Origin of the sequence: Streptomyces beigongshangae (assembly GCF_019710745.1) — a bacterium.
Classification (GTDB): domain Bacteria; phylum Actinomycetota; class Actinomycetes; order Streptomycetales; family Streptomycetaceae; genus Streptomyces; species Streptomyces beigongshangae.
The window spans coordinates 1-55,905 of sequence record NZ_JAHKJW010000003.1; the positions used below are offsets into that span (position 1 = coordinate 1).

Annotated in this window: 53 protein-coding genes; 24 read left to right on the forward strand and 29 right to left on the reverse strand. The window is 72.7% G+C overall.

The genetic code is table 11. The features are described from left to right. Both KM933_RS02645 and kbpA read right to left on the reverse strand, forming a co-directional pair. Positions 1–987: serine/threonine-protein kinase (locus KM933_RS02645; protein ID WP_221348130.1), on the reverse strand; the 987-nt coding region annotated here is incomplete at its 3' end. Positions 988–1,437: 450 nt separating this feature from the next. After that, positions 1,438–2,202, reverse strand: coding sequence for an AfsK-binding protein KbpA (gene kbpA / locus KM933_RS02650; RefSeq protein ID WP_221348131.1), 765 nt, complete (start codon positions 2,200–2,202; stop codon positions 1,438–1,440). Positions 2,203–2,338: 136 nt separating this feature from the next. Here kbpA and KM933_RS02655 point away from each other — a divergent pair, with 136 nt between their 5' ends. After that, positions 2,339–2,986: a TetR family transcriptional regulator gene (locus KM933_RS02655; RefSeq protein WP_221348132.1), complete on the forward strand. Its 648-nt coding sequence runs from the start codon at positions 2,339–2,341 to the stop codon at positions 2,984–2,986. A gap of 136 nt (positions 2,987–3,122) precedes the next feature. Here KM933_RS02655 and KM933_RS02660 read toward each other — a convergent pair whose 3' ends face one another. After that, the gene (locus KM933_RS02660) at positions 3,123–3,722 is read right to left on the reverse strand and encodes a nitroreductase family deazaflavin-dependent oxidoreductase (protein ID WP_221348133.1); all 600 of its coding nucleotides are present in this window, start codon (positions 3,720–3,722) and stop codon (positions 3,123–3,125) included. Then, positions 3,719–4,930, reverse strand: a complete 1,212-nt coding sequence (locus tag KM933_RS02665; RefSeq protein WP_221348134.1) for an acyl-CoA dehydrogenase family protein — start codon at positions 4,928–4,930, stop codon at positions 3,719–3,721. Before KM933_RS02665 ends, KM933_RS02660 begins: the two co-directional genes overlap by 4 nt. A gap of 192 nt (positions 4,931–5,122) precedes the next feature. Here KM933_RS02665 and KM933_RS02670 point away from each other — a divergent pair, with 192 nt between their 5' ends. After that, positions 5,123–6,271 carry a thiolase C-terminal domain-containing protein gene (locus KM933_RS02670; RefSeq protein WP_221348357.1) on the forward strand — a complete coding sequence of 383 codons (1,149 nt, stop codon included), beginning with the start codon at positions 5,123–5,125 and terminating at the stop codon, positions 6,269–6,271. A 90-nt stretch (positions 6,272–6,361) separates the two neighbouring features. Here KM933_RS02670 and KM933_RS02675 read toward each other — a convergent pair whose 3' ends face one another. Further along, on the reverse strand, positions 6,362–6,904 hold the full coding sequence (locus tag KM933_RS02675; protein WP_260332968.1) for a GtrA domain-containing protein: 543 nt from the start codon (positions 6,902–6,904) through the stop codon (positions 6,362–6,364). 321 nt (positions 6,905–7,225) lie between these two features. On the opposite strand from KM933_RS02675, the gene KM933_RS02680 reads away from it, so the two are divergent. Next, entirely contained in the window at positions 7,226–7,651 is a 426-nt protein-coding gene (locus KM933_RS02680; RefSeq protein WP_221348135.1) for a pyridoxamine 5'-phosphate oxidase family protein, read from the forward strand. Between the two features lie 27 nt (positions 7,652–7,678). Further along, positions 7,679–8,455 (forward strand): pyridoxine/pyridoxamine 5'-phosphate oxidase, encoded by a 777-nt coding sequence (locus KM933_RS02685; protein ID WP_221348136.1) that lies wholly within the window; start codon positions 7,679–7,681, stop codon positions 8,453–8,455. 196 nt (positions 8,456–8,651) lie between these two features. Here the strand turns inward: KM933_RS02685 and KM933_RS02690 are convergent, their stop codons facing one another. From KM933_RS02690 to KM933_RS02705, 4 genes are all read right to left on the reverse strand, one after another. Beyond that, positions 8,652–9,047: an Imm7 family immunity protein gene (locus tag KM933_RS02690; protein WP_221348137.1), complete on the reverse strand. Its 396-nt coding sequence runs from the start codon at positions 9,045–9,047 to the stop codon at positions 8,652–8,654. Positions 9,048–9,409: 362 nt separating this feature from the next. Beyond that, positions 9,410–10,012 (reverse strand): GNAT family N-acetyltransferase, encoded by a 603-nt coding sequence (locus KM933_RS02695; protein WP_221348138.1) that lies wholly within the window; start codon positions 10,010–10,012, stop codon positions 9,410–9,412. An 8-nt stretch (positions 10,013–10,020) separates the two neighbouring features. After that, entirely contained in the window at positions 10,021–10,449 is a 429-nt protein-coding gene (locus KM933_RS02700; protein ID WP_221348139.1) for a Zn-ribbon domain-containing OB-fold protein, read from the reverse strand. Continuing rightward, positions 10,449–10,898 carry a DoxX family protein gene (locus KM933_RS02705; protein ID WP_221348140.1) on the reverse strand — a complete coding sequence of 150 codons (450 nt, stop codon included), beginning with the start codon at positions 10,896–10,898 and terminating at the stop codon, positions 10,449–10,451. The genes KM933_RS02700 and KM933_RS02705 overlap by 1 nt, the downstream gene beginning before the upstream one ends. A gap of 249 nt (positions 10,899–11,147) precedes the next feature. Here KM933_RS02705 and KM933_RS02710 point away from each other — a divergent pair, with 249 nt between their 5' ends. The 5 genes from KM933_RS02710 to KM933_RS02730 all read left to right on the forward strand — a co-directional run bounded on the left by KM933_RS02710 (position 11,148) and on the right by KM933_RS02730 (position 16,697). Continuing rightward, on the forward strand, positions 11,148–12,401 hold the full coding sequence (locus KM933_RS02710) for a flavin-containing monooxygenase (RefSeq protein ID WP_221348141.1): 1,254 nt from the start codon (positions 11,148–11,150) through the stop codon (positions 12,399–12,401). A 235-nt stretch (positions 12,402–12,636) separates the two neighbouring features. Then, complete coding sequence (locus KM933_RS02715) at positions 12,637–14,862, forward strand: acetate--CoA ligase family protein (RefSeq protein ID WP_221348142.1); 2,226 nt, start codon at positions 12,637–12,639, stop codon at positions 14,860–14,862. A gap of 166 nt (positions 14,863–15,028) precedes the next feature. Then, entirely contained in the window at positions 15,029–15,808 is a 780-nt protein-coding gene (locus tag KM933_RS02720; RefSeq protein WP_308013230.1) for an enoyl-CoA hydratase/isomerase family protein, read from the forward strand. Positions 15,809–15,858: 50 nt separating this feature from the next. Then, positions 15,859–16,014 carry a hypothetical protein gene (locus KM933_RS02725; RefSeq protein ID WP_221348144.1) on the forward strand — a complete coding sequence of 52 codons (156 nt, stop codon included), beginning with the start codon at positions 15,859–15,861 and terminating at the stop codon, positions 16,012–16,014. Further along, the gene (locus KM933_RS02730) at positions 16,011–16,697 is read left to right on the forward strand and encodes a hypothetical protein (RefSeq protein ID WP_221348145.1); all 687 of its coding nucleotides are present in this window, start codon (positions 16,011–16,013) and stop codon (positions 16,695–16,697) included. Before KM933_RS02725 ends, KM933_RS02730 begins: the two co-directional genes overlap by 4 nt. Here KM933_RS02730 and KM933_RS02735 read toward each other — a convergent pair. After that, complete coding sequence (locus KM933_RS02735) at positions 16,667–19,171, reverse strand: CHAT domain-containing protein (protein ID WP_221348146.1); 2,505 nt, start codon at positions 19,169–19,171, stop codon at positions 16,667–16,669. The genes KM933_RS02730 and KM933_RS02735 overlap by 31 nt on opposite strands. Before the next feature lie 340 nt (positions 19,172–19,511). Between KM933_RS02735 and KM933_RS02740 the strand changes: the two genes are divergently transcribed. Together KM933_RS02740 and KM933_RS02745 are read left to right on the forward strand one after the other, a co-directional pair. Next, positions 19,512–19,901, forward strand: a complete 390-nt coding sequence (locus tag KM933_RS02740; RefSeq protein ID WP_221348147.1) for a VOC family protein — start codon at positions 19,512–19,514, stop codon at positions 19,899–19,901. Between the two features lie 136 nt (positions 19,902–20,037). Then, positions 20,038–20,652 carry a flavin reductase family protein gene (locus KM933_RS02745; RefSeq protein WP_260332969.1) on the forward strand — a complete coding sequence of 205 codons (615 nt, stop codon included), beginning with the start codon at positions 20,038–20,040 and terminating at the stop codon, positions 20,650–20,652. A 41-nt stretch (positions 20,653–20,693) separates the two neighbouring features. On the opposite strand, the gene KM933_RS02750 is transcribed toward KM933_RS02745, so the two are convergent. Continuing rightward, the gene (locus KM933_RS02750; RefSeq protein ID WP_221348148.1) at positions 20,694–20,921 is read right to left on the reverse strand and encodes a hypothetical protein; all 228 of its coding nucleotides are present in this window, start codon (positions 20,919–20,921) and stop codon (positions 20,694–20,696) included. After that, positions 20,903–21,262 (reverse strand): hypothetical protein, encoded by a 360-nt coding sequence (locus KM933_RS02755; RefSeq protein ID WP_221348149.1) that lies wholly within the window; start codon positions 21,260–21,262, stop codon positions 20,903–20,905. Before KM933_RS02755 ends, KM933_RS02750 begins: the two co-directional genes overlap by 19 nt. Before the next feature lie 204 nt (positions 21,263–21,466). Between KM933_RS02755 and KM933_RS02760 the strand changes: the two genes are divergently transcribed. Beyond that, a complete protein-coding gene (locus KM933_RS02760) occupies positions 21,467–22,246 on the forward strand; it encodes a GntR family transcriptional regulator (RefSeq protein ID WP_221348150.1) in 780 nt (259 codons plus the stop codon). A 25-nt stretch (positions 22,247–22,271) separates the two neighbouring features. Next, complete coding sequence (locus KM933_RS02765; RefSeq protein WP_221348151.1) at positions 22,272–22,790, forward strand: GNAT family N-acetyltransferase; 519 nt, start codon at positions 22,272–22,274, stop codon at positions 22,788–22,790. A gap of 59 nt (positions 22,791–22,849) precedes the next feature. On the opposite strand, the gene KM933_RS02770 is transcribed toward KM933_RS02765, so the two are convergent. Then, positions 22,850–23,758 carry a LysR family transcriptional regulator gene (locus tag KM933_RS02770; RefSeq protein ID WP_221348152.1) on the reverse strand — a complete coding sequence of 303 codons (909 nt, stop codon included), beginning with the start codon at positions 23,756–23,758 and terminating at the stop codon, positions 22,850–22,852. A gap of 252 nt (positions 23,759–24,010) precedes the next feature. Between KM933_RS02770 and KM933_RS02775 the strand changes: the two genes are divergently transcribed. After that, positions 24,011–24,760 (forward strand): SDR family NAD(P)-dependent oxidoreductase, encoded by a 750-nt coding sequence (locus tag KM933_RS02775; RefSeq protein ID WP_221348153.1) that lies wholly within the window; start codon positions 24,011–24,013, stop codon positions 24,758–24,760. Here the strand turns inward: KM933_RS02775 and KM933_RS02780 are convergent. Next, on the reverse strand, positions 24,751–26,112 hold the full coding sequence (locus KM933_RS02780; protein WP_221348154.1) for an MFS transporter: 1,362 nt from the start codon (positions 26,110–26,112) through the stop codon (positions 24,751–24,753). The two genes, KM933_RS02775 and KM933_RS02780, sit on opposite strands and share 10 nt — an antisense overlap. Positions 26,113–26,183: 71 nt before the next feature. Here KM933_RS02780 and KM933_RS02785 point away from each other — a divergent pair, with 71 nt between their 5' ends. After that, a complete protein-coding gene (locus KM933_RS02785; protein ID WP_221348155.1) occupies positions 26,184–27,212 on the forward strand; it encodes a GlxA family transcriptional regulator in 1,029 nt (342 codons plus the stop codon). Between the two features lie 7 nt (positions 27,213–27,219). Here KM933_RS02785 and KM933_RS02790 read toward each other — a convergent pair whose 3' ends face one another. The 3 genes from KM933_RS02790 to KM933_RS02800 form a co-directional block, all read right to left on the reverse strand. Then, positions 27,220–28,269: a Zn-dependent alcohol dehydrogenase gene (locus KM933_RS02790; RefSeq protein WP_221348156.1), complete on the reverse strand. Its 1,050-nt coding sequence runs from the start codon at positions 28,267–28,269 to the stop codon at positions 27,220–27,222. A gap of 4 nt (positions 28,270–28,273) precedes the next feature. Beyond that, positions 28,274–29,416, reverse strand: a complete 1,143-nt coding sequence (locus tag KM933_RS02795; protein ID WP_221348360.1) for an acyl-CoA dehydrogenase family protein — start codon at positions 29,414–29,416, stop codon at positions 28,274–28,276. Between the two features lie 87 nt (positions 29,417–29,503). Then, positions 29,504–30,412, reverse strand: coding sequence for an SDR family oxidoreductase (locus KM933_RS02800; RefSeq protein WP_221348157.1), 909 nt, complete (start codon positions 30,410–30,412; stop codon positions 29,504–29,506). 95 nt (positions 30,413–30,507) lie between these two features. Between KM933_RS02800 and KM933_RS02805 the strand changes: the two genes are divergently transcribed. Further along, the gene (locus KM933_RS02805) at positions 30,508–31,434 is read left to right on the forward strand and encodes a cyclase family protein (protein ID WP_221348158.1); all 927 of its coding nucleotides are present in this window, start codon (positions 30,508–30,510) and stop codon (positions 31,432–31,434) included. A 513-nt stretch (positions 31,435–31,947) separates the two neighbouring features. Here KM933_RS02805 and KM933_RS02810 read toward each other — a convergent pair. The 4 genes from KM933_RS02810 to KM933_RS02825 form a co-directional block, all read right to left on the reverse strand. After that, complete coding sequence (locus KM933_RS02810; RefSeq protein ID WP_430727268.1) at positions 31,948–32,448, reverse strand: ATP-binding protein; 501 nt, start codon at positions 32,446–32,448, stop codon at positions 31,948–31,950. A 513-nt stretch (positions 32,449–32,961) separates the two neighbouring features. Beyond that, positions 32,962–33,939 carry an acyl-CoA dehydrogenase family protein gene (locus KM933_RS02815; protein ID WP_221348159.1) on the reverse strand — a complete coding sequence of 326 codons (978 nt, stop codon included), beginning with the start codon at positions 33,937–33,939 and terminating at the stop codon, positions 32,962–32,964. A 4-nt stretch (positions 33,940–33,943) separates the two neighbouring features. Then, entirely contained in the window at positions 33,944–35,098 is a 1,155-nt protein-coding gene (locus tag KM933_RS02820; RefSeq protein WP_221348160.1) for an acyl-CoA dehydrogenase, read from the reverse strand. After that, positions 35,098–36,297: an amidohydrolase family protein gene (locus KM933_RS02825; protein WP_221348161.1), complete on the reverse strand. Its 1,200-nt coding sequence runs from the start codon at positions 36,295–36,297 to the stop codon at positions 35,098–35,100. The genes KM933_RS02820 and KM933_RS02825 overlap by 1 nt, the downstream gene beginning before the upstream one ends. 155 nt (positions 36,298–36,452) lie before the next feature. On the opposite strand from KM933_RS02825, the gene KM933_RS02830 reads away from it, so the two are divergent. Continuing rightward, positions 36,453–37,964: a class I adenylate-forming enzyme family protein gene (locus tag KM933_RS02830; RefSeq protein ID WP_221348162.1), complete on the forward strand. Its 1,512-nt coding sequence runs from the start codon at positions 36,453–36,455 to the stop codon at positions 37,962–37,964. Here the strand turns inward: KM933_RS02830 and KM933_RS02835 are convergent. Next, on the reverse strand, positions 37,943–38,455 hold the full coding sequence (locus KM933_RS02835) for an EF-hand domain-containing protein (protein ID WP_221348163.1): 513 nt from the start codon (positions 38,453–38,455) through the stop codon (positions 37,943–37,945). The genes KM933_RS02830 and KM933_RS02835 overlap by 22 nt on opposite strands. 162 nt (positions 38,456–38,617) lie before the next feature. Then, positions 38,618–38,992: an STAS domain-containing protein gene (locus KM933_RS02840; protein WP_308013231.1), complete on the reverse strand. Its 375-nt coding sequence runs from the start codon at positions 38,990–38,992 to the stop codon at positions 38,618–38,620. Positions 38,993–39,459: 467 nt separating this feature from the next. On the opposite strand from KM933_RS02840, the gene KM933_RS02845 reads away from it, so the two are divergent. Both KM933_RS02845 and KM933_RS02850 read left to right on the forward strand, forming a co-directional pair. After that, positions 39,460–40,053 carry a sigma-70 family RNA polymerase sigma factor gene (locus KM933_RS02845; RefSeq protein WP_221348165.1) on the forward strand — a complete coding sequence of 198 codons (594 nt, stop codon included), beginning with the start codon at positions 39,460–39,462 and terminating at the stop codon, positions 40,051–40,053. Next, positions 40,050–41,453, forward strand: a complete 1,404-nt coding sequence (locus KM933_RS02850; protein ID WP_221348166.1) for a zf-HC2 domain-containing protein — start codon at positions 40,050–40,052, stop codon at positions 41,451–41,453. The genes KM933_RS02845 and KM933_RS02850 overlap by 4 nt, the downstream gene beginning before the upstream one ends. A gap of 153 nt (positions 41,454–41,606) precedes the next feature. Here KM933_RS02850 and purU read toward each other — a convergent pair whose 3' ends face one another. Next, complete coding sequence (gene purU, locus KM933_RS02855) at positions 41,607–42,473, reverse strand: formyltetrahydrofolate deformylase (RefSeq protein WP_221348167.1); 867 nt, start codon at positions 42,471–42,473, stop codon at positions 41,607–41,609. Between the two features lie 156 nt (positions 42,474–42,629). Beyond that, entirely contained in the window at positions 42,630–43,130 is a 501-nt protein-coding gene (locus tag KM933_RS02860) for an SCO4402 family protein (RefSeq protein WP_173895191.1), read from the reverse strand. Positions 43,131–43,247: 117 nt separating this feature from the next. Between KM933_RS02860 and KM933_RS02865 the strand changes: the two genes are divergently transcribed. Continuing rightward, a complete protein-coding gene (locus KM933_RS02865) occupies positions 43,248–44,546 on the forward strand; it encodes an ABC transporter substrate-binding protein (RefSeq protein WP_221348168.1) in 1,299 nt (432 codons plus the stop codon). 5 nt (positions 44,547–44,551) lie between these two features. Here the strand turns inward: KM933_RS02865 and KM933_RS02870 are convergent, their stop codons facing one another. Further along, the gene (locus KM933_RS02870; protein WP_221348169.1) at positions 44,552–46,327 is read right to left on the reverse strand and encodes a hypothetical protein; all 1,776 of its coding nucleotides are present in this window, start codon (positions 46,325–46,327) and stop codon (positions 44,552–44,554) included. Between the two features lie 328 nt (positions 46,328–46,655). Further along, positions 46,656–48,041 (reverse strand): NsdA family TPR-like regulatory protein, encoded by a 1,386-nt coding sequence (locus tag KM933_RS02875; RefSeq protein WP_221348170.1) that lies wholly within the window; start codon positions 48,039–48,041, stop codon positions 46,656–46,658. 331 nt (positions 48,042–48,372) lie between these two features. Between KM933_RS02875 and KM933_RS02880 the strand changes: the two genes are divergently transcribed. Continuing rightward, positions 48,373–49,032, forward strand: a complete 660-nt coding sequence (locus KM933_RS02880; RefSeq protein WP_221348171.1) for a bifunctional DNA primase/polymerase — start codon at positions 48,373–48,375, stop codon at positions 49,030–49,032. A 63-nt stretch (positions 49,033–49,095) separates the two neighbouring features. Here KM933_RS02880 and pdxH read toward each other — a convergent pair whose 3' ends face one another. Continuing rightward, positions 49,096–49,779, reverse strand: coding sequence for a pyridoxamine 5'-phosphate oxidase (gene pdxH, locus KM933_RS02885; protein WP_308013232.1), 684 nt, complete (start codon positions 49,777–49,779; stop codon positions 49,096–49,098). A 329-nt stretch (positions 49,780–50,108) separates the two neighbouring features. Between pdxH and KM933_RS02890 the strand changes: the two genes are divergently transcribed. Beyond that, a complete protein-coding gene (locus tag KM933_RS02890; protein WP_221348172.1) occupies positions 50,109–51,209 on the forward strand; it encodes a citrate synthase 2 in 1,101 nt (366 codons plus the stop codon). A 561-nt stretch (positions 51,210–51,770) separates the two neighbouring features. Then, positions 51,771–53,153 carry a PAS domain-containing protein gene (locus KM933_RS02895; protein WP_221348173.1) on the forward strand — a complete coding sequence of 461 codons (1,383 nt, stop codon included), beginning with the start codon at positions 51,771–51,773 and terminating at the stop codon, positions 53,151–53,153. Between the two features lie 33 nt (positions 53,154–53,186). On the opposite strand, the gene KM933_RS02900 is transcribed toward KM933_RS02895, so the two are convergent. Then, on the reverse strand, positions 53,187–53,945 hold the full coding sequence (locus KM933_RS02900; protein ID WP_221348174.1) for an SIS domain-containing protein: 759 nt from the start codon (positions 53,943–53,945) through the stop codon (positions 53,187–53,189). Between the two features lie 281 nt (positions 53,946–54,226). Between KM933_RS02900 and KM933_RS02905 the strand changes: the two genes are divergently transcribed. Beyond that, complete coding sequence (locus tag KM933_RS02905; protein ID WP_149509265.1) at positions 54,227–54,916, forward strand: iron-dependent transcriptional repressor DtxR; 690 nt, start codon at positions 54,227–54,229, stop codon at positions 54,914–54,916. The last annotated feature ends 989 nt before the right edge of the window (positions 54,917–55,905 follow it).

Sequence of the window (55,905 nt, forward strand, 5' to 3'; positions counted from 1 at the left end):
GGCGTGCGGCGGTGGGGCGTGCGGCGGCGGGGGCGGCACCACGGGCGCCCCGCGTCCGCCGCTGCGGCCGGACGACGGCTTCGGGGCGGGCCGGCCGCCGCGGCGCGCCTCGATCAGGCTCACGGCCCGCTCGGGCAGCCAGGCGGACGCCGTGCCGCTGTCGTCGGAACCGGAACCGAAGAGGTGCGGCGCCAGCTGGGCCTGGAGGTCGGCCGGATTGGGGCGGGCCGTCGCGTCCATCTGCATGCAGGACTCGATCAGCGGGCGCAGCTCGTCGGGGAGACCTTCGAGGTTCGGCCCCTCCCTGAGGAGCATGAACACGGTCTCGACGGGGTTCGCGCCGTGGTAGGGCGCGTGTCCGGTGGCGGCGAAGACGAGCATCGAGGCGAGCGAGAAGACGTCGCTCGCGCCGGTCACGCTGCGGGAGTCCTTCGCCTGCTCGGGTGACATGTAGGCGGGGGTGCCGACGGCGACGTTCGTCATCGTCAGACGGGTGTTCGACACTCCGGAGGCGATACCGAAGTCGATGACGCGCGGCCCGTCCTCGACGACGAGGACGTTCGACGGCTTCAGGTCGCGGTGGACGAGACCGGCCCCGTGGATGGACTGCAGCGCCTCGGCGACCCCGGCCGCGAGCCAGCGCACCGCCTGGGCGGGCAGCGGCCCGCACTCGGTCACTATCTCCTCGAGGGAGGGCGCGGGCACGTACGCGGTGGCCAGCCAGGGCACGGCCGCGCGCGCGTCGGCGTCGACCACGGCGGCGGTGTAGAAGCCGGACACGGCACGGGCCGCCTCGACCTCGCGCGAGAAGCGGACGCGGAACAGCTGGTCCTCGGCGAGCTCGGTCCTGACCGTCTTGATCGCCACCCGCCGGCCCGAGGCCGAACGCGCGAGATAGACCAGCCCCATGCCGCCCGCGCCCAGCCGTCCCAACACCTCGAACGGCCCGATCCGCCGCGGATCGTGCTGTGTCAGCTGATCCACCACTTGCCTGCCACCTCCCCGTACGCGGCCGCGCTTCCAGCCACCGCTCCTGCCGCAGCTCCAGCCACTGCGCAGCGTCTCACCACCGGACCGCTCCGGTGGCACGCACCCCGATTCTTCCTGGCCGAGGCCGCGGTGGCGAACCCGGGACCGATTCGGGATGTCTCCCATTATTACCGGGCAAAGGGGCTGGGTCTGCCTTGCTTTTCATCGTGGGCAGGTGCCTTTTCAGTGCCTTTCAGGGCATGTCGTACGGGTTTCGACGCTGGAGCATCGCCCGATCCCGTGGCGGAGAAACCCGAAAATCCGCGCCGGGGGCGGTTCGAGCCGGGCCCGTGCCCGGCTCGTGCCAGGCACGGCCTCGGCCCGTGCCGGGGACCACCGGGCTCCGGCCGGGCTCGGGTCCGGCCCGGATCGGGCCCCGGGTCGGCCCGGATCGGGCCCGGGGTCGGCTCAGGGTGCTTCCCGGCGTTGGAGCAGCGCGAAGGACGCCCCCTGGTCGTCGCTGACGACTGCCACGCGTCCGTACGACGCGTCGAAGGGCGGGGCCTGGATCCGGCCGCCGAGCCGTGTCACCGCGCTCAGCACGGCCTCGCAGTCCCCCACCCCGAAGTGCACGAGGAAGTGCGGCGGCATCTCGGCGGGGAAGACGTCGGTGACGGGGGCGCGCCCGAATTCCCGGGGGACGCCCGGCCCGAAGAGGGCGTCGTGGAAGAGGCCGGGGTAGAAGGCGTCGGCGGTCGCCGTGTCCCGCCCGTACAGCTCGACCCAGCTGAAGGTGCCCGTCCCGCGCCGCCCGCCGAAACCGGGATGCGTGCCGGCCTGCCAGAGCCCGAAGACCGCGCCCTCGGGATCGGCCGCGAGGGCACCGGTACCGTACGGGCCCACCGGCACGGGTGCCGTGACGATCTGGCCGCCCCCCTTCCGGATCCGGTCGGCCATGCCGTGGGCGTCCGGGGTGGCGAAGTGGACCGTCCACACGGTGGGCATGCGGCCGTCCCGCTTCGGCACGAGGGCCGCGACGGGCTCGCCGTCGAGACGCGCCCGTACGGCACCCGCGTACGGGCCGTCGGCGTCCCGGCCCTCGTCCCAGGGCTCGAAGGTCCAGCCGAAGAGCCCGCCGTAGAAACGCCTGCCCGCCTCGACGTCCGGAAGCTGGGCGTCGATCCAGCAGGGGACGCCCTCGGCGAACGCGGCAGAGCCTTCAGATCCAGCCATGCGGCCAAGCTAACGGCGATCCGCGCATCCCGCAGAGCGGGCGCCCTTTCCGGCCCCGTTCCGGCCCCGCGGGCCCGCGCACCCCATTTGCAGTCGGCCGAATAGCGCTCCGATCACCCCTCGGTAAGCTGACGGCATGACAGGACAAGTGCGTACCGTCGACGGTCGTGTGGCCGGTCGACGCGGGCAGGCGACGCGGCAGAAGCTGCTCGACTGCCTCAGCGAGATGCTCAGCTCCTCGCCCTACCGCGACGTCAAAGTCATCGACGTCGCGCGGAAGGCCGGCACTTCACCGGCTACCTTCTACCAGTACTTCCCGGACGTCGAGGGCGCCGTCCTGGAGATCGCCGAGCAAATGGCGGCGGAGGGAGCCGGGTTGACCGAGCTCCTCGCGGGACGCTCCTGGACCGGCAAGGCCGGCTGGCAGACCGCCCAGGAACTCGTCGACGGGTTCCTGGAGTTCTGGCGCAAAAACGATGCCATCCTCCGGGTCGTCGATCTGGGTGCCGCCGAGGGCGACAAACGCTTCTACAAGATCCGTATGAAGATCCTGAACTCCGTGAACAACTCCCTGACGGACACCGTCAAGGAGCTCCAGGCGAAGGGCAGGGTCGACAAGGAGGTCAACCCGGCGGCGATGGCGGGTTCCCTCGTCGCGATGCTGGCGGCGGTCGCCTCGCACCAGAAGGGCTTCCAGTCCTGGGGTGTGAAGCAGGCGGAACTCCGCCCGAACCTGGCGCTGTTGGTGCACCTGGGGGTGACGGGCAGGAAGCCGGCCAGGTAGTCCGCGGCGATCCGCGGCAGTTCGCACGGTCACCTGCACACGTCCTGTCACGCAGGCGGCGGTCCACTTCGGTGGGCCGCCGCCTGTCGCGCTTCCGGGGTGTTCCGCCGGTCGCGGCCGGCGGGGTCCTCGTCCGTCATCTCCGGACGATCCGGAACAGGCGGATCTCCCGGTCCACCCGTGACCGGTACGTCGCGTAGGGCGGCCAGAACTCCACCAGGGCCTTCCACACCGCGTCCCGTTCCGCGCCGTGCAGGAGCCGGGCGGTCACCGGGATGTCCCGGCCCTTCCAGTTGATCTCCGCGTCCGGATGCGCGAGCAGGTTGGCGGTCCAGGCGGGGTGGTGCGCACGCCCGAAGTTGGACCCGACGAGGATCCAGCCCGTCCCGCCGGCTGCCCCGTTCGCCGCCCCACTCGTCGCCCCACCCGCTGCCCCACCCGCGTTTTCCTCCGGCATGCAGGCGAGAGGGGTGCGTCTGGGCAGCCCGCTCCTCGCGCCCCGCGCGGTCAGGATGACGCCGGGCAGCATCTGGGCGCTGAGCAGCACCTTTCCTCGTGTGAGCCGGTGGACGGCACGGTCGACCGCCGGGACGACGTGGGGTGCGACCTTCGCGAAGCCGCGTGTCGAGGACAGCCTCTGGACCAGCCGGACCGGGAAGGGGTGGGGAGGCCGGGGACGGCGGGAGCGGCGGGGACGACGAGGGTGATGGGGGCGCCGGAAGGATGGTGTGGTCATCGGGTCGCGATCTCCTTGCCGTCGAACAGCCGGGCCTCCTGCGCCGCGTACGCCCGCAGCCGGTGCACCGGGCCGAAGAGCAGTTCGTCGCCCGCCGCCCGCTTGAAGTACAGCTGCGCCTCGTGCTCCCAGGTGAACCCGATCCCGCCGTGCAGCTGGACCGCCTCGGAGGCGGTGGTGCGCAGCGCCTCCAGGGCCTGCGCGAGTGCGAGCCCGCCGGCCCGCTCCCGGCCCTCGGCGGTCGCCCAGGCCGCGTAGTAGGCGGCGGACCGCGCGGCCTGGACCTGCACGTACAGGTCGGCCAGCCGGTGCTGCACCGCCTGGAAGGACCCGATCGCCCGTCCGAACTGCTCGCGCTGCTTGACGTACTCGACGGTCCGCTCCAGTACGCGGTCGGCGGCGCCGACTGCTTCCGCGGCGAGCACGGTGGCGGCGGAGTCCCCGACGGCGGTGAGGACGTCGACGGCGGCGGAGTCCCCGACGTCACCGATGTCGTCGCCCAGTGGTTCGGCAGCCGTGTCGCGTAGTTGCACCCTGCCCTGCGAGCGGGTCTCGTCGAGGGAGGTCTGCCGTACGCGTGTCGCCCCCTCGCGGGCGCGGACCAGGTAGAAGAGGGTGCGGGAGCGGGCGTAGCCCCCGGTGTGCGCGGGGACGACCAGCAGGTCCGCGCTGTGTCCGTCGAGCACCTGGTCGGCCTGCCCGTACAGCCGCCATCCCCCGTCGGCCCGGCGCGCCTGGATGCCGCCGGAGCGCCCGCCGCCCGCCCAGCCGGCGTGGTCGGCGCGGTTGTCGCCGGTCAGGCCGAGTGCGGTGGTCAGCGCGGCGCCCGGTACGGCGAGGGCTGCGGTGAGCTCGCCCGAGGCGATGCGGGGCAGCAGCTCGGCGCGCTGACCCTCGCTGCCGAGGGCGCGTACGACGGGTGCGCTCAGGACGGCCGTCGCCAGGAAGGGGGTGGGGGCGAGGGCCCGGCCCAGTTCCTCCGCGGCGAGGGCGAGCTCGGTGGCCGTGCACCCCGCTCCCCCGTACGCCTCGGGGAGGGCGAGCCCCGGCAGGCCGAGCCGCCGGGCGAGGGTGTCCCAGAGCCCGGGGTCGTGGCCGTCCGGGGTGCGTACGGCGGCCCTGACCTCGTCCGGGCCGCAGCGCGCCAGGAGCAGTTCACGGAGGGTGCGGCGGATCTCGTCCTGTTCCGCGGTGAAGGTGGCGTCCATCGGCGGGCTCCTCCCCGGGCCGGGTGTCCCGGCGGCCGGTTCCGTGATCTGACGGTTCGTCATGTTAGGGCGGTGGCCGGTGGATGCACAGGGTCGCGGCGCGGCGGGGCACCCGGATCTGATGTACCGTCAGATTCCATGACTCCCACTCGGAACGTCCGGAGCGTCCGGAGCGCCCGGAGCGCCCGGAGCGTGCTGTCGGGGAACCGCAAGGTGGCGGTGGTCGGTGTGGCTCTCGCCGACTGCGGGCGGCTGGACGAGGTCACGCCGTACGCGCTGCACGCCCAGGCCGCCCGCAGGGCGCTGGCCGACTCGGGCCTGGACCGGTCGGTCGTCGACGGGTTCGCCTCGGCGGGCCTCGGCACGCTGGCACCGGTCGAGGTGGCGGAGTACCTGGGGCTGCGTCCGACCTGGGTCGACTCGACCTCCGTCGGAGGATCGACGTGGGAGGTCATGGCGGCGCACGCGGCGGACGCGATCGCCGCGGGCCACGCGGACGTGGTGCTGCTGGTGTACGGGTCCACCGCCCGGGCGGACGTCAGGGCGGGGCGGCGTACGGGGAACCTGTCCTTCGGGGCGCGGGGGCCTCTGCAGTTCGAGGTGCCGTACGGGCACTCGCTGGTCGCCAAGTACGCGATGGCGGCGCGTCGCCACATGCACGAGTACGGCACGACACTGGAGCAGTTGGCGGCGGTGGCGGTGCGGACGCGGGCCAATGCGGCGCTCAACCCGGACGCGATGTTCCGCGAGCCGGTCACGGTCGACGACGTGCTGTCGGGCCCGATGATCGCGGACCCGTTCACCAAGCTGCACTGCTGTGTGCGGTCGGACGGCGGGGCGGCGGTGCTGCTGGCGGGCGAGGAGTACGTACGGGACTGCCGTACGCCTCCCGTGTGGGTCCTCGGCACCGGCGAGCACGTCTCGCACGCGTCGATGTCCGAGTGGCCCGACTTCACGGTGTCGCCGGCGGCGGTGAGCGGGCGGATCGCGTTCGGGCGGGCGGGGGTCGGGCCGGAGGAGATGGACCTGGCGGAGGTCTACGACGCCTTCACGTACATGACGCTGGTGACGCTGGAGGACCTCGGGTTCTGCGGGAAGGGGGAGGGGGGTGCGTTCGTGGAGGAGGGGCGGCTGCCGGTCAACACGGACGGGGGCGGGTTGTCGGCGCAGCATCCGGGGATGCGAGGGCTTTTTTTGGTGGTGGAGGCGGTGCGGCAGTTGCGGGGGGAGGGGGGTGCGCGGCAGGTCCGGCGGGGGGACGGGGGGCTGCCTTCGCTGGCGGTGGCGTCGGGGACGGGGGGATGGTTCTGTTCTTCGGCGACGGTGGTGCTGGGGCGGTAGGGGGTGTGGTTCTGTCTGCGGGTGCGGGTTGTTTGTGGCTGGTCGCGCGGTTCCCCGCGCCCCTGGGCAAGTCCCGGCAGGAGCCCCCCCTCACGCCCCCGCCGCCAGCACCAGCCCGGACCGCCCCGCCGTAACAGCGGCAACCCGCACCGGCGCGACAACCACCCGCTCGACCCCCCGCTCGGGCCCCCGCCCCTCCGCGAACACGAGCACCCGCAGCACCACGAACCGCCCGACCCCCGCCACCCCGGACGCCCCGAGGTAGACGACCTGCTCGGCCAGCACCCCCGGTGCGCCCTGCACCGCGTGCAGGGCGAGCACCGCGAGCGAGGTCACCGCGTAGGCGACCCCCGCCGACCCCGCCGACTGCCAGTGCCGCCGCCACCCGGCCCGCCGCCCCGTCCCGAACGTGAACATCGCGTGCAGCTCCGTGCACAGCACCGTAGACGCGACGGTGATCACCGCGTTCGCCACCACCCACGGCAGCACCCCCGCCAGCAGTGCCACCGCGCCGCTGGCCAGCACCCCGACCCCGCCGCCGCAGACCACGAACCGGACGAAGGAGGCGAACGGCCCGGGAGCGGTCCCGCCCGACGTCTCCGTCTCCGGCTCTGCCGCGAGCTGCGACTCCATGGGGTTTCCTTCCGGGGGAGGGGCTCTGAACCCCTGCGGTCAACTGGTTCCAACCTTGCCGTCGTTCGCCCGTCCGGACGAGAGAGACCGCACCCGGATCCATGGTGGTGCCAGCACCACCATCGACCTCCGCCATGCCCCCCTCGTGGCGTTCCCGGAATACACAACGGGACGGAGCACGCTGAAGAAACCCAGCAACCCGGAAACCGAGCCACCGAGCCACCGAGCCACCGAGCCACCGAGGAAGCAACCGAGGAAACGAGCGGAACGTCCACTGCCCGCCCCGCCCTGCACCGCACCGCACCCTCCGGAGGAATCCCCATGGCACTGACCCGTGAAGAGCGCGAGCAGTTCCTCGCCGAGCCGCACATCGCCGCGCTCGCCGTCGACGCCGGGGCCGGCCGCGCCCCGCTCACCGTGCCGATCTGGTACCAGTACGAACCCGGCGGCCTCGTCTGGATCCTGACCGGACGGGACTCCCGCAAGAACGAACTCATCAGCGCGGCGGGCAGGTTCTCCCTGATGGTGGAGCGGGTCGAGCCCACCATCCGGTACGTCTCCCTCGAAGGGCCCGTCGTCGGGTCGGCCCCCGCCACCCGCGAACAGCTCCATGAGATCTCGGCCCGCTACCTCCCGGCCGAGAAGGTGGAGGCGTACGTCGACTTCTCGTGGAAGGAGCACGGCGACACGGTGGTGATCCGGATGCGCCCCGAACGGTGGGTGTCGTCCGACCTCGGCTCGGTCTGAGGTCTGCCGGCGCGTGACAATCGGGGCATGAGCGCCGACGCCCCCATCCCGCCCGCCGACCCCGCCCCCTCCACCGGCTCCGCCCCGTCCACCGGGTTCGCGGCGCTGCTGCGGTCCCAGCGGGTCTGGGACACCGACCTGCCGGACTTCGACCCGGCCGCGGCCCCCGCGCGACCGCTGCCGCTCTTCGAGCAGTGGTTCGCCGGGGCCGTGGCCGCCGGGCAGACCGAACCGCACACGATGTCGCTGGCCACGGCGGACGCCGAGGGCCGGCCCGACGTGCGGACCGTGATGCTGCACGGCGCCGACGAGGAGGGCTGGCACTTCGCCTCGCACACGGGCAGCCGCAAGGGCCGGCACCTCGCGTCCCGCCCGTACGCGGCGCTCGGCTTCTACTGGCCCGCACAGGGCCGGCAGATCCGGGTGCGCGGACGGGTGGGCGTCGCCCCTCCCGAGGTCGCGCGAGCCGATCTGCGCGCCCGCTCGGCCGGCGCGCTCGCCTCCGCCCTCGTGGGCCGGCAGAGCGAGGTGCTGGAGTCGTACGAGGAGTTGCGGCGCGCCTCGGACGCGGCGTGGGACCGTGCCCGACGCGAACCGGACGCGGCCGTGCCGTCCTGGACGGTGTACGTGCTGGACCCGGACGAGGTCGAGTTCTTCCAGGGCGACGCACACCGACGGCACGTACGGCTCGCCTACCGCCGCACACCCGACCCGAACGGCGCAACCCACCCGGGCGACACAGCCGACCCGAACGACGCGACCGACCCGCGGCACGCCTGGCGCAGGGAGCTGCTCTGGCCCTGAGCGTGTCCGGCGGATCATGGATGTTCCGGTGTCCATGACCATGTGGTTGATGAGGGGCCGTGGTGGTCCGGCGAACGGGGAATGGCGCCGTCCCGGGTCTCATCCGCCTGGGTGCGGGCGCCGCGATGGACGGTGGGCGGTGGGCGGTGGGCCGACCCTCGGAGGGTAATCGGCACACTGATCCACCGACGGCACCTCAGCCCGTGAAGGGTTCCTCCACCGTCGGGATGTACGGCGACAGCGATGTCTCCGTGTGCTGCGTGACCCTGCCTCGAACGAGCCTCAGCACGCGTACCTCGTTCTCGCGGTCCGGTTCCTCGTCATCGAGAACGTGCAGGAGCCCATAGGAACCAGGGGCTACCACGGCAACATGCTCGAACAGTTCGACGACGTCAGGCGATGAGCGGTGATTGGAAGAGCCGCCGAGGTGGATGAACGGCTCGCCGTTCATCCATCTGAGGTCGAGCAAGTACGGGCTGTCCATCTGGGCGATGTCGTGGCGAAGCCCATCGACGATCTGCCGCAACCGGAACTCGTCGCCGTCACCGGATGCGGTCTCCCTGACCGTGATCCATCCGTGGTACTCGAACATCCCACGATCGTAGCGGGACGACCCGCTCCACCGTTCGGCCGCGGCATGATCCGCCGGACGTGCCCTGGGGCATCCCGTCGTCCACCTCCCACCGTTTCCCCTCCGCTACGTCTGGTCCAACACCGTGAAGACGGCCAGGCACAGGGTGAGGCTCGCGGCGAACGCGATGCCGCAGCGGGAGAGGGCCGTCGGCACCGCGGCTCCTTCCCAGCGGGCGCATCCTGCGGGCGGCCCGCGGGTTGGCCTCGTAGGCGCAGGTCCTCGGGAACCTGCGTGCCGAACGGAAACGGCGTTGTACGGCGTGCCGGGAGTCGGAGTGGTGGGGAGGCGGCAGCGCTACGGCAGCGGCAACAGCAGCAGCGCTACGGCACCGCGGGCTCGGGGTCCGTCGCCAGGCGTGCGTGCAGGTGCGTGTCCCGGAACGCGTCGAGGCGTCCCGTCTCGAACATCGCCCCGCGCAGCGTCCCCTCGTACGGGTATCCGCACCGCTCGGCGACCCGGCACGACGCCTCGTGGCCGAGCGCGTGACCCAGTTCCAGGCGGTGCAGGCCGAGTTCCCCGAAGGCCCACCGCGAGGCCAGGGCCAGCGCGCGGGTGGCCACCCGGCGGCCGCGCGCCTCGGGCAGCACCCAGTAGCCGACCCGGGCGACCCGCATGACGTGGTCGATGTCGTTGATGCCGACGTGCCCGAGCGGTACGCCCTTCCCCGCCTCGGTGACGCAGAAGGAGGTGCCCGCCGCCTCCTCGGCCGCCCTGACCCGCGCCCGCAGCGACTGCTGGGCGTCGGCCCGGGTCCCGATCGGCTTCAGCGGTGTGTTCCAGCGCTGGAACTCCGGGTCGGCGTAACCCCGCAGCCACGCCCGGACGTCCTCCTCGCTGTCCGCGTCCCAGGGGCGCAGCCACAACCCGTGGCCGTGGATCTCGGACAGGGGAAGGGCGTCGGAGGATTCGTACGGGTCGGTCATCGGGCCATTCAACAGCACGCGGAAACCGCCGGCCGGAACACGGGGACCATGACCGCGCCCTCGGCGCCGACCCCCCGGAAAGCCACCTCCAGCGCCATCCCCACCCGCAGCGCCCCCGCCTCGCAGTCCACCACCTCGGTCGCCATCCGCGGGCCCTCCGCCAGGTCGACGACGGCGGCGACGTACGGGGTGCGGGCCCCGAAGGGCGGCAGGTCGTTGCGGTGGACGACGGACCAGGTGTAGAGCGTGGCGCGGCCGCTCGCCCGTTCCCAGGTCACGGCCTCGCTCCAGCAGTGCGGGCAGAACTCGCGGGGGTAGTGGTGGGCGCGCCCGCACGCGCCGCACCGCCGCAGGAGCAGATGCCCGTCGGCGGCCGCGTCCCAGTAGGGGCGGGTGAAGGCGTCGGCCTCCGGTACGTCGGAGTGGTCGGCCGCCATCAGAAGAGCCCCAGCGCGCTGTCCAGGGACCACGTCTGCCAGGACATGCCGAAGAGGGCCACCAGGGAGATGAGCGCCATCATCGCGTTCTGCCCCTGCTCGGCCCAGTCGTGGATCATCAGTACGAGGTAGAGGAGGTTGAGGAGCAGACCGCAGGCCAGCGCGACCGGGGTCAGGAAGCCCAGGACGAGGCCGAGTCCGAGGGCGAGTTCCGCGTACACGACGACGTACGCCATCATGCGCGGCCGGGGCGCGACCACCGTGTCGAAGCCGCTGCGCACCGCGTTCCACCGGTGCCTGGCGGCGACGTCCGCCGCCCACGCGATCCCGGTGCCCCGCTCGAACCAGCCCTTCTTGTCCTTGTGCCGCCAGCTCTCCAGCCACCACAGCCCGAGACCGATCCGGAGCACGGCGACCCACTGCGCGCCGGTGAGCCAGATCGCGTCCATGGCCGCACGTCCTTTCCGGGACTCGGGACTCGGGACTCGGGACTCGGGACTCAATATCTGACGGTACGTCAGTTCAGCGCATCGGGTGCGGCTGCGCAAGGGGCCCGGCCACGGCCGTCCGCCGGCGTCGCGGGCGCATGTGACCTACGACACGAGACCCACGCACATCTCCCACAGCCGTGATCGATTCGCAACCGATTCCGGGCTTGACCGAGACCCATCAATGGAGGACGTGCATACGCTCGGCACATGGCCGACTCTCCCGATCCGACATCCCAGGCAGCCCCGAAGGAAACCGCGCCGACGGCGGCGCAGGCACCCGCCCCGCCGGCCGCGCCGCAGCAGGAACGCCCCGTGTACGTCATCGGGGGCGGGCCGGGCGGTCTCGCGGCGGCGTACGCGCTGCGCGCCCGGGGCGTACGGGCGGTCGTCCTGGAGAAGTCCGACCGCGTCGGGGCGTCCTGGCGGCGGCACTACGACCGGTTGCGGCTGCACACCACCCGGCGGCTCTCCGCGCTGCCCGGCCTCGCGATGCCGCGCTCGTTCGGACGGTGGGTGGCGCGCGACGACGTGGTGCGCTACCTGGAGAAGTACGCCGAGCACCACGAGCTGGAGATCGTCACGGGGGTCGAGGTCTCCCGCGTGGAGCCGTCCGCCGACGGCACCGGCTGGCTGCTGCGCGCCACCGGCGGGCGCGAGCTGACCGGCAGCGCGGTGGTCGTCGCCACCGGCTGCAACCACACGCCGCACGTGCCCGACTGGCCGGGCCGTGACGCGTACACGGGCGAGTTCCTGCACGCCGGCGAGTACCGCAACCCGGCCCCGTACGCCGGGAAGGACGTCCTCGTCGTCGGCGTGGGCAACACGGGTGCCGAGATCGCCGTGGACCTCGTCGAGGGCGGCGCCTCGCGCGTACGCCTCGCCGTGCGGACCGCACCGCACATCGTGCGCCGGTCGACGGCCGGGTGGGCGGCCCAGTACACCGGGATCCTCTGCCGGCGGCTGCCGTACGCGCTGGTGGACCGGATGGCGCGGCCGCTGGCCAAGCTCAGCGTCCCGGACCTCTCCGCGCAGGGGCTGCCGCGCCCCGGCACCGGGCTGTACTCGCGGGTGCGGGAGGGCGCCATCCCCGTGCAGGACGTCGGGCTCGTCGACGCCGTCCGCAAGGGCCGGGTCGAGGTCGTGTCCGCGGTCGAGGGCTTCGAGGACGGCAAGGTCGTCCTCGCGGACGGCGACCGCCTCGCCCCGGACGCCGTGATCGCCGCGACCGGTTACCGGCGCGCCCTGGAGGACGTCGTCGGCCACCTCGGCGTGCTCGACGGCCGCGGCCGCCCGGTCGTCCACGGCGCCCGCACACCGAAGAACGCCCCCGGCCTCTACTTCACCGGTTTCACCAACCCCATCAGCGGCATGTTCCGCGAACTGGCGCTCGACGCCCAGAAGATAGCGAAGGCGGTCGCGCGCGACGCCGGGCGGAGGCATCCGTCCCGCATCGCGCGCTGAGACGGCACGCGCGGCGTCCGCCGGGTGGTGCGGGGCCATCCCGTGCCGTGCGGTGCCGTGCGGGGCCATCCCGTGCGGGGCCATCCCGTGCGGTGCCGCGCCGTGCCGTAGGGGGCCGTGCGGTCATGTGTGGGTACCACGGGTTCTTTGCCTGCAGAACCGTTCCTGACTTGTTGTCAGTTCAGTAACCTGACAGTGCGTCAGTTACTGGCAGCCACAAGGAGCGGGCGGACCGATGCTTGGATCAACCCACGGCACCCTCACCACCGACTCCCGCCGGGCCCGCGCCATCGCCTGCGGCGGGCAACCGGCCCCCGCCGTGCACGGCAGACCCGCCGCCGACGACGACCTCGACGTCAGCGGCCGGCCGCTGTACGCCGGCGTACCCGATCTGGACCGCTTCTTCCGTCCCGGGGCGCTGGCCGTCGTGGGCGCCTCGGACGCCGAGGACCGCCCGAACGGCGGTGTCACCCGCCGGCTGCTGGCCTGGGCCGAGCGGGTCGGCGCGCGGCTGTACCCGGTGCACCCCACGCGCGCGTCCGTGTTCGGCACGCCCTGCGTCCCGTCGGTCGCGGACCTGCCCGAACAGGTCGACCTGGCCGTACTGCTGGTCTCCGACCCCCTTCCCGTCGTCGAGCAGCTCGCCGAGGCCAAGGTGCGGTTCGCGGTCGCCTTCGCCTCCGGGTTCGCCGAGACCGGGGCGGCGGGCGCCGCCGCGCAGGCCCGGCTGGCCGACGCCGTGCGGCGCTCCGGAATACGGCTGCTCGGCCCGAACACCAACCTCAACGCCTTCGAGGAGTTCCGCCAGGACCTGTCCGGACCGGCGATCGCGCTGGTCACCCAGTCGGGACACCAGGGCCGCCCGGTCTTCGCCCTCCAGGAGCTGGGCATCCGGCTCTCCCACTGGGCGCCCACCGGCAACGAGGCCGACCTGGAGAGCGCCGACTTCATCTCCTACTTCGCCGAGCAGCCCGAGGTGGGCGCCATCGCCTGCTACCTGGAGGGCCTGAAGGACGGCCGCTCCTTCCTCCTCGCCGCCGACCGGGCCGCCCGGCGCGGGGTCCCCGTCGTCGCGGTCAAGGTCGGCCGCACGGAGACGGGCGCCCGCACGGCCGCCTCCCACACCGGCAAGCTGACCGGCGCCGACGCGGTGGTGGACGCCGCGATGCGCCAGTACGGGGTCGTCCGCGTCGACGGCCTCGACGAACTCCAGGACACCGCGGCCCTGCTGGCCCGCGCCCGCCCGCCGTCCGCCGACGGGGTCGCCGTCTACTCGATCTCCGGCGGCACCGGCGCGCACTTCTCCGACCTGGCGGCCGGGGCGGGACTGCGGCTGCCGGTCCTCTCGGAGGCCAAGCAGGCCGAACTGCACCAGTGGATACCCGCGTACCTGGACGTCGCCAACCCCGTCGACAACGGCGGCCACCCCGTCGGGGACCGGCGCGGCCGGAAGATCATCGACGCGATCCTCGCCGATCCGGCCGTCGGGGTGCTGGTCTGTCCGATCACGGGGCCCTTCCCGCCCCTCAGCGACCGGCTCGCGCGGGACCTGGTGGACGCGGCGGAGCGGACGGACAAACTGGTGTGCGTGGTGTGGGGGTCGCCGGTCGGCACGGAGGCCGCGTACCGCGAGACCCTGCTCGGCTCGTCCCGCGTCGCGACCTTCCGCACCTTCGCGAACTGCGTCACGGCGGTCCGCGCCCACCTGGACCACGCCCGCTTCGCGGCCTCGTACCGCTCCCCCTTCGACGAGGCGCCGCGCACTCCGTCCCCCTCCTTCCGCAAGGCGCGGGCGCTGATGTCCCCGGGCGGCAGGCTCAGCGAGCACGCGGCGAAGCAGCTGCTGCGCGCGTACGGGATCCGCGTGCCGCGCGAGCAGCTGGTGACCAGCGCGGCCGCCGCCGTCCGGGCGGCCGGGCTGGTCGGGTACCCCGTCGTCATGAAGGCGTCCGGTGCGCGGCTGGCCCACAAGACCGAGCTGGGCCTGGTGCGGGTCGGCCTGACGTCGGCCAGCCAGGTGCGGGACACGTACCGGGAGCTGACCGACATCGCCCGGCACGAGGACCTGCCGCTCGACGGGGTGCTGGTGTGCCAGCGGGTGGAGCCGGGCGTCGAGATGGTCGTCGGTGTCACGCACGACGACCTCTTCGGTCCCACGGTGACGGTCGGGCTCGGCGGGGTGCTCGTCGAGGTCCTGCGGGACACGGCCGTACGGGTGCCGCCGTTCGGCGAGGAGCAGGCGCGCGCGATGCTCGGCGAGCTGCGGGGGCGGGCCCTGCTGGACGGCGTCCGCGGGCGGCCTCCGGCGGACCTGGACGCGCTGGTGGAGGTGGTCCTGCGGGTCCAGCGGATGGCCCTGGAGCTGGACGGGGACCTGTCCGAGCTGGACATCAACCCGCTGATGGTCCTGCCGCGCGGCCAGGGGGCGGTGGCGCTGGACGCGCTGGCGACATGCCGTTGAGTGATCGCGGGGCCCGGAGGGTGGGTGCGGATGCGTTGCCGGGCGCGGGTGAGTGGGGGCTGGTCGCGCAGTTCCCCGCGCCCCTTCGAGGGGCGCGGGGAACTGCGCGACCAGCCACGGCCGACCCGCACCCCGCAGCCGACCCCGCCCGGAACGGAGAGCCCCCGTGATCACCCACACCCTCACCCGTCACGTCTCCTGGATCACCCTCGACCGCCCCGAAGCCATGAACGCCCTCACCCCCGACCACCGCGACCACCTCGTCCGTCTCCTGGAGGAGGCGTCCGCCGACGCCGGCACCCGCGCCGTCGTCCTCACCGCCACCGGCCGCGGTTTCTGCGCCGGCGCGGACCTCCGCGGCGGCCCGCCCGCCGCGGACCGCGCCCCCGGAGACGTCGCCCGGCTCGTCCGGAACGGCGCCCAGCGCCTCATCGCCGCGGTCCTGGACTGCGAGAAACCGGTGATCTCGGCGGTGAACGGCACGGCGGCCGGTCTGGGCGCCCACCTCGCCTACGCCTGCGACCTGGTCCTCGCCGCGGAGTCGGCCCGGTTCATCGAGGTGTTCGTCCGCCGCGGCCTGGTCCCGGACGGCGGCGGCGCCCACCTCCTGCCCCGCCTGATCGGCCCGCAGCGGGCGAAGGAGCTGATGTTCTTCGGCGACCCCCTGACCGCCCAGGACGCGTACCGCCTCGGCCTGGTCAACCGGGTCGTACCCGACGGCGAACTGGAGAAGACCGCCCGCACCTGGGCCGAACGCCTCGCCACCGGTCCCACCCGCGCCCTCGCCCTCACCAAGCAGCTCGTGAACGCCTCCCTGGACGCCGACCGCGCCACCGCGTTCACCGCGGAGGCCGCCGCCCAGGAGATCAACATGACGACGGCGGACGCGACCGAGGGCGTGACGGCGTTCGTGGAACGGCGCAGCCCGCACTACGAGGGACGCTGACTCCGCCGATTCGGCTGCACGGCCGCACCGGGCCGCCCATACTTGAGCAGGTGAGCGAAGAGAACCCGAAACCGGGGGCCATGAAGTTCTCCGACGACGGCGAAACCCTGCTCATCTACGAAGACGGGGTCTGGAAGGCCGACTACATCCAGATACAGCAGTCGACCGAGGACGGCACCGAGCTCCGGGACGGCGAGAAGGGGTGACGGCGACCGAGCCGACTCCCGGCGATGCAGTCGGTGACCTGCGTGCAACCCTGAAGTGGATCATCGCCGCGGCGGCCGGGACCGGTACGTTGCTCGTCGGAGCCGGGCCTCTGGCAGCGATGGGGAAACTCGACGACAGGGGAGACGTCGCTGCCGCGTTCTGCGGGCTGGCGCTCACCGTCACCGGTATCGGCTGGATCGTTTGGCAGGCCAGTGACGCACTGATGCCCCAGGTGTCCACCCTCGCGCGGTTCGACGACCCCGAACTGGCCGACCTCCGAGCCCTCGCGGCGACCGATCCCCGGGCGTTCTTCGGTCCCTACGCCTCCCTGGACGAACTGCGGGCCAAGTTGCAGTTCCATGACGCGGTGGCGGGCAACGCCGCTGTGATGCTGGCGAGGCAGTCCGACGAGCGGCGGGCGAAAATGGTGCAGCAGGTGCTCGACTCCGCGCGGACCAATGCCGACCACGCCCGGCACCTCGAACGGCGGCTGCTGACCATCGTGCATGCCTGGACGGTCCGTCACCACGTCCGGAGGGCGAGACGCCACGCGTTCATCGCGATGATCGTGGTCGTGGCGGGCGCCGTGCTGTTCCTGACCTCCGTCAACGACAACAGGCCCGGCACGACGGAGAAGAAGAGGGCGTCGACTCACACGATCGTGGTGCCGGGATCGCCATAGACCGTGTAGGCGAGCCAGGTCGGATCCGTCGAGCTCTGCACCTTCCTGCGCGCCGTCATGACAGCCCTGCCGAGGGACTGCCGCTCCCCGACGAACGACTCGTAGAACGTCTCGGAGAACTCGACCGCCCGGTTGCTGGGAACCCCCCACAGGGTTCCCACGAACGCCCCGGCACCGGCGGCCATGAATTGACTCGCCCATCCCATGAGCTGTGTGTACTGATAAGTGGCTCCCGCACTTCTGCACGCGTTGAAGAACACCAGAGGTGAATGCGCCTCGAGTCCTCTGACGGGAACAGCCGGGGTCAGCAGGTCCGGTGTGAAGTCTCCGCCCTCCATGGCCACGCAGGATCCCCCCTGATCGGCCTGGAAAGTGTTGTGGCAGGCGAAGTGCAGCAGGCCCGGGGCGCCCTGTTCGATCCACTCCAGGAGGTCTTCGGCATCGCGCAGGACCTCTCCCGGAGCAATGCGGAGAGTCTGCGCCAGGCGGCGGTTGACGTCGAGGATCTCTTGCTTGGCGCCCTGCGGCGATGTGGCGGGCAGCACGAAGGCGGACCGCGCGATGGATATGGAGCTGGTTCTGGCCTGGCCGTACACCCGCCTGGCCACCGGGAACTGTTCGACGAGGAACCCTTCGTCCCGGCCTCGGGACAGCGGGTAGAGGAGTTCCCATGGGATGACGTCATGGTCCGTGGCGATACTGAAGGCGGAGATGCTGTCACGGCTGGCCCAGAACTGCTCCTTGACCGGCGCCGGCACCAGTTGCTCCCACAGCGTCACGCCCATGGCCCGCAGGAGCGAGGACTGCACACGATCGGGTTGTGTTCTGCCCGCCAGGGTCTCCAGCCGTTGCAGGGTTCGCTGGATGGAGTCGTCCAGTCCCGCTTCCGGCCCCATGGGCTCCATGTCGTAGTAGGTCTCCGGGGTCAGCACCTGGAACTGGTAGCGGCCTTCCAGGCGTTTGAGCTGGAGGGTCACTTCCCCCGGTGCGGGGACGAGACGGCCTATCGGTGCACCCTTGGACGTGGTCGGTGTGGAACGGGCCCCGGACTCAGCCGAGATCTCCAGGGAGAGTTCACCGACGTACGTCCCTCCCACCCATGCGGTGGCGGTGGCGCGGAGCATTCCGATGCGTCGGGCTTCGAACTCGAAGAGCACGGGTTCCGAATCCCCATACTGCGGTACGTGCAGCACCTGGCTGAGACTGCCGAGCGCGAAGAGTCCCTCCCTGGCCTGCACGGTCAGCAGTACGTCGACGCCCTGTGCCGGGATGTCGATGTCCTTGATCGGCGTACTGCCGGTGAACTGGACGGTGGATCCCCTGCTGATGATCCGCATCACCGCGTTGACCCGGTCCCCCGGGGCGACCTGAGTCGGATGGTCGGCGACGAGCAGTCTCTCGACAGGCCGGGACAGCACGAACGAGGTGTCGAGCGCCTTACGGTTCACGGCCCTGGCCGCCGGAGCGGCGCCGGTGAGTTCAGGACGTGCGCCGGCCGTCAGGGCGCGCGCCTCGGTGACCACTCCCGCGGTGAAGGCACGTGCGGCGACCTCGAACCGGGCCGCCACCAGTTCCTCGCGCTCGGTGAAGCGTGCCAGTTCCGCCTGCTTCAGTTGCGGTATGTCCTTGCTGGCCCTTTTTGCTTTCTTCCTGGCGAAAGCGAGTTCTGCTTCTGCCTTCCTCAGCCCGGCCAGCCTCTCCCGCGCGTCTTTCAACTGCACGACGAGCGAGGAAAGCTGGTGCACGTTCCCGACGAAGAACGCATAACCGGAGAGCAGCAGCAACAACAAGGCGTGGACGGCCCACTCGCCGTTCCCGGTCAGGAAGTAGGTGCCGGGCAGCGTGGCCAGCACGCGCGCCGCCAGCACGGTCACCAGGACCGAAACCGCCACCACGACGGCCGCGCCGATGGCGTACATCCGCTGCCGGCGACCCGTGCGCGCCCACATCCCGGCGAGAAACGGACAGAGGATGCCCGCGGCCGTCACCGTCACGGCGGACACCAGCGTCAGGAGAAAGTCGGACGTCTCGTCCCTGTACCCCGACTCCTCGTGCAGACCGTACTGGAACATCACGGTCTCGACAGCGCCCGCCAGGGTCAGGATCATCTGCTTGCGCCGCACATGATGACCCTGGACCTCGGCGGTCAGGTGTTCGATGTCGGACATGTTGGCCGCCGCGGCGCGGATGCGTCCGCGGCATGCCTCGATGTCGGCCTGGAGCGCCGCCTGGTCCGCACCGATCCCGGACAGGCGTATCTCAAGCTGCTCGGCGCGCTCGTCCACGTCCCGTATCGCCTTCCGGGACTCTTCCCGGACGGCCGCGACGGCACTCCGCTTCTCCTGCTCCAGGGCGTCCAGATGAGCCGCCTGAAGGGCCGCCAGTTCCTCGCTCCCCAGACCCGCGTGCCACACACTGCGGGCGCGCTGGCGGCCCGCGTGTTCGTAGCGCTCGTAGAAGGACTGATCGAACATGTCCGAGGATTCCATGCACACCGCCTTCGGGCCGCCCCTGCACCGACCGGGACCCAACGCCAGGCAACCTTAGGGGGGTTGCGCTCGTTTTGCTTGAAAACAGCGATACTTCACCCCTTGAAGCGCCGTTTCCCATGACGTGATCATTCACTGGACCCCGCATGACGGACCCGGCCGAGCGGTCGGCACCAGCCGGGCCGCGGATGCCGTTCCGGCGGGTGGCGCCTCCCGCGGAGGTGAGCCGCATGGACGGCAGGGCTAGAATCCACGGCGGCATCGCGTGTCGGTCACCGGCCGGGTGAGACATGGAGGTGCCGGGACGTGCCTTCGGAGGCATTCCTTGCCGGTCGAACTGAACCACACGATCGTCCACGCCCGGGACAACCGGGAGTCCGCAGAATTCTTCGCGGGCCTGCTCGGCCTTGAGATCACCGCCGAGTGGGGCCCGTTCATCGCGGTCGAGCTGAGCAACGGCGTCACCCTGGACTTCGCCACGATCCCCGCGGACGGCATCACCCCCCAGCACTACGCCTTCCTGGTCTCCGAGGAGGAGTTCGACGCGGCGTATGCGCAGATCAGCCGGCGCGGTATCGAGCACTACGCCGATCCCCACCGGAAGCAGCCCGGCACGATCAACCACAACGACGGTGGCCGCGGCGTGTACTTCATGGACCCGGCGGGCCACGCCATGGAACTCATCACCGTGCCGTACGGCGGCTGGCCCCGGTGACCACACGCACCGAGGGCCGCACCCCCGCGCGGGGGTGCGACCCTCGACCGCTGCTCGCACCCCGCGCGATCGCAGCCGGCGCCCGGGCCGCCCACCCTTTCTATCTGACGGGCAATCAGTTTCAATGGACGGCGTGATGGGACAAGCAGGAATGGCGGCGGCGGCTGTCCGCTACCTGAGGTCGGCCAGCAGCCCGGAAGCCGCGAACCCGGTCGATCCGCTCCCCCGCCCCGACCTCCGCGCGGTCGGCACCGACGAGCGCCCGCCGATCGAGCCGACCGAGTTCCGCCGCGTGCTGGGTCACTTCCCGAGCGGCGTGACCGTCGTCACGGCGCCCGGCGTCGCGGACGGCGAGGGCGACGGCCCGCCCGCCGGTTTCGCCTGCCAGTCCTTCTCGTCCCTCTCCCTCGACCCGCCCCTGGTCGCCTTCATGGTCGGCCGTACGTCGACGACCTGGCCCCGCGTCGCCCGCGCGGGCGTCTTCTGCGTCAACGTCCTGGGCGCGCACCAGGAGGCGCTGTGCCGCGGCTTCGCGGTGAGCGGCGGGGACAAGTTCGCGGACGTCGCGTACGACGCGGCCCCGGTCTCCGGCGCCCCGCGCCTGGCGGGCGCACCGGCCTGGATCGACTGCACGATCCACGCGGTGCACCCGGGCGGCGACCATCTCATCGTCATCGGCCGGGTACACGCCCTGGGAACGACCGACGGGGACGAACCGCCCCTGCTGTTCCACAAGGGGCGGTTCGTCTGACCGACGGCCAGGGGACGGAGACCGGCGACGACCGAGTCGCTTCACCCCTCGACGGGCTTGATGCGCTCCAAAGGCGCGTCCCACTCAACGCCCCCGCCCTTTGGGCGCATGAACGCCTGCCGGCTGACGACCTTGCCGCCCTCCCTGGCACGCTCCTCGATCACGCCGACCAGGTGCCCCGTCCGCTCCGAGACGGTATCCACCACCAGCGTCCCTGCCGGATAGGGCAGATCGCCGTGGTGGAGCGTGGTTACCGGCTTGTCATGCATGACTTGCCCCCGTCGCCCCGGCCGTCGTGATCCGGACGAGGCAGCCTGGCGCCCCGGCTGTCGGCGACGCGCAGGACGTCCCCGAGCACCTGGGCGGTCGCTCGCAACGCGCCTCGCAGGGCGTACTCACCCGCCTTGCGATCATCCAGGACCGCCCTCGCACCCACGAGAACGTCGGCACCGTCCCGGAGCTGCTCCGCCTCCAGCTCGTCCGCGAGCCTGGACAGCAGACCCCGCGGGCCGTCCGTGGACAGGAAGCACGGCTTGCCCGTATCGGTCTCCCAGGGCAGCAGCCTCAGTCCCGGAGGAGGTGCGTGGACGGCGTTTCGGTCGTAGCTCACGCGCTCACCTCTCCCACGACTGTCGATGCAACGGACATCATGAAGACTCCTTCCAAGGAACCGGGGCGGTGCGTCTGCTTGGCGGTAGGGCGCCGCCCCGGGTAGTTCGGACGAGAGAAGTGGCCATCACTGGCTCAAGCCAGTTTGGCCAGGGAAGGCCGACGCGTCAAGCCACTGGCTTAAGCCAGTTGATATGCTTCGGATATGACACCTTCCGATTCCGATCACTCCTCGAACCGGCCGCCGAGCAGGCGCATCGCGGAGGAACTGCGAGCGGCCATCGGGACGGGCCGCCTCGCCCCCGGCGACAAGCTGCCCTCGGAACGCGCCCTCGCCCAACAGCACGGAGCCGCGCGGAACACGGCCCGTGAGGCGATCCGCCTTCTCGCGGAAGAAGGTCTTGTGACGGCTCGCCATGGGAGCGGAGTCTTCGTGCGGGAGCCGCAGAGGCTGTTCCGGTTCGGCAGTGACCGCTACTCACGCAGGAACCGCGAGACCGGCCTCACGCCTTTCCGTCTGGAAGCCGACCGCCAGGGCAAGGAAGCCCGCATCGACGTGGTGGGCATCATCCGGGAACGCCCTCCTCAGGACATCGCCGAACGCCTGAACGTCCCGGTCGACGAGGAAAGCGTGCTGCACCGGGAGAACCACTACTTCGCCGACGGCGACCCCGTCCAGATCGTGTCCACCTACCTCAGGTGGGACGAGGCACAGAACACGGCGTTGACAGAGCCCAGGACCGGCAAGGACGGTATCTACGGCCGGCTCGAAGAACTCGGCCACGTCATGACGCGCGCACGGGACGAGATCACGGCGCGCATGCCGACACCGGCCGAGGCGGCGGTTCTCGGCCTGCCCTCCGGAGTGCCGGTTCTCGAAGTGCTGCACACAAGCCTTGACCAGGAGGGTGAGCCGTTCGAGGTGTCCCGGTACGTGCACCGGGCGGACCGCACCGGCCTGCTCTACGAACTTTCCGTCGAGTGAACGCCGACCCGAACAGGAGCCCGGCATGGACAGCAGCGGTGTCGTCATCCGCCCCCGCGAGGACGCGGACCTTCCCGGAGCGGCCGCTGCACTGACCGAAGTGCACGCCACCGACGGCTACCCGGTCGAAGGCGTGGCCCACCCGGAAGCGTGGTTGCGGTCGGACGACGTACTGGCTTCCTGGGTCGCGGCGGCCGGGCGAAGGATCGTGGGCCATGTCGCGGTGATGCGGCCGGGCGGAGAGGACGCCGTGTCCCTGTGGACCGAGCAGTCGGGGAGCGACGAGCAGCACATCGGAGTGCTGGCCCGCCTCTTCGTCCTCAGGGAGGCACGACGACAGGCCCTGGGCGAGCGGCTGGTGCGGGCGGCCATGGACTACGGGCTGAGCACCGGTCGCCGTCTGGTGCTGGACGTCGTGGTCAAGGACTCGGCCGCCATCAGCCTCTACGAGCGCCTCGGCTGGCTCAGGACCGGTCGGGCCACCCACCCCTACGGCACAGGACACTCCGTCGAGGCGATCTGCTACGTCGCACCCGATTCCTGACGGACGGGTCCGAAGCCTCCTTCGTCATCGGCGCACCGCAAAAGGCGGACGCCGGGCGCTCAAACGGCCGCGGGGCGGCGGAGGAGTTCCGCGCCGCACCAGTTCTGCCGGTGGAGGTGGTCGAGCATGGCCGTCTCCGCCGCGCCCGGGTTGCTTCGCACGCCGACGAGGACGGGCTCGGTCAGGGAGGGCAGGAGCGGGCAGGCCAGATGCTCGAAGCCTTCGGGGACGGCCGAGGCCGGGACCACGGTGACGCCCAGGCCCTGCGCCACCAGCCGCACCGCGGTGGAGATCTGTGACGCCCGGGCCACCGTGTGCGGGCTGAGGCCCGCGTCGGCGAGCAGGCGGGCGAGGTGGTCGTCGAGCAGGCTGGCGCGCCGGAAGCGGATCCACCCGTGTGACGCCAGGTCCTCCAGGCGCAGGGCGGTGCCACCGGAGAGGAGCGGGTGCCCCTCGGGCAGGACGGCGACGTACGCCTCCTCGCCCAGCGGGTGGATGTCGAAGGTGCACCCGGGAGGGAAGTGGTGCATGAGGATCATGTCGAGGGTGCCCAGGCGGACCAGTCGCTCCATGTCCGTGGGGTCGGGCTCCTCGTGGAGGGTGACCTGCAGTTTCGGGTGGCGGGTGCGCAGTTGTCCCAACACCTGGGGCAACTGGCGTGCCCCCAGGCCCATGTGGACGGCCATGATGAGTTCGCCCGCCAGTTCCCCGTCGGCGGCGCGGGCGGCGGTGACGGCACGCCGGGACGCGGTCGTCGCGATCTCCGCCTCCGCGAGGAAGGCCCGCCCCGCCACCGTCACCGTCATCCCGCTGGGGGTGCGGGTGAACAGCTTCACTCCGAGGTGCTTCTCCAGGGCGCCGATCTGCTGCGACAGGGAGGGCTGGGTGACCCCCAGGCGTTCTGCCGCCGCGGTCATGGAGCCCTCTTCGGCGACGGCCAGGGCGTATTCGTACTGACGCAGGTTCATTCGGATCCGGCCTCCGGCGTGACATAGACATCGTAAATGCAGAGTATACGTCTGCATTATTTGCCTCTATACCTGGTCGCTCCTACCGTGGTGCACGCCCAGCGCAGCGGTCATCGGGGCCGGAAAACTGCGGGATGCGGCAGATCGCGTCAAATCGCGGTCGATCACGGTGCATCGATTCGTATCGATACGTATCGATACGAATCGATGCACCCGGCACTCACACACCCCACCTCGGCTCAAGGAGAAGGCATGCGTCTCGCGAACAAAGTAGCCCTCGTCACCGGCGGGAGCGCGGGCATCGGCCTGGCGATCGCCCGGCGATTCGCAGGCGAGGGCGCCCACGTCTACATAACGGGGCGCCGGAAGGAGGCGCTCGAAGCCGCGAAGGACTCCATCGAGGGACAGGTCACAGCGGTCGCCGCGGACGCCGCGGTACCGGGCGATCTCGACGATCTGATCGAGGCCGTCCGTCAGGAGAGCGGGCACCTCGACGTCGTCGTCGCGAACGCCGGAAGCGTCGAGCGGGTGAACTTCGGGGACGTGACCGAGGAGCACTTCGACCGCACATTCGACCTCAACGCCCGCGGCACGCTGTTCACCGTCCAGAAGGCGCTGCCGCTTCTGCGCACGGGCGGTTCGATCGTCCTGGTGGGCTCGATCATGGCGTCCAAGGGGGGTCCCGGGAGCGGGACCTACAGCGCGGCGAAGGCCGCCGTACGCTCCTACGCGCGCACGTGGGCGGCGGAGTTCGGCGACCGGGGCCTTCGGGTCAACGTGCTGAGCCCGGGGCCGGTCGACACCCCCATCATCGACGGACAGGCCGGGTACTTCGGCAAGGACCCGGCAACCGTCCGGACCTACATGAGCACCCTCGTCCCGATGGGCCGCCTCGGGCTTCCCGAGGAGATCGCCAACGGTGCGCTGTTCCTCGCCTCGGACGAGAGCAGCTTCATGACGGGCGCGGAACTCTGCATCGACGGCGGCATGGCTCAGGTGTGACGCGCTCCGATCGGCCGGTGCCTGATCACCAGTGCCATCAGCGCGGCGACGGCGCACAAGGCCCCGGAGGCGTACCACATCACGTCGTACGAGCCGAAGGCGTCGCGCGCGGCGCCGCCGAGGAAGGCGACGAGGGCGGCGCCGACCTGGTGGGAGGCGAGGACCCAGCCGAAGACGATGGCGCTGTCGTCGCCGAACCGCTCGCGGCACAGGGCGATGGTGGGCGGCACGGTGGCGACCCAGTCCAGCCCGTAGAAGACGATGAAGAAGACCATCGGGGGGTGGACCGAGGGCCCCAGGAGCAGGGGGAGGAAGAGGAGCGAGACGCCGCGCAGGGCGTAGTAGACCGCGAGCAGGCGCCGCGGGTCGAAGCGGTCGGTGAACCAGCCGGAGGCGATCGTGCCGACGACGTCGAAGACACCGATCACGGCGAGCAGCGAGGCGGCGGCCGTGATCGGCATGCCGTGGTCGTGGGCGGCCGGCACGAAGTGGGTCTGGATCAGGCCGTTGGTCGAGGCACCGCAGATCGCGAACGTGCCCGCGAGCAGCCAGAAGGACCCCGTGCGCGCGGCGGAGACGAGGACCCGCACGGTCCGGCGCGCCGCCCCCGGCACGGGCGGCGGCTTCCCGACGAACTCCGTCGCCCCGTACGGCATGAGGCCGACGTCCGCCGGGTGGTCGCGCAGCAGCAGCCAGACGAACGGCACGACCGCGAGCGCCGCCAGCGCCACGGTCACCGCGGCCGGACGCCAGTCGTGCTCCGCGACGATCCAGGAGAGGAGCGGCAGGAAGACCAGCTGGCCGGAGGCCGAGGCGGCGGTGAGGACGCCGGTGACCAGGCCCCGCCGCTCGGTGAACCAGCGGTTCGTGACGGTCGCCGCGAAGGCGAGGGCCATCGAGCCGGAGCCCAGGCCCACGAGCAGTCCCCAGCACAGCAGCAGCTGCCACGCGGCGGTCATCCAGACCGTGGCGCCGGAGCCGAGCGCGATCACGACCAGGGCGAGCGCGACGACCCGCCGGATGCCGAACCGGTCCATCAGCGCGGCGGCGAACGGCGCCGTCAGCCCGTACAGCGCGAGGTTGACGGAGACCGCGAGGCCGATCGTGCCGCGCGACCAGTGGAATTCGGCATGCAACGGGTCGATCAGCAGACCCGGCAGGGAGCGGAAGGCGGCCGCGCCGATGATGGTCACGAAGGTGACGGCGGCCACGAACCAGGCCCGGTGCACGCGGGTGCGCCGCGGCCGTCCGCCCCCGCCTCCGTCCCCGTCCCCGCCCCCGCGCCCGCCCCCGGGTTTCTCGACGAGCGCCTCGGGTGCCGCCTCGTTCGCGGCGTCGGTTGTCTGTGTCACGTCATAGAGCTTCCGGTCCGCGCCCGTCCCGGACGAGTGGCCCGGAGGACAGCATTCATTAGGATCGGGCCATGGGTCCGCAGCGCTCGTTCCGCCCGCACCGCGTCGTCGTCCTCGCCCTGGACGGTCTCCTTCCGTTCGAACTGGGCATCCCGCAGCGCATCTTCGGACGCGCCGTCGACGCGCGGGGCCGGAAGCTGTACGAGACCGTCACCTGCTCCGTCCGGCCGCCGGGCCCGGTCGAGACGGACGCCGACTTCTCCGTGCTCGTCGAGAACGGGCCGCAGGCGCTGGCCACGGCCGACACCGTCGTCGTCCCGGCCTCGTACGAACTCGGTCCGGTCCACGAGGAGGGCGTGCTCACCGACGAACTGGCCGCGGCCCTCGCCCTGATCCGGCCGGGCACCCGGCTCGTCTCCATCTGCACGGGCGGGTACGTCCTCGCCGCCGCCGGGTATCTGGACGGGCGCCCGGCGACCACGCACTGGGCGTCCGCCGAGCACTTCCAGCGGCTCTTCCCGAAGGTGCGGGTCGACGCCGACGTGCTGTTCATCGACGACGGGGACGTGCTGACCTCCGCGGGGGTCGCGGCGGGCATCGACCTGTGCGTCCACATCGTGCGGCGGGACCACGGGACCGCGGTCGCCAACGAGGTGGCCCGCCGTACGGTCGTGCCGCCGCACCGGGACGGCGGGCAGGCCCAGTACGTACGGCGGCCGGTGCCGGAGCCGCGGTCGGCCGGCACGACCGCCGCCCGCGCCTGGGCGCTGGAGCGGTTGCACGAGCCGATCCGGCTGCGGGACATGGCCGCGCGGGAGGCCATGTCCGTGCGGACGTTCACCCGGCGGTTCCGGGAGGAGGCCGGGATCAGTCCCGGGCAGTGGCTGACCCAGCGGCGGATCGAGCGGGCGCGCCACCTCCTCGAATCGACGGACCTGTCGATGGACCGGGTCGCGGCGGACGCCGGCTTCGGGACGGCGCAGTCGATGCGGCAGCACCTTCAGTCGACGCTGGGGGTGACCCCGACGTCGTACCGCCGCACGTTCCGCGACCCGGCCCCGGCCCCAACCCCGACCGCGACCCCGACCGCGGGTCCCTGAAGCCTCCCTAGAACGTCAGAACCCCCCGGGCGACCCGCCCGGCCCCCGCGTCGGCCACCGCCTTCTCGAAGTCCTCCACCGGGTACGTGACCGTCACCAGCTCGTCCAGCAGCAGCCGCCCCTCCCGGTACAGCTCCGCGTACAGCGCGATGTCCCGCTGCGGCCGGGAGGCCCCGTACCGGCACCCCAGGATCGACTTGTCCAGGAACATGGACGAGACGAGGAACGACGCCTCGGCGTCGGCCGCCGGCACCCCCAGCAGCACGGCCTGCCCGTGCCGGTCGAGCAGGTCGACGGCCTGCCGTACGAGTTCGGCCCGGCCCACGCACTCGAAGACGTGGTCCGCGCCGTTCGGCAGGATGTCCCGCACCCCTTCCGCGGAGGTGAGGAAGTGCCCGGCCCCGAACCGCCGCGCGGTCTCCTCCTTCGCCGGGTTCGTGTCGACCGCCACCACGGTGAGCGCGCCGGCGATCCGCGCGCCCTGGATGACGTTGAGCCCGATCCCCCCGGCGCCGATGACGACGACGCTGTCCCCGCGGTCCACCCGGGCCCGGTTCAGGACGGCCCCGACCCCGGTCAGCACCCCGCACCCGATGAGGGCGGCGGAGGTCATCGGGATGTTCCGCGGGATCGGCACCGCCTGCACGGCCTTGACCACCGTCCGTTCGGCGAAGGCGGAGTTGGAGGCGAACTGGTACAGCGGCCGCCCGGCCCGCGCGAACGGCTGCTGCGGCATCCCGATCGCCTTGCGGCACATGGTGGGCCGGCCCCGGTCGCACTCCGCGCACGTACCGCAGTTGGCGAGGGTGGACAGCGAGACGTGGTCCCCGGGGCGGACGTGGGTGACGCCCGCGCCGACCTCCTCCACGACGCCCGCGCCCTCGTGGCCGAGCACCACGGGTACGGGGAAGGGGATGGTGCCGTCCACCACGGACAGGTCGCTGTGGCACAGCCCCGCCGCCGAGACCGCGACCAGCACCTCGCCCGGTCCCGGTCCGCGTATCTCCAGGTCGTCCACCACCTGGGCCCGCCTGCCGTCGAAGATCACGCCCCGCATGCCCTCAGCCCTTCGCTTCCCTGGGAAGGCCGAGCACGCGCTCGGCGATGATCGTGCGCTGGATCTCGTCCGAGCCGCCGTAGACGGTGTCGGCCCGGCTGAAGAGGAACAGGTGCTGGAGCGCGTCCAGTTCGTACGGCGCCCCGGCCGTCCAGTCCGCCGGCCCCACCGCCGCCCCGGCGCCCCGCACCCGCACCGCCAGTTCGCCGAGCCGCTGGTGCCACCGGCCCCACAGCAGTTTGGCCACGCTGGGGGCGCCCCGGTCGGCCGGGCCGCCCAGCGTGCGCAGGGCGTTCCACCGCAGGGCGCGCAGCTCGGCCCACTGGCGTACGAGCAGGTCGCGGACGACGGGGTCGTCGGCCGCGCCCGTGGCGACGGCCGTCTCCACCACCTCGGCCAGCTCCTGGGCGAAGCCGATCTGCTGGGCCAGGGTGGAGACCCCGCGTTCGAAGCCGAGCAGGCTCATCGCCACCCGCCAGCCGTTGCCCTCGCCGCCGACGACGTGCTCCGCGCGGGCGCGGGCCCCGTCGAAGAAGACCTCGTTGAACTCGCTGGTCCCGGTCAGCTGCCGGATCGGCCGGACCTCGATCCGGCCGGGCTGGTCCATGGGCACCAGCAACAGGCTCAGGCCCCGGTGCCTGCGCGACCCCGCCCCGGTGCGCGCCAGCACGAAACACCAGTCGGCCTCGTGCGCCAGCGAGGTCCAGATCTTCTGCCCGCTGATCCGGTACCCGCCCGCCTCCCGTACGGCCCCGGTACGGATCCCCGCGAGATCGGACCCCGCCCCGGGCTCGCTGTAGCCCTGGCACCAGAGTTCGTCACCGGCGGCGACGGGCGGCAGGAAGCGCGCCTTCTGCTCCGCGCTCCCGTGGGCGATGAGCGTGGGGGCGAGCAGCTTCTCGCCGATGTGCCCGCCGCGCGCGGGCGCCCGGGCCCGCGCGTACTCCTCGGCCCACACCACCTGCCGTCCGATCCCGACCGGCCGGTTCCCGTACCCCCCTTCCGCCCAGCCGAGCCCGATCCACCCGGCGGCGCCGAGCTCCCGCTCCCACCCCCGCCGGTCCCCGCGCCAGGGAAGACGCCCCGCCAACCAGCCCCGCACCTCGTCCCGGAACGCCTCGTCCTCCGACGTGACCCCGAAATCCACCCTGCCCTCCAACGGCCTGCTCCTCAGGGACGCGGGGAACTGCGCGACCAGCCGCAGCGGACCCGCGCCGACCGGACACCCCGACCCCTACGGCGCCTCCTTCACGCTACGGGCGGCCCGCTCCATCTCCTCCACCCGCGCGAGCAACGGCATCGGATCCGTCCCCACCGTCCCCGGCAGGAAGTCCGCGAGCCGCTCCGGCGTCCACCGCCCCTGCGCGTACCCGGCGCGGAGCTCCCTCGGCTGCGCCCACACCGCGATCTTCGGCCCCGCGACCGTGTACACCTGCCCGGTGATCCGCTCCCGGCGGGCCCGCTCGGACAGCAGGTAGACCACGAGCGCGGCCACGTCCTCCGGTTCGCCGATCTCCGTCAGCTCCATCGGCACGTTCGCCGACATCCGCGTACGGGCGACCGGCGCGACCGCGTTCGCCGTGACCCCGTACTTGTGCAGCCCGAGCGCCGCGCTGCGCACGAGCGAGATGATCCCGCCCTTCGCGGCGCTGTAGTTGGCCTGGGAGACGGACCCCTGGTGGTTGCCGCTGGTGAAGCCGATCAGCGTGCCCGACCGCTGTTCCCGCATGACGGCCGAGGCGGCGCGGAACACCGTGAACGTGCCCTTCAGATGCGTGGCGAGGACCGGGTCCCACTCGTCCTCGGACATGTTGAAGAGCATCCGCTCACGCAGGATGCCGGCCACGCAGACGACCCCGTCGAGCCGCCCGTACGCCTTCAGGGCCGTGTCGACGATCCGCTGTCCGCCCGCCATGGTGGAGACGTCGTCGGCCACCGCGACCGCCTCTCCGCCGGCCGCCCCGATCTCCTCGGCCACGCCGTCGGCGACGGCGCCGGACGGCTCCGAGCCCTCGACCGACACCCCGTGGTCGTTGACGACGACGCGCGCGCCCTCGGCCGCGGCCGCCAGCGCCACCGCGCGTCCGATGCCCCGGCCCGCCCCGGTCACGGCGACGGCCATGCCTGCCAAGAAGTTCCCCATGCCCCGGCCCCTCCCGCAGTTTCTGACGGCCCGTTAGATTTACTCGGAATTCTACGACCTGTCGGACACCTGGAGACAAGCCCCGGGGAGGGCCCGTGTCACTGCCGGCCGAGTTCCACGACATCGCCGAACGCGTGAACAACTGGGGGCGCTGGGGCGCCGACGACGAGATCGGCACCCTGAACCTGATCACCGACGAGGTCGTGCGCAGGGCCGCCGCGAGCGTGCTCGGCGGCCGGCGCGTACCCCTCGCGCTCCCCCTGCGGCAGGACGGCGTGCAGACGGGCATGATCCCGGGCCGGGTGAACCCGCTGCACACGATGGTGCAGATCAACCAGGAGCCGTTCGGGCCCGGCACGGTCGCGTGCAGCGACGACGCCGTGACGATGGGCCTCCAGGCGGCCACCCACTGGGACGCGCTCACCCACGTCTCGCACTCCGGCAAGCTCTACAACGGCCGCCCCGCCGACACCGTCACCGCCCACTCGGGCGCGTCGTTCGCCGGTATCGACAAGGCCCGGCACATCGTCTCGCGCGGCGTCCTGCTGGACGTGGCCCGCACCCTGGGCGGGGAGCGCCTCGACGGCGGGCACGCCGTCACCCCCGAGGACCTCGACGCCGCCGAGGAGCTGAGCGGGACACGGGTCGGTCCGGGCGACATCGTCCTCGTACGCACCGGCCAGATGCAGCTCTACCTCGCGGGCGACAAGCAGGGGTACGCCTTCCCCTCCCCCGGCCTGTCGGTGCGTACCCCGGAGTGGTTCCACGCCCGCGACGTCGCGGCGGTCGCGAACGACACCCTCACCTTTGAGATATTTCCTCCGGAGATAGAAGGGTTGTGGCTGCCGGTGCACGCGCTCGACCTGGTCGAGATGGGCATGCTGCAGGGCCAGAACTGGAATCTCGAAGAGTTGTCCACAGTGTGTGGAGAACTCGGGCGCTCCACGTTCCTGCTGTCGGCGACGCCCGAACCGTTCACCGGCGGCACGGGAAGCCCCGTGGCACCCGTCGCGATCCTCTGAGGAACCCCGGCCGGGGATCCGGGAGCCGGAATCCCGGCGCCCGCCGTCCACCGCCCGTCGTCCGCCGCCCACCGCCCACCGCCCGCCGCCGAAATGTGCGAGGGCCGGTTGGCGGCGCGTCTCCCCCGACTTCCCGCCACGCCCGGGCGGGAGGACCCCCTCGCCCCTCGCCCCGAGCACGGCATCGCGCGCCGCCACCCGGCTCTCCGGCGCGCCCACCCTGCCCCCGCCCCCCCCAGGGGTCGACGCCGAATGGCGGTCCGCACGCGACGAGGGCTTCCGTCACCGGAGTCCTCGTCGCCCCCTCACGGCGAACCACTGACCACAAGCGTGAGGAAGCGGTCACATAACGTCAACACCGCAACAGTGATTCACGCCTTACGCGACCTTTGTCACCCTCACGAGGGGAAGCACTGCCCGGCGCACCGGACGGCACCGGACGCCCGGAGTCCGTTCTCCGTGCCACGCGTGCGCCAGCGGGCGCGCCCATGCACGAGCGCCCGCTCCCGCGCGTTACACGGCTCCGTACGCCAGGCCCCCGTACGCCGCCGGGGCCGTCTCGCACGCCGCGGTGGCGACGGTCGTCGGCGGACACCGGTCCACCTCGCACCAGATGCACTTGCCGGTGCCCTCGGCGATCCAGCCCCACCGGTCGGCGAGACCGTCGACCAGGGCGAGGCCGCGGCCGTCGGTGTCGTCGCCGTCCGCGCGGCGCGGCCGCGGCGCCCTGGCACTGGCGTCGACCACTTCCAGCCGGACGGTCGCCGCCGCCCCGTCGGGCGCCCGCCCGCCGACCGCCGGCGCGCCCGGCACCGACAGGCGCAGGACGGCGGGGCGGCCGGTGTGCACCACGGCGTTGGTGACCAGCTCCGAGACGAGCAGGACCAGCGTCTCGGCCAGCGACTCGTCGGCCCCTATACCGGACCCCGCGAGCCGCGACCGGGCCCATCTCCGGGCCCGCCCCACCTCAGCGGGGTCGGGCCGGATCTCCAGCTGCACTTGAAGCACCTGCACCGCTCACACCATCCGAACCGGCGGACACATCGCCTCGCGCCTCGCAAGGGCCACGATCGTGGTCAGAAAAGGGCTCACGGAACGTGATTCCCTCAGGAGACAGCATGGTTGACGGACAGTCACGCCAACAAGCGCTTCGGGCATATTCCAGCGCGAAGGAGTACGCGTGCGGGATACTGTGCGACCCCCGTCACGGGGAGTCGAACAGGCAGGAACGGTCCTGCCGACGGTCCTGCTCCCCGCCCCGCGGGCGGCGCGCACCGCCGGATCCGGGGCCGCCCCGAGGGCGGCTCCGTGACGGCCCGGGCTCAGAACCACTCGCATCCCACACAAGGTACCGGAGCGGGGATCCGACTCCGGGCCGTGACGAGTCGCCCGGGGGACACCACCCGGTGTCAACGCTCGGTGATTCCCGTAGGCCGCCTTCCGCACCGTCCGTCCCCCTCCGCCCGGCCCGGCATGCCACGATCGGCGGCGACGGCAGCGACGACGACGGCGATCAGTACGGCGGATTCACGCCCCGGGGCATTCCCTGGGGCATTCCCCGGGGCACTCCTCGGGGCACTCCTCGGGCGCCAGCAGGTCCTCGGCGAGGGCTTCCTCGCTCTGCGCGGCGCACGGTCCGCGACGGGCCCGGCACCAGGCCCGTTTGAGGTGCAGGTGCACGTCGGACTCCCAGGTGAACCCCATGCCGCCGTGCACCTGGAGACAGTCGCGGGCGCCGCGCTCGGCCGCCTCGTCGGCGAGCAGCCGGGCCGCCGCGATGTCCGGCGGATCACCGGTGACGGCCGCCGCGTACACCGCCGAACGCGCCACCTCCACCCGCACCAGCATCTCCGAGCAGAGGTGTTTCACCGCCTGGAAGGCTCCGATCGGCTGTCCGAACTGCTCACGGGTCCGGGCGTGTTGCACGGCCAGCGCGCAGGTCCGCGCGGCGGAGCCGAGCTGTTCGGCGGCGGTCAGCAAGGCGGCCACCGGGTCGGGGGGTGCGGCCCGGTCCACCCGGTGCAGGGGGGTCAGCGGGTCGACCGGGCGCAGGGCGACGGCCCCGGTCACGTCGCCGCGCACGACGTCCGCCTCCTCCAGCCACTCCACGAGGGTGCCGTCGACGGCCGCGACCACGCACTCGCCGGTGGCCGCCCCGGGCACCTCGCCGGCCGCCAGGTGGGTGGCCACGAGCGGCCCGGGCAGCAGCGCCCGACCGGCCTCCTCGAAGGCCAGCACCGCCTCGGCGAGCCCCAGCCCGACCCCGCCCCGCGCCCGGGGCAGCCGCAGCGCGAAGAAACCCGCCTCACCCAGCTCACGCCACAGCACGCGGTCGAGGACGGGGGCGGGAGCACCGCCTCCCGGGCGTCCGGGGCCGTCCGCCGCACCCGCCGCCCGGGGCGGGTCGACCGCCGCCCGCAGCCGCTCCCTGCCGAATCGGCGCGTCAGCAGTTCGCGCACCCCGGCCCGCAGGGCCCGCTGGTCGTCGTCGAGCCGGAAGTCCATCCGGTCACCGTCCCTTCGGGAGCCCCAGGATCCGCTCGGCCACGATGTTCCGCTGGATCTGCGAGGTGCCGGCGGCGATGGTGTACGAGAGCGACGACAGCCGGTCCGCCGTCCACCGCCGGTCCAGGTCGAGCCCGTCGGGGCCCAGCACCTCCGCCGCCGCGTCGTACAGCTCCTGGCGCGCCTGCGAGTACCGCAGTTTGAAGACCGAGCCGCCCGCGCCCGGCACTCCCCCGGTCCGCTCCGCCTCGCTCACGTTCCACTGCGTCAGCCGCCACAGGGCCCGGAACTCGGCGTTGAGCCTGCCGAGCCTGCGGCGCAGCGGTACGTCGTCCCAGCGGCCGTTCGCGCGGGCCTCGTACGCCAGTTCACGAAGGACGCGCCGGCAGGCGACCACCTCGCCCACGAAGGCGGTGCCGCGTTCGAAGGACAGCGTCACCATGGTCACGCGCCAGCCGTCGTTCTCCTCGCCGACCCGGTTGCCGACGGGCACCCGCACCTCGTCGAGGAAGACCTCCGCGAACTCGGCCGAACCCGCCAGGGTGCGCAGCGGGCGTACCGTGATCCCCGGCGCGTCCATCGGCATCGCGAGCCAGGTGATCCCGCGGTGCTTCGGCGCCTTCGGGTCGGTGCGCACCAGCAGTTCGCACCAGTCGGCGACCTCGGCGTGCGAGGTCCAGATCTTGGAGCCGCTGACCACGTAGTCGTCGCCGTCCCGGTGCGCGCGCGTGCGCAGTGCCGCCAGGTCGGAGCCGGCGTCCGGCTCGCTGAACCCCTGGCACCACACCTCCTCGCCGCGCAGCACGGGCGGCAGCCAGCGCGCCCGCTGCGCGGCGCCGCCCTCCGCGGCGATCGTGGGCCCGGCGTGCAGCAGCCCGACGAAGTTGGCCCCCACGTAGGGGGCGCCCGCCTTCTCCGTCTCCTCCAGGAAGATCAGGTGCCGGGTCGGTGTGGCCCCGCGGCCGCCCGCGTCGACGGGCCAGTGCAGGCCCGCGTACCCGGCGTCGTACAGCAGGCGCTGCCAGCCGAGGTCGTACGCGCGCCGGCCGGGCCAGTCGTCGGGCGAGGGCTTCGGGGGGAGCCCGGGGAGCACCGCGGCGAGCCACTCCCGCAGCCGCGCCCGGAACTCCTCGTCCCCGGGCGTGCAGGAGAGGTCCATCACCCGGCGCGGTCGAGGTCGAGGCCCAGCATGCGGATGGCGTTGCCGCGCATCAGCTTGTACACGGTCTCGTCGTCGAGGCCCTTCACATGGTCGAGGGCGACCTGCTTGGTGTGCGGGAAGGTCGAGTCGACGTGCGGGTAGTCGGTCTCGAAGGTCGCGTTGTCGCGGCCCACCACGTCCAGCGAGGCGATCCCGTGCCGGTCGCGGAAGAAGCAGCAGAAGATCTGCCGGTAGTAGTACGTGGACGGCGGCTCGGGGACCAGGTCGCGCACCCCGCCCCAGGCCCGGTGCTCCTCCCACACGTCGTCGGCACGCTCCAGCGCGTACGGGATCCAGCCCATCTGCCCCTCGCTGTACGCGAGGGTGAGCCGCGGGAACCGCACGAGCACGCCCGAGAACAGGAAGTCCATCATCGACGCCATGGCGTTGTTGAAGCTGAGGGACGCCTGGACGGCGGGCGGGGCGTCGGGGGAGGCGGCGGGCATCTGGCTGCTGCTGCCGATGTGCATGTTGACGACCGTGCCGGTCTCCTGGCAGACCGCGAAGAACGGGTCCCAGTAGCCGGAGTGGATGGACGGCAGCCCCAGGTGGGTGGGGATCTCGGAGAAGGTCACGGCCCGCACCCCGCGGGCCGCGTTGCGGCGGATCTCGGCGACCGCGAGGCCGATGTCCCAGAGCGGGACGATGCACAGCGGGATGAGCCGGCCGCCGCTGTCGCCGCACCACTCCTCGACCATGAAGTCGTTGTACGCGCGCACGCAGGCCAGCGCCACCTCCTTGTCCCGCGCCTCGGCGAAGGTCTGCCCGCAGAACCGCGGGAAGGTCGGGAAGCACAGGCTCCCCTCCACGTGGTTGGCGTCCATGTCCTTGAGCCGCTCGGCCGGGTCCCAGCACCCGGGCCGCATCTCCTCGCGGGTGATCCCCTCCAGGGTCATCTCGTCCCGGTCGAAGCCGACGGCCGCGATGTTGCGCTTGTACGGGAACTTCAGGTCCTCGTAGATCCACCAGTCGGCCGGCGGCCCGTCCGGGTCCATGGTGATCCGGTACCTGCCCGCCACGTACTCCAGCTCGCCGATGCCGGCCGTCAGCGGCTTGGGCCCGCGGTCCCGGTACTTCGCGGGCAGCCAGGTCTCGAACAGGTGCGCGGGCTCGATCACGTGGTCGTCGACGCTGATGATCCGGGGCAGTTCGGTCATGGGTCCGGCCTCTCCGACGGTATATCCGATGGTCCGACGACATATCTGATGGACCGTCAGAACGCAGGCTAACCCCGCCCCCCTGGACCGACAAGGCGCCGGGGCCTACGCTCCCCGACAAATCTGACTAACCGTCAGCTGTGAGGAGCACGGGCATGCCTACGGACACCGCACACGCGCTGGGCGCCTCCCGCACGTTCTGGGAACTGGTCGAGCGGCGTGCCGCGCTCACCCCGGACCGCCCGGTCCTCCTCCAGGGCGACCGCACCCTCACCTTCGAGGGGCTGCGCTCCGGCGCGGAGCGGACCGCGGCGGGCCTGTACGGCATGGGCGTACGCCCCGGGACCGTGGTCGCCTGGCAGCTGCCCACCCGCATCGAGACCGTGCTCCTGGCGATGGCCCTGGCCCGGCTCGGCGCCGTCCAGTCACCGGTGATCCCCTTCTACCGCGACCGCGAGGTCGCCTTCGCGCTGGACGGCTCGCGGGCCGCGTTCTTCGCCGTCCCCGGCCGGTGGCGCGGTTTCGACCACACGGCGATGGCCCGGCGCCTCGGCGCGCGCGGCGTCTTCGAGGCGTACGGCGCGCTCCCCGCCGGGGACCCCTCGGTGCTCCCCCCGCCCCCCGCCGACGGCACCGGTGTGCGCTGGATCTACTGGACCTCCGGCACGACGTCCGACCCCAAGGGCGTGCTGCACACGGACCGCTCGCTGATCGCCGGCGGCTCCTGCCTCGCCCACGCGCTGCACCTGTCGGCGGACGACGTCGGCTCGATCGCGTTCCCCTTCGCCCACATAGGCGGCCCCGACTACCTGGTCATGCTGCTGCTGTACGGGTTCCCCGCCGTCCTCCTCGAGAAGTTCGCGCTGCCGGACGACCTGGCGGAGTTCCGCGAACACGGGGTGACGGTGGCGGGCGGCTCCACGGCGTTCTACTCGATGTTCCTGGCCGAACAGCGCAAGCAGCCGGGCACGCGGCCCGTCCCGACGCTGCGCCTGCTGGCGGGCGGCGGCGCGCCCAAGCCCTCCGAGCTGCACCGGGCCGTCGTACGCGAGATGGGGGTGCGGCTGGCCCACGGGTACGGCATGACCGAGGTCCCGATGATCACCATGGGCTCGCCGGACGACTCCGAGGAGGACCTCGCGACGACCGCGGGAAGGCCCCCCGAGGGCATGGAGATCCGGATCGTGGAGGGGGAGGTACGGCTGCGCGGGGAGGCGGTCTGCCGGGGCTACCTGGACCCGGCGCAGACGGCGGAGGCATTCGACGGGGACGGGTTCCTCCGCACGGGGGACCTGGGGCACCTCACCGACAGCGGCCACCTCGTCCTGACGGGCCGTCTCAAGGACGTCATCATCCGCAAGGGCGAGAACATCTCCGCCCAGGAGATAGAGGACCTGCTGCACCGCCATCCCGGCGTCGGCGACGTCGCGGTGATAGGGCTGCCGGACGCGGAGCGCGGGGAGCGGGTGTGCGCGGTCCTGGAACAGCCGCCGGCGGCCGAGCCGCTCACCCTGGAGGGGCTGTCGTCCTATCTGCGCGCGGAAGGACTGTCCGTGCACAAGCTGCCGGAGCAGCTGGAGGTGGTGGACGCCCTTCCGCGCAACGAGACCCTGCGCAAGGTGCTCAAGTACCGGCTCAGGGAGCGCTACTCGGGGACCGTGAAGTAACGGGCGAAGGCGTCCACGATGTCGGGCTCGCCCACGACGCCGTCGGCGTCCGCGTCGAGCGCGCCGGCCGCCGCGGCGGCGGTCTCCCCGGAGGCGCCCAGGGCCCTGAGGATCCGCGTCGCCTCGTCGACGGTCACCGAGCCGTCCCCGTCGCCGTCCGCGACGGCGAGCGCCGCGTCCAGGAAGGGGCGGGCGATCTCGGCGAACCGCTCGGGGTTGTCCCGCAGCCGCTTCACCGCGCCGCCCACGAACTCCTCGCGGGTGATCCGCTGGTCGCCGTCCCGGTCCGCTATGCCGGCCATGCCCTGCCAGAATGCCTCCGCGCCGGCGTAGAGGGCCTGGCCCTTGTCGGACCGGGCCGCCGTGCCGAACTCGGCGAGCAGCGCCTTGGTCGCCGCGTTGAAGTCCTCGCGGTCGATGTAGCCGTTGCCGTCCTGGTCGAAGCCGGCGAACCGGGCGGCGATCTTCCGCTCGTACTCGGTACTGACCATGTCTTTCGGGCCGCCTTACCTCACGTGGGTGCGTCTGGCAGGGAGCGTACGACGACCGGACCCCGCGGGGAGCCGGAAAACGACGCCTGTGCCAAGACAGGGGGAAATCCGGGACAACGGCGTCACGGACCTACAGACGATCTTCCCCGTGCGCGGCGGTCCTCACGCCGGGATCTCCCTCGACCCGTCGTCGACGGCGGCCGCCACATCGGGGTACACGTCGAAGAGCCTGCGCACGCCGAGGGCGCCGAGGACCCGGTTGACGTGCGAGCCGTCCGCGCCGCCCTGCGCGGGCAGGATCACCCGGAGCCGCCCCTGGCAGGAGCGGATCAGCCGCCGCCCGCCGATCAGGACCCCGACACCGCTGGAGTCGCAGAACAGGACGCCGGACAGGTCGAGGACGACGTCCCGCCGCCCGTCGGCCACCGCGCTGTGCATCCGCCGCCGCAGGACCGGTGACGTCACCAGGTCCATGTCGCCCGAGACCCGCACGACGGCCCAGCCGCGCTGTTCGCCTTCGGTCACCCTGAGCGTCACGCGCCTGTCCCCCGCTCGACGATGGACGATGCCGGACTCCGGACGGTCCTGAAGGACCCGAACCGGAAGGACCGCACCCGGAAAAGAAACGGAATCACTTACTTCGCTTCCCTGGTGCGTGGCTGCCCCGCTCTCCGCCCCGCGAAACACGCACGGCCGCATCGAACACGTACGGAAGAACCGTCCGAACCCTCACGATCACCACTCAATCATCGCCAAACGCCTACTTGATGACAAGGCGTTACGCACCGGATCATCCTCGGGCGCGGCGTGGCCCCGTCCGCGCACGATGTGACCGGGGCCTTACCATCCCGCTCCCGTCCAGGTGCGGGCATTGCCGCAAAGGGGCGTGCACGGTCGGGGTGCCGACTACATTCGGGAGGAGGCCGGGGAGGAGAATTCCGGCCGGTGGGCACGGGAACAGGCACAGGCACAGGGCACGGCACGAGCAGGGGCGAGGGGGCCGCATGGCCAAGAGGGACGCGCCACCCCGCTGGGACCGCAAGATGCAGCAGCGGCTCGCACGGGGCGAGGCCGCCGCGCTCGGCGAGCTGTACGACCGGTTCGCCTCGCTCGTGCACGGTCTCGCCCACCGGGTGCTCGGCGACGAGCGCGCGGCCGACGGCATCACCCGCGAGGTCTTCGCGCACGTCTGGGAGAACCCCGAGTCGTACGACCCCAGGCAGGGCCCGCTGCGCTCCTGGCTCGCCACGCTGACCCACCGCCTCGCCGTCCAGCGCCTGCGCACCACGGAGATCGCGGCGCTCGCCTCCGACGGCACGGCCGACACGGACCGGCTGGAGCGCAAGGTCCACCGCGCCTCGGTGGCGGCCCGCGCCGACTACATCGTCACGTCCATGCCCACCCCGCTGCGGGCCGCCCTGGAACTCGCCTACTTCCAGCGCCGCGACTACCGCCAGACCGCGGCGGACCTGGGCGTGACGGAGGACGAGGCCCGCCGCCGCCTGCGCCTCGGCCTGCAGCTCCTCTCCACGGCCCACGAAGCCGGCCCCGGCCCCGGCTCAGGCGGAACGCCGCCCGGACACGGGGGTGCCCGGTGACCGCCCCGGACCCTTCCGGCCCGGACTCCTCCGACCGGGTCCCGCCCGGCCCGGGCGACCGGGCCGGGCGGGACCCGCACCGCCACGACGCCGGGCCGCCGGACGACGGGGACGGAGGAGGCAGGGGCGGGCGCGCCGGGCCGGACCGTGCCCGTCCCCCGCGCATACCCACGCCCCGCTCGTCCGTCGAGGACACGGGCCTGCCCCTGGCCGCCCCACCGTCCCCCACGCCCTCCACCTCAGCCGGGTCCGCCGGGCCCCCCGTGCCCGCCGGGTCCGTTCCTCCTCCCGCCCTCGATCACCAGGTGCTGAAGGCCCTGCTCGGGGCCTGGGCGCTGGCGGCCTGCTCCCCCGCGGAGACAGCGGCCGTCGAGGACCACCTGGGCGGCTGCGGCGCCTGCGCCGAGGAGGCGCTGCGGCTGCGCGAGGCGGTCGGCCTGCTGCACCGGCCGGAGAGCCTCGACCTGGACCCCGCCCTGCGCACCCGCGTCCTGGAGTCGTGCCTGGGCCGCCGCCCGCCCCGTATCCCGGTGCCCTCCTGGGCGATGCCGTACGACGCGGAGACCGCCCGCCTGGACGCCCTGCTCCAGGACATCGGCGACGCGGAGTGGCACGCCCCCGTACGGCTGCGCTGGTTCGACGGCGACGAACCCACGAGCCGCCGCACCACCGTCGCCGGGGTCATCGCCCACCTCCTGACCGTGGACGGCCTCGTCGCCGTCACGCTCGGCCTGGACGACCCCCTGGACACCGCGGCGGACGCCCCCGGCCCCGCCGCCCGCACCGAGGCGTGCTGGCGCGCCGCGCCCTTCCCGCCCACCCGCTCCGTGCACGGCCCGTGGCGCGAGCAGTCCCACAACCTCGTCCGTACGGCGGCCTTCGCGACCGACGGGGGCTCCGGCCGCCTGCCCGTCCCGTACGGCGACTTCGAACTCCCGCTGCGGGACGCGATGCTGGACCGCGCCTTCGAGACCTGGGTGCACGCCGGGGACATCGCGGACGCGGTCGACTACCCGTACGAACCGCCCGCGCCCCGCCACCTGCACGCGATGATCGACCTGGGCGCCCGCCTGCTCCCGTCCGCCCTGGCCGCCCGCCGCCGGGCGGGCCTCACGGCACCCGGCCGGACCCGCCACCTGGCCCCGGCCGGCACCCCCGGCCGCAGTCTCCGCCTGGAGATCGAGGGCCTGGGCGGCGGGGAGTGGCTCATCCCCCTCGACTCCCCAGCCGCACCGGCCTCCCCCGACCACGAGGTGGCCCACGTGGCCCTGGACGGCGTGGAGTTCTGCCAGCTCGCGGCGGGGCACATCTCCCCCGAGGAGGCGGCGGCGGGCCAGCTGGGCGACCGCGAGGCGATCAGGGACGTACTCTTCGCGGCGGCGTCACTGAGCCGTATTTGACTTGCGCCTCGGGCTGAAGCCCGAGGATTCCGGCCTTCTCGACTTGTTGCTGTACCGCTACGCGGCACGGGGTCCGGTCGGGAATCCGTGGCTTCCTGTTTCTTCGCGCCGACGCACCGCACAGGCGCACGAACCCACCGTCGGCCGAAACCGTCAGTCGAAAACGACGGTCCGCCGCCCATTGAGCAGGATCCGCCGCTCCGCGTGCCACTTCACGGCCCGCGCCAGCGCCTGGCACTCCACGTCCCGCCCCACGGCCACGAGCTGCTCCGGGGTGACCTGGTGCCCCACCCGCTCGACCTCCTGCTCGATGATCGGCCCCTCGTCGAGGTCGGCCGTCACGTAGTGCGCGGTCGCGCCGATCAGCTTCACTCCCCGCACATGTGCCTGGTGGTACGGCTTCGCCCCCTTGAAGCTCGGCAGGAACGAGTGGTGGATGTTGATGATCCGCCCGCTCAGCTGCTTGCACAGGTCGTCGGAGAGCACCTGCATGTACCGCGCGAGCACCACCAGCTCCACGTCCTGCTCCCGCACCAGCCGCAACAGCTCCGCCTCGGCCTGCGGCTTGTTGTCCTTGGTGACCGGGATGTGCCGGAACGGCACGCCGTACGACGCCACCAGCTCGGCGAAGTCCGTGTGGTTGGACACCACCGCCACGATCTCCACCGGCAGCGCCCCGATGCGCGCCCGGAACAGCAGGTCGTTCAGGCAGTGCCCGAACCGGCTGACCATCAGCACGACCCGCATCCGGTCCTCGGCCTGGTTTATCCGCCAGTCCATCTGGAAGGAGTCACCGATCGCCGCGAAGCTCGCCCGCAGCTTCTCCACCGTCACCGGCGACTCCGCCGAGAAGTGGACCCGCATGAAGAACAGCCCCGTGTCCCGGTCGCCGAACTGCTGGCTGTCCTCGATGTTGCACCCGGTCATGAAGAGATAGCTCGACACCGCGTGCACGATGCCCTGCTTGTCGGGGCAGGAGAGGGTGAGGACGTACTGCTCGGGCGCGGCCTGCTCGTTCATGCCCGCCAGGTTCCCACAAACCCCGCGCCCGGTCCCACGCGTCCCGCCTGACGGACGGGGTCTGCCTGCCCGCTTACGGGTGAGTAGGGGGTCGGCCGCGCAGTTCCCCGCGCCCCTGGAGATCCGGGCTGCGCCCGTGATCTCCAGAGCAGGGCCTCAGGCGGACCGGGTCATGATCCGGAGCACTTCGAGCGTGCGGGGCGGGACGTCCGCGTCCTCCCCGTCGCTCACGGCCATCCGTACGTGTGCGTCCCGGGCCGCCCGTACGGCCTCCGGCCACCCCGGATGGTCGAGGTACGCGGAGACGGGTGCGTCGGGCCCGACCTGGTGCATGATCCGCAGCACCCGCAGCACCGCGGAGTCGACGAGCGCCGCCTCCTGCGAGTCGCGGAAGATCGTCCCGATGTACTTCTCCGCGGACCAGTTGTCCAGCCAGGTGTCCTCGACGAGGCGGTAGACGGCGTCGGTCACGTCCCCGTATCCGTCCACCCCCGCGAGCCATATCCCCCGCTGGAACTCGGTGTCGGAAAGCATGTGCAGCGCGGAGCGCACATTGCTGCGCCAGCGCCACCACGGCATGTCGTTCAGTGGCATGCCGCCCATGGTGGACGAGCGACGGCCGCGACGGGAAGAGTTCTCCGAACCTTGCACGGTCACCGATCGTACGTTCCTGCCGGACCGGTCCGCTCCGCACCCCGCTGTTCACCGTCCTGTCACCACCTGTCGACCGAGGGTCGCACCCGCCGTAGGGATGTGACGGAATCGTGCGTATACATGACCGGCCGGCGACCCACCCGTTCCTTCCTCCCCGCCCTCCGCTCCCCGCTCACCAGGGCCGGAAGGGTGCTGTCCGCGGGCGCGCTGGCGGCGTGCGTGTCCGCGGCGGCCGGCTGCGGTGTCGTCCCCGGCACCACGGCGGGAGCGCAGGACGGCACCGTCACCGTCATGACGTGGGCACCGGAGAGGACCAGGACGACCAACAAGCCCGGCATGCCGGCCATGGCGAAGGCGTACGCGCGCTGGGTCAACTCCCACGGCGGCATCGACGGCCGCAGGCTGGAGGTCCTCACCTGCAACGACCGCAACGACACGGTGGCCGCCGCGAACTGCGCCCGCCGCGCGGTCGAGGAGGACGCCGTCGCGGTCGTCGGTTCGTACAGCCAGCACGCCCGCTCGTTCTTCTCCCCGCTGGAGGGGGCCGGCATCCCGTACCTCGGCGGCTACGGCGTCACGGACGACGAGTTCACCAGCCCGCTCTCCTACCCGGTCAACGGCGGCCAGGCCTCCCTGCTGGCCGGCCTCGGGCGGCAGCTCGGCGGGACCTGCGGTCCGGTCACGCTCATCCGCCCCGACACGGTCGCCGGCGACGAACTGCCCGTGCTGCTCGACTCCGGCCTGGCGGCGGCGGGCCACGCGGCCTCCGTCGACCAGCGGGCCACCGAGGAGGCCACGGAGTACGCGGGGCACGCCCGGCGGGCCCTGGAGCGGTCCTCGGCGGACCCGCGGGCGGAGGGGTGCGTGATCCCCGCGCTCGGCGACCGCACCGACACCTTCATGGACTCGTTCCGGCGGGCCCGCGAGGACTACCCGACCGTGCACACGGCCTCCGTGCTGGGCAGCGTCGACCAGTCGATGATCGACGCGACGGGCCGTACGTACGAGGGCGCGTACGTCACCGGCTGGTACCCGGCGTCGGGCGACGAGCGGTGGGAGCCGATGCGCGAGGTGATCCGGAAGGAGGCATTCGGCGACAACCGGATCGACGCCGCCGACCCCGGGGTGCAGACGACCTGGGTCGCGTACACCGCCCTGACGAAGGCCGTCGAGTCGCTGGGCGACGGCGAGGTGTCCGCGCGGGCGCTGCGGCGCACGCTGGACGACGGGCTGAGGATCGACACGGGCGGGCTGACGCCGACCCTGAGCTGGAACTTCCAGGACCTCCTCACGACGAGCGACTTCCCGCGCCTGGCCAACGCGGACGTGACCTTCCAGGTGGTCCGCGGGGGCCGCCTGGTCAGTGACCGCAGGGGCTTCGTGAACGTGGCGAAGGTCCTGGAGAACACCACGTCCTGACCACGTCACAGCTGGCCGGGCTGGCGCTCCGTCAGTCCGTAGGTGTGGGCGATGGAGTTCCACAGCTTGGCGGCCCTGGCCTTCTGCGTGGTCGCGGTGCCGCTCTCCCGGTTGCCCGCGGCGGTCCGGTCCGTGGAGCGGGCCTGGCCCTTCTGACAGCCCTTCTTGCCCGCGGCCTGGTCGGCCCAGGCGGCGTAGTGCGTGTCCGCCGCGGCGGACGCCTTCCACGCCCTGTTGAGCGCGGCGGTCAGCTCCGCGTGGTTGTCGAGCTTGTCGACGGACAGGCCCGCGAGCCGGGTGACCAGGGAGTTGCGCTGTTCGGCGGCGTCGCGCAGGTCGGTGGCCGCCTGGCCGAGATTGGTGCACCTGCGCACGTCGTCGACGGCCTTGACCACCGAGTCGCGGCTGGCGCCGCTGTCCGCCAGGAGCTTGTCCAGGGCCACGGCCTGGGCCACGGCCGGTCCCACCGACGCGGAGCCGGAGGAGCCGTCCGTGGCGGACGCGGTCGCCGCCACCGTCGTGTTCCCGTCGCCCTTGTCCTCGTCCCCACCGCCGCCACCGCTCAGCAGGGCGCCCGCGCCGATGCCGAGCAGGGCGATGCCCACTCCGACGGCGGCGATGACGGGGACGCGGGAACGGGACCGGCCGCCGCGGCCGTGGTCGCCGTCCGCCCCGGCCCGGTGTCCGCCGCGGCCGCCCGGCCCCTCGGGGCCCGCCGGGGCACCGGCGCCGCGGGGGGTGCCGGGACCGGACGGCGTGCCGAAGCCGGCCGCGGTGCCGAACTCCGGTGAGGCGCTTCCCGGGCGTCTCCCCTGCGACCGGGTCCGCGGCCGGTCCGCCCGGGGCTGCTGCCGCGTGGAGCCCGCGGCGTCGGACCGGAAGAGGTTGTCGAACTCGGCGGGCGGCTGCTGCCGGTCCTCCGGCCCGCCCGCCCCGCCCGGTGCACCCGCTCCGCCCGGTCCCCCCGGGCGTACCCCGTAGCCGTTCGCGTCCGGCTGTGCGGGCACCGGCGCCATGAACTGCGTCGGCTGGGCGTCGGGGTCCACGGCCGGGGGCAGGGGTCCCGCGCCGTTCCCGCCCGGCACCGGTCCGGAGCCGTCCCGGGGGACGCGGCCGAGGTAGTGGGTGGACTCGGCGGACGTCGCGCCGGACGGCGTACCCGCGGCGGGCATCTCGGGCGGCAGCGCGCCCGGGCCGACCGGCGGAAGAAGCTGTGTGGCGCCCTCGTCGGCGGGCGGGGCCGCCGCGACGGGCGGCAGGAACTGGGTCGCGCCCTCGTCGGCGTGCGCCTGGTGTGCCTGAGGTGCCTGGGGTATCGCGCCGCCGGATCTCTGCTGGGCGCCCCACTGGTCCTCGGCGCCCTGTGCCCCGTACCGGCCCGAGGGGTCCGTGTACTGCGGGGCCTGGCCCTGTACGCCCTGTCCGCCCTGTCCCTGCGCGGAACCGTCCCAGCCCTGGGTCTGCGCTCCCGGGCCGCCCGCGCCCTGCGGCGAGGCGCTCCAGCTGGATATCTGCGCGTCCTGGCCCTGGCCCTGACCCTGGCCTTGCCCCTGGTGCGCACCGCCCCATTCGTCCGCGGGCGCCCAGCCCTGCCCGGCCTCCTGGGAGGTCTGCGGATCGGGCTGCGGACCCCACGGCCGGTCCCATGCCTGGCCGCCCGCCGGGACCGCGCGGTCGCCGGTCTGGCCCGGCAGGAGGGGCTCGCCGCCGTCGGACGGCAGCACGATGCCTTCGCGCGCGGGTCGCGCCGAGGGCTCGTCGCCCTGTCCGTTGTGCGTCACCGGGACTCCTACGCATGGGGGACCTTCGGAATCGTCGGTTCACGCTACCGGGTCTCCGCAGGCCGGTGCCACGCAGCACAGGGCATGACTCCCCCCACCGGGGACAGCCGGTGACAAACCGCCCCCAGGAACGCCGTTCGAGCCCTTCTTTCACGTCTTTTTCCACCACGTACGCTGTGTTTCCCGCGAGTTCACGCCGTGGACGCCCCGGTTAACGCTCCGGACGCCGGAGGAAATGTCGTCCGGATCACGTCGGGTCCGGGCCACGGGACGCGAGGTGACCGTCCCGGGGTGACCCGTCCCGGAGTGACCCGGACGACACCGTCGCCTAGGCGGCCGCCTGGAGGTCCATCCGCGCCCCGAACTCCCGGACCACGGGCTCGTCCCGGTACGGCTCCAGCCGCTGCTGGAAGTCGTCCAGGTACTCCGCGCCGCGGTTCGACCGCAGCGTGCCGAGCAGTTCCACCGCGCGCAGGCCCGTGTGGCACGCCTGCTCGACCTCGCGCTGCTGCACCTGCGCGGTGGCCAGCAGCACGTACCCGATCGCGCGCCGCCGGGCCCGCGACTCGGGGTGCCCGGCGAGGGACTCCTCCGCGCACCGCGCGGCCGCCTCGGACTGCCCCAGGTCCCGGTGGCAGTGCGCCAGTTCGTCGGCGAGGTACGCCTCGTCGAAGTGCGCGATCCAGCGCGGGTCGTCCCCGGACTCCGGATCGGCCTGCTCCAGCGCCGCCACGGCCCGGCCGGACGCCGCCTGCGCGGAGCGCGCGTCGCCCATCAGAGCATGTCCCCGCGCCTCGGCGGCGTGGAACATCGACTCCGCGCGCGGGGTCACGCGCCCGCGCGCCCCCTCCTGCGCCGCCCGCGCCAACTGCGCGATCTCCCGGGGGTTCCCGAGCTGCGCGGCCAGGTGGCTCATGGACGCGGCCAGCACGTATCCGCCGTACCCCCGGTCGCCCGACGCCTGGGCGAGCCGCAGCGCCTGGATGTAGTAGCGCTGCGCGAGCCCCGGCTGGCCGGTGTCGATCGCCATGTAGCCGGCGAGCTCCGTCAGCCGTGCGACCGCCGCGAAGAGTTCGCGCCCCACCGCCTCCCGGTACGAGCCCGCCAGCAGGCCCGAGACGACGCTGTTCAGGTAGTGCACGACGACCGGGCGGACATGCCCGCTGCCGTACTGGTGGTCGAGGTCGACCAGCGCCTGGGTCATCGCGGTCACCGCCGCCACGTCGGACTGCCCGACGCGCGGCCCGGCCGAGCGCGAGACCTGCGCGTCCGGCGAGGAGATGAGCCAGTCCCGGCTCGGCTCGACCAGCGCGGAGGCCGCGACGGACGAGCCGGACAGGAAGTCCCGCCGCCCCACGTCGCTGCGCCACAGCTCGCAGACCTGCTCGATCGCACCGAGGACCGTGGGCGAGAACTGCAGGCCCACGCCGGAGGCGAGGTTCTTGCCGTTCGCCATGCCGATCTCGTCGATCGTGACGGTCCGGCCCAGCTTGCGGCCGAGCGCCTCGGCGATGATCGCGGGCGCCCGGCCCCGCGGCTGCTGTCCGCGCAGCCAGCGGGCGACGGACGTCTTGTCGTAGCGCAGGTCGAGACCGTGCTCCGCGCCGCACATGTTGACCCGGCGGGCCAGACCGGCGTTGGAACAGCCCGCTTCCTGGATGAGCGCCTGCAGTCGTTCGTTCGGCTGCCGCGCGACGAGAGGCCTTGCGGCCATTGGCGTACCCCCTGTGGCTGCGGTGCCTGCCCACGCGCACCGATTCGATGAGCCCTCAGTGACCGGGACCTCCGCCCCCGTGGAGGGGTGAGGGAGATCCGGTCTCGAAGATCAATGCCCCGCGGACATACCGAAGATGCGAGACATGCGAGGATTGCCGGGTAAAGGCTTCCGCCCGCCCCTCACAGGGCTACCCACCGCCCGCTGCCGCCTCCCGTGCGCGCCCCCGCCCGTGCACCCATGCGCCCCGGGCATGGAATCGGTGCTCCTCCCCCGCGCGCGGGGCCCGCGGGAGCCGTAACCATGGGTGGACGCGGGAGTTGAGCTGGGCGTGGAAGAGACGATCGCAGGCACCGAGACCGCCCAGCTCCCGAAGCAGCGCGGCGAGTCGTTGCAGGACACCGCCGTGCGCTATGCCGAGGAGCGCCACTGGGACGTGTTCCCCGGCACCTGGCTGATCCCCGTCGGCGGTCTGCAGCGCTGCTCGTGCGGTGAGGACGCGTGCGCGGCACCCGGCGCGCATCCGGCGCGCGAGGACTGGGCGACGGTGGCGACGGGCAGCGCGACCGTCGCCCGCCGGCTGTGGGCGAAGCAGCCCCAGGCGTCGATCCTGCTGCCGACGGGGCTGACGTTCGACGCGATCGACGTCCCCGAGACCGCGGGGTTCCTCGCGCTCGCGCGGATGAGGCGGATGGAGCTGACGCTCGGGCCGGTCACGTGCACACCGGACCGGCGGATGCAGTTCTTCGTGCTCCCGGGCGCCGCGTCGAAGGTCCCGGACCTCGTGCGGAAGCTGGGGTGGCCGCTCTCGCTCCTGGACCTGCGGGTGCTCGGGGAGGGCAGGTACGTGGTCGCGCCGCCCACGCGGTTCGGGGCGCGGGGGGCCGTGCAGTGGGCCTGCCGCCCGACCCCTGCGAACCGGTGGCTGCCGGACGCGGAGGAACTGGTCTCGCCACTGGCCTACGCCTGCGGACGGGACGCACGCCGCTAGCGACCCGCGGCGGGCGGGCCGCCGGGGCGGGGCGGCGTCCAGCGGGGTGGGCGGCGAGCTTTTTCAGGGGCTCAGCCGTTCCACCCGCCAGCGTTCGCCCTCGGCCCCGTTCCCGGTTCCCGCCCGTACGTATCTCAGGCGGTCGTGAAGGCGGTTCTCCCGCCCCTGCCAGAACTCGACCGTCCGGGGCACGACCCGGAACCCGCCCCACCCCGGCGGCACGGGCACCCGCTCCCCCGGGGGATACCGCGCGACCAGCTCCGCGTACGCCGCGTCCAGCTCCTCCCGGGAGGAGACCACCGCGGACTGGTCGCTCGCCCACGCCCCGAGCTGCGAACCGTGCGGCCGCGTGCGGAAGTACGCCGCCGTCTCGTCCCGCCCGATCCGCGCCGCGGTCCCCGTGACGATGACCTGCCGGGCCACCGGATGCCAGGGGAAGAGCAACGAGACGTACGGGTTCTGCGCCAGCTCACGCGCCTTGCGGGACGCGTAGTTGGTGAAGAAGACGAACCCCCGCTCGTCGTACTGCTTCAGCAGCACCGTGCGCGAACTCGGCCGCCCCCCGGCGTCCGCCGTGGAGACGACCATGGCGTTCGGTTCGTGCACCGCCCCCCGCGCCGCCACCTGGGTGAACCAGCGCGCGAACTGCTCCATGGGGCGGTCGGCCAGCTCGGTCTCGTCGATCTCCTTGGCCCGGTACTGCTCGCGCATCGACGCGGGGTCGAGGAGGGGTTCACGGTCGGTCACATGGTCATCCTGCCGTACGGCCGGGGCCGGCGGGGACGCCGTGGGACGGTCGGTCGGGCGTGGATTTCCTCACCGCGTGGCACTGAGTGCCGCGTACCCTCCCCAAAGGTGGCACCAAGGGATATCGTCCTGCTTCCGGGACGGCGGGGTGACCGCCGGCCGGAACGGGCATGACCGCAGTGACGTACGGACCGCGAGTCCAAGAGGCGACCGCGTAACCGGACGATCACCCCCCACCGCACGCCGCGTCACTCTCCACCCACTACTCGTCCCGCACCTCCCGCACCTTCCGCACACCATTCGTCGCACACATCACGAGGAGCCGCCTGATGTCCGACTTCGTACCCGGACTCGAGGGAATCGTCGCTTTCGAGACGGAGATCGCCGAACCGGACAAGGAGGGTGGCGCCCTCCGGTACCGGGGCGTCGACATCGAGGATCTGGTCGGCCACGTCTCCTTCGGCAACGTCTGGGGACTGCTCGTCGACGGAGCCTTCAACCCCGGCCTGCCGCCCGCCGAGCCGTTCCCGATCCCCGTCCACTCCGGCGACATCCGCGTGGACGTCCAGTCCGCGCTCGCCATGCTCGCGCCCGTCTGGGGCCTCAAACCGCTCCTCGACATCGACGAGCACCAGGCCCGCGCGGACCTGGCCCGCGCCGCCGTCATGGCCCTCTCGTACGTCGCCCAGTCCGCCCGCGGCCAGGGCCTGCCGATGGTTCCGCAGCGGGAGATCGACAAGGCGCGGTCCGTCGTCGAGCGCTTCATGATCCGCTGGCGCGGTGAGCCGGACCCCAAGCACGTGGCGGCGGTCGACGCCTACTGGACCAGCGCGGCCGAGCACGGCATGAACGCGTCCACGTTCACCGCCCGGGTCATCGCGTCCACCGGCGCGGACGTGGCGGCGGCCCTGTCCGGCGCCGTCGGCGCCATGTCCGGCCCGCTGCACGGCGGCGCCCCCTCGCGGGTCCTCGGCATGATCGAGGAGATCGAACGCACCGGCGACGCCGAGGCGTTCGTCAAGCGGGCCCTCGACAAGGGCGAGCGGCTGATGGGCTTCGGCCACCGGGTGTACCGCGCCGAGGACCCGCGCGCGCGGGTGCTCCGCCGCACCGCCCGCGAGCTCGGGGCCCCGCGCTTCGAGATCGCCGAGGCCCTGGAGAAGGCGGCCCTCGCGGAGCTGCACGCCCGGCGCCCGGACCGGGTCCTGGCGACGAACGTGGAGTTCTGGGCCGCCATCGTCCTCGACTTCGCCGAGGTCCCGGCCCACATGTTCACCTCGATGTTCACCTGCGCCCGCACCGCGGGCTGGTCGGCGCACATCCTGGAGCAGAAGCGCACCGGCCGCCTCGTACGGCCCTCGGCGCGCTACGTCGGCCCCGGCACCCGCGACCCGCGTGAGATCGAGGGGTACGGGGACATCGCCGGCTGACCCGACAGGACGTGAGGCACACGGGACATCTGTGCGGCGGCGCCCCCGGGGGGTGCCGCCGCACAGGTGTCCGGGAGGGCGGGAGGGCGGGAACGCAGACGACCCGCGTGCTCTGGTCCCCTCCGAGGAGGGAGCCGGCCGGACTCACCGGCGAGCACGCGGGTCGGGTGACTGCTCGGGATTGGGCCGGCCGCACGCTCGTCTCACGCGCTGGTCCGGCACCGCACTGTGCGTGGTGACGGGCCGCTAGCCCGCAGCCACCTCGCTGGTCCGGGTTTCAGACATGTACCCGATCACCTCCTTTCGGCGTGGGACCACCATAAGAAGTGCCGGGACGGCACTCAAGTGATTTTCCGGGGCGCCGAAGCGTTGACGGCACCGGCCGGGGAACCGATCTTGTAAGGGGGTACCGGGTCAACGATTTCCGCAATCTTGCGGGAACCAGATGTGGGGTGCGTCACGTTCGAGTTCAATGATTCCCAGTGAGTGATTCGTAGTGTGTGGACAGACGCGCGGGCACACCGCGCAGGAGTCGCCGACACGGCCTGCAGGGGGTGCCAGGTGAGTGCTTCGCGGCGTAGCGGGACGACGGACGAGCTCGGGCCGGACGAGCCGGAGCGGGACGGTGCCGATCTGCTCGCCGCCCTGCTCGACGGGATGGACGCGGCGCTGTGCGCGTTCGACGCCGACGGGGTGGTGACGCACTGGAACCGGGAGGCGGAGCGGATCCTCGGCTGGACCGCGGCCGAGGCGGTCGGACGGCACGGGTTCGCCGGCTGGGCCGTGCGGACCGCGGACGCCGAGGAGGTCGAGAGCCGGCTGCTGTCCGCGATGCAGGCCCCGGGGCGGCAGGTCCACGAGTTCGCGCTGCTCACCAAGGAAGGCGGCCGGGTGCTCGTACGGACCCAGTCGGCCGCCGTGCCGGGGCCCGACGGGAAGCCGGCCGGGGTGTACTGCGCCTTCAGCGAGGTGCACACCCAGATCGACCTGGAGCGCTCGATCGCCCTGAGCGAGGCGCTGTTCGACGACGCCTCCTGGGGTGTCGTCCTCGTCGACGCCGATCTGCGGCCCGCCGTGGTCAACGCGCACGCGGCACGGGCGCTGGGCACGGGCCGCACGACCCTGCTGGGGCGGCCGCTGGGCGAACTGCTCGCCCAGGGCGTCGAGGAACTGGAGAGCGCGCTCACCCACGTGCTGGCGGAGGGTGCGCCCCCGGCGCCCGCCGAGATGTGGGTGACCCTGCGGACGGCGGAGGGCGAACAGCGCCGCTGCTGGCGCAGCGGCTTCCTGCGGCTCTCCTCGCCGCTCGCGGAGGAACCGGTTCCGCTCGGTGTGGGCTGGCTCTTCCAGGACGTGACCGAGAGCAAGCAGACCGAGCAGGAGGCGGCGCTCCTGCGGTTCAGGACCAATCAGCTGCACCGGGCCGCGCGTGCCGCCGCCGAGTGCGAGGACCCCGCGGAGGCGGCGTCCGTCCACCTCGACTTCGCGCTGGCCGGGTTCGCCGACCACGCGCTGATCGACCGGGTGGCCGGGGGGCCGGTGCCCGACGGCGAGGGGCCGGTGCGGCTCGTGCGGGGCGCGGCCACGCCCTCCGGCGCGCCGGGCCCGAGCCTGCCCGGCGAGCGGGCCGGCCTGCCCGTCCGGTACGCGGAGGGGCACCCGGCCTTCCAGTGCATGGAGCGGATCGGGTCCGTACGGGCCAGTGCGGGGGCGGCCGATCCGGAGCGGGTCCGCGAGTGGGCCGTCGCGCGGCAGTGGCCGGCGGACTCCGTGCACGCGCTGTGCGTGGTGCTGCGCAGCCGGGGGCGGACGCTGGGCGTCGTCACGTTCCTGCGCGGTGCCAGCCGTACGCAGTTCGAGAGGTCCGACGCCACGTACGCGGAGGACGTCGCCGTCCGGATCGCGGCGGCGCTGGACCTGGCGGCGGTGCTCGGGGAGGCGTGAGGTCCTCCGCCGCCGGGTCCCGCCGTGCGGGGCTCAGCGCTGCCAGTAGAAGATGCGGTCGCCGTACTGTTCGAAGACGCGGTCGTTCCACTCCAGGCCGCCGTCCACGTTCCCGGAACGGAGCAGCGGGGGTTCGAGGCCGCGGTCCGCGAGGGCGCCCGCCGCCGTGGCCATGACCGCCTGGAGGAGGGCCGACGTGACGACCGTGGAGGCGGAGGCGAAGGGCGCCGGGATGGTGTCGAGGGTGAGCTCCGCGTCGCCGAGCGCGATCTTCGAGTCGAGGACGACGTCGCAGTGGTCCTTCAGGTACGTCCCCGACACGTGCCGCGACCGCGTCCCGGTGGCGTACGCCACCGACGTGACCCCGACGACCTTGAGGCCGAGGGCGCGGGCGCTCATCGCCATCTCGACGGGGAGGGCGTTGCGCCCGGAGAGCGAGACGATCACCAGGAGGTCGCCGGCGCGGGCCGGGCTGGCGCCGAGGACCGCGCTCGCGAGGCCCTCGACCCGTTCCAGGGCCGAGCCGAGCGTCGCGGGCATGACATCGACACCGACCGCGCCGGGCACGGTGAGCAGGTTCATCAGCGCGAGGCTGCCCGCGCGGTAGACGAGGTCCTGCGCGGGCAGCGACGAGTGCCCGGCGCCGAAGGCGAAGAGCCGCCCGCCGTCCGCGACCGTGTCCGCGATCATCGCACCGGCGGCCTCGACGGACTGGGCCTCCTCGTCCCGCACCCGCTGGAGCAGGCCGATCGCGGCGTCGAAGAACTGTCCGGCCAGCTTGCTGTCGCTCATCCGCGAAGCCCCTTCCGCTGTCGTGTCGCGGATCACGTTGCGGTCTGGACCAGCGCGGTGTCAATACGCTCCGCAGGAGCGACACTGGGTCGTGAGGGCCCCTTTCCACCCGGCCGGGTGCCGGGCCCGGCCGTCCCCGCGGGCATGGGTCCGGGCACTCGCCAGGAGCCGGTCGCGACCGCGCGGCACGGTTGTCAGTGCTATGCGTCAGAATTGTTGCCAGGGCCAGCGCACACGCCGGTGAGCCATCAGCCTCCGGCAGAGCTAATCGAGGGGCACGTATGTCCGGACTGATCGACACCACGGAGATGTATCTCCGCACCATCCTCGAGCTGGAGGAGGAAGGTGTGGTCCCCATGCGCGCCCGGATCGCCGAGCGTCTCGACCAGAGCGGACCGACCGTCAGCCAGACCGTGGCGCGCATGGAGCGCGACGGTCTCGTGGCGGTGGCGAGCGACCGCCACCTCGAACTCACCGAGGAGGGCCGCCGGCTGGCCACGCGCGTGATGCGCAAGCACCGCCTCGCCGAGTGCCTGCTCGTCGACGTGATCGGTCTGGAGTGGGAGCAGGTCCACGCGGAGGCGTGCCGCTGGGAGCACGTGATGAGCGAGGCGGTCGAGCGCCGGGTGCTGGAGCTGCTGCGCCACCCGACCGAGTCGCCGTACGGGAACCCGATCCCGGGCCTGGAGGAGCTGGGCGAGAACGGGGCGGACCCCTTCCTGGACGCGGGCATGGTGTCGCTGGCCGACCTGGACCCCGGTCTCGACGGCAAGACGGTCGTCGTCCGCCGCATCGGCGAGCCGATCCAGACGGACGCGCAGCTGATGTACACGCTGCGGCGGGCGGGTGTGCAGCCGGGTTCGGTCGTGAGCGTGACGGAGTCGGCGGGCGGGGTGCTGGTGGGCAGCGGCGGGGAGGCCGCCGAGCTGGAGTCGGGCGTGGCGTCCCACGTGTTCGTGGCGAAGCGGTAGGACCCCGTCGGGGAGCGGCGGTAGCGCCGGTACCGGCGACGGGGCCGGACCTCCCGGCGAGGCGGCCGGTCGCCCGAACGGGCCCGGTGGAGTGGACCCGGGTGAGCCCGGGCGGGGCCGAGCCGGTCCGGGCTGGTGCGAGTGGACTGGTCCGAGTGGGCTCGGCCGGGTCGGGGGCTCCCGGTGGGGGCGGGGACTTCCGGTGGGGCCGGGCGTACTCCGGCGGGTCGGGGGCGCGTCGCGTGACCTCCGTACTCCCGGCGGGCTCGGGGGTCCGGTGGGGTGCGCTGCGTGGTGTGCGCTGTGCGCACAGGTTCGTACCGGCCGCGGGGCCGGTTTTCGCCGGGGCGGCTGATCGGTGGCTCGGTCCCGCGGTTTTTCGTCCATCCGATCAGGCACGGTCGCGCGCGGCGGCGCACCGGAGCGCGTGCCTCCGCGACCACCCCTGACCAGGCCCCCTCGGGACCGTCGCTTCCGGCTCCGAACCCCTCCGGCAACTCCCGTCCCACACGCCCCAGTTGCCCCACCTCCGCGGCGCCGCAGAAACAAAGATTCAGTGTGCGGAATCGCAGCGGGCGGGCCGTTCGCGTGCAAGGCTGTCGCGAGAGGCATATGACCTGAGGGCTCTTGACCGTGACGGCAGCGGCGCCGGCGCGCGGTCGGGGAGGGGGCGCAAGGATGTGCCGCGAACATGAGGATGACCCCGGCGCTGTGCGGCGCCGGGGCCTGTCCTCCCCCGTGCTGACCCGGAGCCCCGAGCTCCCAGGGTCATTCCCTCCGGACCGGTTTCCCCGAGCGGCCCGCCCCCCGCTGGAGATCTCCCCTCGTCAGCGGCGGCCAATCCTGGGACGACGTCACTCGAAAGAGGGGTGTTGCCGCCGGAGAGCGGGTTTTCGAATACGCATTCGATAGCGTGTGGGTGGCAGAGCGACCACGGACCACGCGGGAACGACCAGCGCGGGAACGACCAGCAGAGGCAGCGGAGCGGT

What these genes read in the sequence shown, in the direction of transcription:
- KM933_RS02900 (WP_221348174.1), bottom strand. Translation starts at nt 53,945, where the DNA reads ATGAGCGACAGCAAGCTGGCCGGACAGTTCTTCGACGCCGCGATCGGC.
- KM933_RS02790 (WP_221348156.1), bottom strand. Translation starts at nt 28,269, where the DNA reads ATGCGGGGCGTGATCTTCGACGGCAGGCGGGCCCAGGTGGTGGACGAC.
- KM933_RS02865 (WP_221348168.1), top strand. Translation starts at nt 43,248, where the DNA reads ATGACCGGCCGGCGACCCACCCGTTCCTTCCTCCCCGCCCTCCGCTCC.
- KM933_RS02735 (WP_221348146.1), bottom strand. Translation starts at nt 19,171, where the DNA reads ATGTTCGATCAGTCCTTCTACGAGCGCTACGAACACGCGGGCCGCCAG.
- KM933_RS02710 (WP_221348141.1), top strand. Translation starts at nt 11,148, where the DNA reads ATGGCCGACTCTCCCGATCCGACATCCCAGGCAGCCCCGAAGGAAACC.
- KM933_RS02845 (WP_221348165.1), top strand. Translation starts at nt 39,460, where the DNA reads ATGGCCAAGAGGGACGCGCCACCCCGCTGGGACCGCAAGATGCAGCAG.
- KM933_RS02750 (WP_221348148.1), bottom strand. Translation starts at nt 20,921, where the DNA reads ATGCATGACAAGCCGGTAACCACGCTCCACCACGGCGATCTGCCCTAT.
- KM933_RS02675 (WP_260332968.1), bottom strand. Translation starts at nt 6,904, where the DNA reads ATGGAGTCGCAGCTCGCGGCAGAGCCGGAGACGGAGACGTCGGGCGGG.
- KM933_RS02815 (WP_221348159.1), bottom strand. Translation starts at nt 33,939, where the DNA reads ATGGACTTCCGGCTCGACGACGACCAGCGGGCCCTGCGGGCCGGGGTG.
- KM933_RS02715 (WP_221348142.1), top strand. Translation starts at nt 12,637, where the DNA reads ATGCTTGGATCAACCCACGGCACCCTCACCACCGACTCCCGCCGGGCC.
- KM933_RS02890 (WP_221348172.1), top strand. Translation starts at nt 50,109, where the DNA reads ATGTCCGACTTCGTACCCGGACTCGAGGGAATCGTCGCTTTCGAGACG.
- KM933_RS02745 (WP_260332969.1), top strand. Translation starts at nt 20,038, where the DNA reads ATGGGACAAGCAGGAATGGCGGCGGCGGCTGTCCGCTACCTGAGGTCG.
- KM933_RS02905 (WP_149509265.1), top strand. Translation starts at nt 54,227, where the DNA reads ATGTCCGGACTGATCGACACCACGGAGATGTATCTCCGCACCATCCTC.
- KM933_RS02785 (WP_221348155.1), top strand. Translation starts at nt 26,184, where the DNA reads ATGGGTCCGCAGCGCTCGTTCCGCCCGCACCGCGTCGTCGTCCTCGCC.
- KM933_RS02830 (WP_221348162.1), top strand. Translation starts at nt 36,453, where the DNA reads ATGCCTACGGACACCGCACACGCGCTGGGCGCCTCCCGCACGTTCTGG.
- KM933_RS02765 (WP_221348151.1), top strand. Translation starts at nt 22,272, where the DNA reads ATGGACAGCAGCGGTGTCGTCATCCGCCCCCGCGAGGACGCGGACCTT.
- KM933_RS02695 (WP_221348138.1), bottom strand. Translation starts at nt 10,012, where the DNA reads ATGACCGACCCGTACGAATCCTCCGACGCCCTTCCCCTGTCCGAGATC.
- KM933_RS02680 (WP_221348135.1), top strand. Translation starts at nt 7,226, where the DNA reads ATGGCACTGACCCGTGAAGAGCGCGAGCAGTTCCTCGCCGAGCCGCAC.
- KM933_RS02660 (WP_221348133.1), bottom strand. Translation starts at nt 3,722, where the DNA reads ATGACCACACCATCCTTCCGGCGCCCCCATCACCCTCGTCGTCCCCGC.
- KM933_RS02820 (WP_221348160.1), bottom strand. Translation starts at nt 35,098, where the DNA reads ATGGACCTCTCCTGCACGCCCGGGGACGAGGAGTTCCGGGCGCGGCTG.
- KM933_RS02655 (WP_221348132.1), top strand. Translation starts at nt 2,339, where the DNA reads ATGACAGGACAAGTGCGTACCGTCGACGGTCGTGTGGCCGGTCGACGC.
- KM933_RS02760 (WP_221348150.1), top strand. Translation starts at nt 21,467, where the DNA reads ATGACACCTTCCGATTCCGATCACTCCTCGAACCGGCCGCCGAGCAGG.
- KM933_RS02685 (WP_221348136.1), top strand. Translation starts at nt 7,679, where the DNA reads ATGAGCGCCGACGCCCCCATCCCGCCCGCCGACCCCGCCCCCTCCACC.
- KM933_RS02875 (WP_221348170.1), bottom strand. Translation starts at nt 48,041, where the DNA reads ATGGCCGCAAGGCCTCTCGTCGCGCGGCAGCCGAACGAACGACTGCAG.
- KM933_RS02700 (WP_221348139.1), bottom strand. Translation starts at nt 10,449, where the DNA reads ATGGCGGCCGACCACTCCGACGTACCGGAGGCCGACGCCTTCACCCGC.
- KM933_RS02770 (WP_221348152.1), bottom strand. Translation starts at nt 23,758, where the DNA reads ATGAACCTGCGTCAGTACGAATACGCCCTGGCCGTCGCCGAAGAGGGC.
- KM933_RS02665 (WP_221348134.1), bottom strand. Translation starts at nt 4,930, where the DNA reads ATGGACGCCACCTTCACCGCGGAACAGGACGAGATCCGCCGCACCCTC.
- purU (WP_221348167.1), bottom strand. Translation starts at nt 42,473, where the DNA reads ATGAACGAGCAGGCCGCGCCCGAGCAGTACGTCCTCACCCTCTCCTGC.
- KM933_RS02690 (WP_221348137.1), bottom strand. Translation starts at nt 9,047, where the DNA reads ATGTTCGAGTACCACGGATGGATCACGGTCAGGGAGACCGCATCCGGT.
- KM933_RS02705 (WP_221348140.1), bottom strand. Translation starts at nt 10,898, where the DNA reads ATGGACGCGATCTGGCTCACCGGCGCGCAGTGGGTCGCCGTGCTCCGG.
- kbpA (WP_221348131.1), bottom strand. Translation starts at nt 2,202, where the DNA reads ATGGCTGGATCTGAAGGCTCTGCCGCGTTCGCCGAGGGCGTCCCCTGC.
- KM933_RS02825 (WP_221348161.1), bottom strand. Translation starts at nt 36,297, where the DNA reads ATGACCGAACTGCCCCGGATCATCAGCGTCGACGACCACGTGATCGAG.
- KM933_RS02800 (WP_221348157.1), bottom strand. Translation starts at nt 30,412, where the DNA reads ATGGGGAACTTCTTGGCAGGCATGGCCGTCGCCGTGACCGGGGCGGGC.
- KM933_RS02835 (WP_221348163.1), bottom strand. Translation starts at nt 38,455, where the DNA reads ATGGTCAGTACCGAGTACGAGCGGAAGATCGCCGCCCGGTTCGCCGGC.
- KM933_RS02775 (WP_221348153.1), top strand. Translation starts at nt 24,011, where the DNA reads ATGCGTCTCGCGAACAAAGTAGCCCTCGTCACCGGCGGGAGCGCGGGC.